Raw genomic sequence first — 48,689 nt, 5'->3', positions numbered from 1 at the left:
ATTGATAACTAGAATGAACCCCAATTCTTCCATATATTCGTGAGATATGAGTTTCAACTGTACGATAAGAAATATTTAACATTCTACCAATTTGCTTGCTGGTATACTTGTGTAACATCAGGAAAATAACATCCCATTCCCGTTGAGTAAAAAGATCAGTCGGTGGCTGGAACATAATATTGGCTGGCAATTTTCCATGAAATAGCCGGGTGAATGAAAAATCCTGAACTTGCCAACCATGATATATAGTCCCCATACAGCTTCTGTCTTCATGATAAAGAGGATATTTTTCAAAAAAATAGGATGACAGAATTTGTTCTTTTCCATGTACATGTGTTATGAGTGAACACATCCTTTCTTCTTTTTCCATCACTATCTTATCATGAATCATATATTCTTTAGCAAATTCGGCCCCATCCCAGGGAAGGTCATAATCATAAAGCCCCTCATAATCAAAAGAGCTTGAAATATTTTGAACATGTTTACATGCTTGGTTGGCATAAATAAAACATGCATTTCTATCCTTTATTCCCCAAGGCTCATTGCTTTGCTTCATTGTATTAATAATCTGAGGTGATATTACATAGTTCTTTTTCATATTTAATGAGAATTCTTATTTATCTAGTGGTTAAAGAAACATTCTACTCTCTGGATGCACAAACCTTTCTGGCACATAGAGATCATAATCATTGGTGCGACAATATTCTTCTAATTGACGACTAGAATGAAGACCAATTCGTTTACATATGCGTGAAATATGGTTTTCAACCGTACGGTAGGAAATATTTAACATTGTACCGATTTGCTTACTGGTATACTTGTGTAACATCAGGAAAATAGCATCCCATTCCCGTTGAGTAAAGCGATCAGTCGGTGGTTGAAATAATATAGACGCCGGAAGTTTTCCATGAAATAGGCGAGTGAATGAGAAATCTTGGGCTTGCCAACCATGATATATAATGCCTACACAGCTTCCGTCTTCATGATAAAGAGGATATTTTGCAAAAAAGTAGGATGATAGAATTTGTTCTTTTCCATGTATATGTGTCTCAAGTGAACATATTCTTTTTTCCTGTTCTACCACTTTTTTGTCATGGACCATGTATTCTTTGGCAAATTCGGCGCCANTGCACAAATCTTTTTGGCACATAGAGATCATAATCATTGGTGCGACAATATTCTTCCAATTGACGACTAGAATGAAGACCAATTCGTTTACATATGCGTGAGATATGGTTTTCAACCGTACGGTAGGAAATATTTAACATCATACCGATTTGCTTATTGGTATATTTGTGTAACATCAGAAAAATAACATCCCATTCCCGTTGAGTAAAGCGATCAGTCGGTGGTTGAAATAATATAGACGCCGGAAGTTTTCCATGAAATAGGCGAGTGAATGAGAAATCTTGGGCTTGCCAACCATGATATATAATGCCTACACAGCTTCCGTCTTCATGATAAAGAGGATATTTTGCAAAAAAGTAGGATGATAGAATTTGTTCTTTTCCATGTATATGTGTCTCAAGTGAACATATTCTTTTTTCCTGTTCTACCACTTTTTTGTCATGGACCATGTATTCTTTGGCAAATTCGGCGCCATCCCAGGGCAATTCATGCTCATAAAGCCCTTCATAGTCAAAAGAGCTTGAAATATTTTGAAGACGTTTACATGCCTGATTGACATAAATATAGCGTGTGTTCTCATCCTTTATTCCCCAGGGCTCATTACTCTGCTCCATTGTATTAATAATCTGAGGAGAGATGACATAGTTCTTCTTCATATTAGTGAGAACTCCTTTTAATCTAAGGGTTAAGGGAGCATTCTGCTTCCAGGTTGCACAAATCTTTTTGGCACATAGAGATCATAATCATTGGTGCGACAATATTCTTCCAATTGACGACTAGAATGAAGACCAATTCGTTTACATATGCGTGAGATATGGTTTTCAACCGTACGGTAGGAAATATTTAACATCATACCGATTTGCTTATTGGTATATTTGTGTAACATCAGAAAAATAACATCCCATTCCCGTTGAGTAAAGAGATCAGTCGGTGGTTGAAATAATATAGACGCCGGGAGTTTTCCATGAAATAGGCGAGTGAATGAGAAATCTTGGGCTTGCCAACCATGATATATAATGCCTACACAGCTTCCGTCTTCATGATAAAGAGGATATTTTGCAAAAAAGTAGGATGATAGAATTTGTTCTTTTCCATGTATATGTGTCTCAAGTGAACATATTCTTTTTTCCTGTTCTACCACTTTTTTGTCATGGGCCATGTATTCTTTGGCAAATTCGGCGCCATCCCAGGGCAATTCATGCTCATAAAGCCCTTCATAGTCAAAAGAGCTTGAAATATTTTGAAGATGTTTACATGCCTGATTGACATAAATATAGCGTGTGTTTTCATCCTTTATTCCCCAGGGCTCATTACTCTGCTCCATTGTATTAATAATCTGAGGAGAGATGACATAGTTCTTCTTCATATTAATGAGAACTCCTTTTAATCTAAGGGTTAAGGGAGCATTCTGCTTCCAGGTTGCACAAATCTTTTTGGCACATAGAGATCATAATCATTGGTGCGACAATATTCTTCTAATTGACGACTAGAATGAAGACTAATTCGTTTACATATGCGTGAAATATGGTTTTCAACCGTACGGTAGGAAATATTTAACATTGTACCGATTTGCTTACTGGTATACTTGTGTAACATCAGGAAAATAACATCCCATTCCCGTTGGGTAAAAAGATCAGTCGGTGGTTGGAACATAATATTGGCTGGCAATTTTCCACGAAATAGTCGGGTGAATGAAAAATCCTGAGCTTGCCAACCATGATATATTGTTCCTATACAGCTTCCGTCTTCATGATAAAAAGGGTATTTTTCAAAGAAGTAAGACGACAGAATTTGCTCTTTGAAGAATTTATGTGTTATAAGTGAACACGTCCTTTCTTCTTTTTCCATCACCATTCTGTCGTGAGTCATGTATTCTTTAGCAAACTCGGCTCCATCCCAGGGAAGGTCATAATCATAAAGCCCTTCATAGTCAAAAGAGCTTGAAATATTTTGAACACGTTTACATGCTTGATTGGCATAAATAAAGCATGAGTTTTTATCTTTTATTCCCCAGGGCTCATTACTCTGCTCCATTGTATTAATAATCTGAGGGGAGATGGCATAGTTCTTCTTCATATTAGTGAGATTCCTTTTTAATCTAAGGGTTAAGGGAGCATTCTGCTTCCAGGTTGCACAAATCTTTTTGGCACATAGAGATCATAATCATTGGTGCGACAATATTCTTCTAATTGACGACTAGAATGAAGACCAATTCGTTTACATATGCGTGAAATATGGTTTTCAACCGTACGGTAGGAAATATTTAACATCATACCGATTTGCTTACTGGTATACTTGTGTAACATCAGGAAAATAACATCCCATTCCCGTTGGGTAAAGCGATCGGTCGGTGGCTGGAACATAATATTGGCTGGCAATTTTCCACGAAATAGTCGGGTGAATGAGAAATCCTGAGCTTGCCAACCATGATATATTGTTCCTATACAACTTCCGTCTTCATGATAGAGAGGGTATTTTTCAAAGAAGTAAGACGACAGAATTTGCTCTTTGAAGAATTTATGTGTTACAAGTGAACATATTCTTTCTTCTTTTTCCATTACTATTTTATCATTGGTCATGTACTCTTCAGCAAATTCAGCGCCATCCCAGGGAAGATCATAATCATAATGCCCCTCATAATCAAAGGAACGTGAAATATTTTGAACGCGATAATTAGCTTGATTAGCATAAATAAAGCATGAGTTTTTATCTTTTATTCCCCAGGGCTCATTACTCTGCTCCATTGTATTAATAATCTGAGGTGATATTGTATAGTTCTTCTTCATACTAGTGATAACTCCTTTTAATCTAAGGATTAAGGAAACATTCTGCTTTCTGGATGCACAAACCTTTCTGGTACATAGAGATCATAATCATTGGTGCGACAATATTCTTCTAATTGACGACTAGAATGAAGACCAAGTCGTTTATATATGCGTGAGATATGGGTTTCAACCGTACGGTAGGAAATATTTAACATTCTACCGATTTGCTTACTGGTATATTTGTGTAATAGGAGGAAAATAACATCCCATTCCCGTTGGGTAAAGAGATCAGTCGGTGGCTGAAATAATATAGATGCGGGAAGTTTTCCATAAAATAGTCGAGTAATTGAGAAATCTTGGGCTTTCCATCCATGGATAAAGATACCGATACATTCGTTTTCATCATTATAGATTGGATATTTTTCCGAAAAATAAGATGATAGAAATTTATCTTTCCCATATGTATGTGTTTCAAGTGAACATATTCTGTTTCCTTGTTTCATAACACTTTTATCGTGAATAACGAATTCTTTTGCAAATTCAGCCCCGTTCCAGGGAAGTTCACTGTCATATTTCCCTTCATAATCAAATAAATCCGGGATATTTTGCATTTGTCTAAGTGCCGAATTACAAAAAATCCAGCATGAGTTTTTGTCTTTGATTGCCCAAGGTTCATTACTTTGTTGCATGGTGTTAATAACTTGAGATGAAATAATTAATTCATTTTCCATGTTATCATTCCTCTTTCTAGCCTTAAAATTAGATATTTGATCTTATAATCTATTTAACTCACGGCTACCTCAAACCCTAGGATAGTGTTTATAATAAAATAATTGTTTAACATTATGAATAAATTTTTTTTATCTGCATTGCTGTAGATAAAGTTTGAAGAACTATCCGTTATTTCCCACGGCTCATTGTTCATCTCCATTGTATTAATAATCTGAGGTGATAGTGCATAGTTCTTTTTCATATCAGTAACAACTCCTTTTTAATCTAAGGGTTAAGGGAGCATTCTGCTTCCAGATTGCACAAATCTTTTTGGCACATAGAGATCATAATCATTGGTGCGACAATATTCTTCCAATTGACGGCTAGAATGAAGACCAATTCGTTTACATATGCGTGAGATATGGTTTTCAACCGTACGATAGGAAATATTTAATATTGTACCGATTTGCTTACTGGTATATTTGTGTAACATCAAAAAAATAACATCCCATTCCCGTTGAGTAAAGCGATCAGTCGGTGGCTGAAATAATATAGACGCCGGAAGTTTTCCATGAAATAGCCGGGTGAATGAGAAATCCTGGACTTGCCAACCATGAAATATCGTTCCCATACAGCTTCCGTCTTCGTGGTAAAGAGGATATTTTTCACAAAAATAGGATGACAGAATTTGTTCTTTCCCAAATAGATGTGTTTCGAGTGAACATATTCTTTTTTCTTCTTCCACCACTATTTTATCTTGAGTCACGTGTTCTTTAGCAAATTCAGCACCATTCCAAGGAATTTCATAATCGAAAAGTCCTTCATAGTTAAAAGAATTTGAAACATTATGAAGAGATTTTAATGCCAAATTAACATAAATAAGGCATGAATTTTCATCTTTTATTCCCCAAGGATCATTACTCTGTTCCATTGTATTAATAACTTGAGATGAAATAATTAGTTTATTGCTCATGTTATTACTCCTTTTTCTTTAGCCTTAAAATTAGATTTTTAATCTTATAATCAATTTAACTCACGACTATCCAAAACCCTAGGATAGTTCATAATCATAAAACCCTTCATAATCAAATAATTTTTTAAAATTATGAATAAATTTTTTTTAGCTGCATTGCCGTAGATAAAGTTTGAAGAACTATTCATTATTCCCAACGGCTCATTGTTCATCTCCATTGTATTAATAATCTGAGGTGATATTGTATAGTTCTTCTTCATACTAGTGATAACTCCTTTTAATCTAAGGATTAAGGAAACATTCTGCTTTCTGGATGCACAAACCTTTCTGGTACATAGAGATCATAATCATTGGCGCGACAATATTCTTCTAATTGACGACTAGAATGAAGACCAAGTCGTTTATATATGCGTGAGATATGGGTTTCAACCGTACGGTAGGAAATATTTAACATTCTACCGATTTGCTTGCTGGTATATTTGTGTAACATCAGAAAAATAACATCCCATTCCCGTTGAGTAAAGAGATCGGTCGGTGGTTGGAACATAATATTGGCTGGCAATTTTCCATGAAATAGCCGGGTGAATGAGAAATCCTGGACTTGCCAACCATGAAATATCGTTCCCATACAGCTTCCGTCTTCATGATAAAAAGGGTATTTTTCAAAAAAATAAGACGAAAGAATTTGTTCTTTTCCAAATTTATGTGTTAAAAGTAAACATATTCTTTCTTCTTTTTCCATTACTTTTTGATCATGAATGATATATTCTTTGGCAAATTCGGCACCACCCCAAGGAATTTCATCATCGTAACGTCCCCCATAGTCAAAGGAGCTTGAAATGTTTTGAAGATGTTTACATCCTTGATTGGCATAAATGAAACGTGAGTTTTTATCCTTTATTGCCCAGGGGGCATTACTCTGTTCCATTGTATTAATAACTTGAGATGAAATAATTAGTTTATTGTCCATGTTATTACCCCTATTTTTCTAACCTTAAAATTAGATTTTTAATTTTATAATCAATTCAATTCCATACTACCGATAGTGACAAATCTTGCGGGAATATAAACGTCAAGTTTATTTTCTTTGCAGAAATCTTTCAATTCTTCGTGTAATGATAAATTGAATTTTTGGTAAATTGATTGAATATGATTAACCACATCTTCGGCACTTATCATTAACTCTTCACCGATTTTCTCTTCATCTAATGAGCGCAGAGTTAGAAAGAGAACTTCCCATTCAGTTTGTGTCAATTTGTCATTAGGGGCGATAAATTCCAACGTTGCCGGAGGGGTTTTATCATAATAGTAAGCAGTAGAAAAGTTTTGGGTTTTGCACATATGAAAAGTGAGCCCAATACAATTGCCATCTTCATCACAAAGTGGGTATTTATTACAAAGATAGATTTGCTTAATCTTATGTTCTTCAAATGGATGCGTTTCTAGTGAACTAACGCGTTGCATAGTTTGAAGAACTTTTTGATCCTGACGGTGGAATTCTTTTTCATATTCTGCAATAGGTGAGGGTAATTCACCTGTTGTAAGCCCGGTAATATCAAAATCTTCGGGCAAATTGTGTAGTTGATAAAAAGCGGAATTGGCGTAAATAAATCTTGATTGGAGATCTTTGGCTCCCCAAGGTTCATCACTGTTTTCCCACATATGAATTAATTGTGGGGTGATATTATTAGGTCTGTTTTTTATATGTTGCATTGGTGACTCCTGAACGATTATTTCAGTTGTTATCTGACATGTTTGTTAACTAATTATACTCAAAATGCCTTGGTAATATAATAGAATATAATAACTTGCTCGTCAAAATACATATATTTATTAATTAAGCCTTTTATTGTTATATAATGATACTTTTAACATTAACGAATATAACTAAAAATACTATTTTGTATAAAAACATTTTAGTTTACTTACTAAACAGCAAAATTAATGAATAAGCTTTTTAAATCATGAGTAATTAAGTGACGTAGATCAAAAATTTTCTGTTATTAACCAAAGCGTGAGGGAGTGGTTGTTATAACGATGATAGGTAATAGAATGAAAAAGAAGGTGTTATTTTTGGAGCGGAATAATGGCGAAAAAATGGCATTTAATCGGAATAATATTCGATCAATTAAAGAATGCTTTTTAAACGGCGCATGTAGAGCATTGTAATTAGATAAATCATATTTTGGAATTATCAGAATAATCAACTAAATAGAGTTTTCAATCTAAAAACCGAGTTTGAATTTGCCTACTGCGGACAATGGCTATTCTTAAATAAAATTAAGGTTAGGTAAATTCTATAAAATTAAATTATCGAAGAATAATTAAATAAAAAACTTACTTAAAATGGTATAGTCCGAGATATAAAGTTGCATTTCAAGTTCCACTTAGATGTTTGTCACAATCACGTTCTTACCCCATATCCCGCAGTTTGTATCAATGATTTTCTGCTTTGACAGTGCCGACGAGGTAACGCCGGAGGCAAAAAATTGACCTGATTTTCATTAACTTCAGAATATTCCTATATTTTTTAACTTAAATTTTTTGCATTATTGATCATCACTTAACACTTAAGTGGTAATAATATGGCAATGATTTTAGTTAAACCCATGCTTCATGTGGTAAGTCAATGGAGAAGTGAATAGATGGCAATAGGATATTTCCTGCTGGTTGGTGACAAAACCACCTGTGGCGGACAGATTATTACTGGTGACCACACCATGACATTTAATGGACGCGCAACGGCTCGCGAAGGGGATAAGGTTACCTGTGGTAAGCATCCCGGTACTTACATCATTGTCGGTGGTGTATCCGATATGTTTGACATGGGGCGAAAGTTGGCCGGTACACTGGATAGTGTCAGCACTTGCCCCTGTCGGGCCCGGTTTATTAATTCTGAGATGGACAGCTATGAGAAGCAGGATCAGCCTCGTCAACAAGCGGTAACGGCGGCGCAGAACTTCTCATCACCGGTGAAGGAAGCGAGGGATGTTCAGCCCAGTCCTCCACCGGTAAAGCAGGAGCTTCCGCCCCCGATCCCGGTATTTGCCAAATCCCGCCAACGGGCCAAAGGTTGTACTGATGCCGGTACGGAGACTGAACCGGCAAATAATTTTGGCAGGATGGCGATATATCAGGTGCCGTCATCTCCTGCGCCGGTCACGGCACAAAGAGCCTGAACAGCCTCCACAGGGCAAGAAACACCCGCCAGAACCGGATAAGCCGCAGGATAAAAAATTACCGTGGCATAAGCGGTGGTTTAGCGGTAGCAAAGATAAGGCCGAAGCCGCCGTTACCGCTGTGGCCGCCACTGCTCGCGGTGCGGTAGCGGACGGTGAAGCATTGGTGATGCGTTACGTTGGTGGTGGCGTTACCAGTGCTGGGCGCTGGCTGGCGGCACCGAATCCGTTGACAGTCGGATTAATGGGACTGTTTTATTCATCGGAGCTAAATCAAGGCGAAGAGGACTACTTAGATCGGTATCACCTGAGTGAAATTGCGGAACGGTCCGGTAAAGCGCCGACTCGTGTTCGTTTTCGTTGGATCAGAGATGAAAAAAGCGGAAGGATGACGATTCAGGGCTATCACGTCAGCCCGGAAAGTGGTTTGGATAAAGTGTCGGTTCGTATGATGAGATTGAATCCGACTACCGGTAATTATGAATTCTGGGAGCCGGGAGAAAATCGACCGACGATTTTATGGACGCCGAATGAACAGGAATTCAAGGCTCCACCGCATACCGGAAATGAAGGGCAGCCGTTTATTCCGTCGCAAATAACCGTATTACCAATCCCGGATAAAGAGGGTAATGATATTGAATCGCTGCCAATGCCAGAAGAGAAGGATTTCCGTGATTATATCCTGATCCTCCCTATTCCTAATATGCCACCGATGTATGTGTATTTGAGTAAACCGCCGGTGAAACTGTTAGACGTGGATTTGTATAGTAATTTTTCAGGTAGTCCAAGAAATGGAATGCATGCTGATCATATGCCCTCGGCTGCTGCGGTTCGGGCTTATTTTAAGAAAAAATACCCCGATGCAAAAGAAAACGAGTTAAGAGAAATGGCAAAAGATGTTGCGATTCTTATCATCCCAGCAGAAGTTCACCAAAAGCTTAGCTCAACCTATGGAGGTAGGAATTCACCTGTTCAAATCGAGCAGGATTCAAAAGATTTACATGCCGCATTTGAGCGAGATTTTAATACGATAAAACCAGCATTGAAGGAATATGGTGTGACAGAAGGGCAACTTGAGAATGCCAGAGCCAAAATGCACAAACTTAATCAGGAACAGGAGTTATACAAATAATGGCGGCCAACATTGAAGCATTGATTAATTATCTGGGTAAGTTTTATCAGGAAATTTTTGATAAAGGATTAATCCCTTATAAAACGAAGCCAAGTGGTTTTCCTGGTGACGAGGTTATTTGCTTGGAAATGGCAAAAGAAGGAGTATTTTTAGCATTTTATCGGGAAGGAAAGCGTTTAAAGGAAATTACATTAATTTTGCTAAATGAAAAAAAACCGCTATATCAGTTTCCTAACGAATTACCATCTCCTTTGGTGCCGCTAATGTCCCGGGAATGGATTCATAAACAGTTTGGCAAACCTGAAAAATCACTTCCTCCGAGGAAAAGATTAAAGAAAGATATTGGCTGGACAGAACTATATACTTGTCTAGGTTTTCATATGCCGATTAGTATGCAAGTTGATTATGATCTATTAGAGCGTGTCAAAGAAGTGGCATTCTTACCCACTTCAGAAGTGCGTTGGTAGCCAATAAAAGAGTTTTTTCTTGAGAGCCAATTCATTAATCAACAGCTTAATAAGGTTAAATTGAAGATGAATTTGAATTGACTCTCTCAGGAACAAAATAATTAATTAAATTTTAAATTAAGAGCAATTTCTTGTTATTTTTTTTCGGATAAAGTGGGTAGTCAGGCAGCATTGATAAAATATTTTTCTAATAAGTATTAAAATATGTCTCCAGCAATGATAAAAGCTATGCTTATAAAAGGTGGTAGCATAGTAATACCTAAAAAAATACATCAGAAATACAGTGAAACCTATGGCGGGAGAAATACATCAACGAAAAAAATTCAGGATGCATCTGATCTAAAAGTTGCTGTAGACAGTAATTTTGATGCTATTTTTATTCGATTCAAAGATAACGGATATATACCCGTTATCTTTCAAGTTGCCTCTTTGTTGGCTGCACTCGCTCACCCCGGTCACATAGTTACCTATGCTCCCGGGGATTCGCTTGCTTGCCGTCGCGATGTATCTTGAAATCCATAGGGTATATAATATTTTTAAATAAAATATTCCAATAGGGCGGGTTATTTTCTCCATTAATAATGAATAATAACAGCATGCAAAAACTAGGAATAAATACGTAATCTAAGACAATAAAAACTTTTCCGGTATATAGTGATTGAAATTATTGGCTCGACAATACGCTTCCAGTTGTTGGCTGGAATTAACCCCTATCTTACGGTATATCCGAGTCATATAAGATTCAACAGTGCGATAGGCTAGATTCAGTATCCGTCCAATCTGCTTTCTGGTATTTTTCTGTAAAAAGAGGAAAATGACATCCCATTCACGTTGAGTAAAAAGATCAGTTGGTGGTTGCAGCATAATTGAGGCGGGAAGTTTGTCGTGGTATTGATGTAAATAGGATAATGAATAGTTTTGCGCTTTCCAACCATGAAATATGACTCCGATGCAATCTCCGTCTTTATGGTAAAAAGGTGATTTTTCGAAAAAGTAAGACGATAGGATTTTCTCTTTGCCAAATATATGGGTTTCGATTGAACATATTCTCTGCTGTTTTTCTATTACCTTTTTGTCATGATTAATAAATTGTTCCGCAAATTTAGCGCTATCCCAAGGAAGTTCATTTTCATAGACCCCTTCAAATTCAAATGAATTTGAAAAGTTCTGAAGAGATTTTAATGCTAGATTACCGTAAATAAAGCATGAATTTTTATCTTTAATTCCCCACGGCTCGTTGCTTACTGCCAGTGTATTAATAACTTGAGATGATATAGTTATGTGATTACTCATATTATAATTCCTTTTTATCCATTTTGGGTTTAAGTTGTGATATGTTTGAATCATATTGTCAGTTTAATACTTTATTACCAGCAATAACAGACTTTTTCATAAAATAATTATTATGGTTATTTTTATTACGAGAGTTGTTTAGTTGTATATGACATTGTAGATTTAATTTTGGGTAAATTTTCTTACTATAATTAACTGTGTTTTCTACAATAGATGAAGGTAATTTACCAGTTAAAAATCTTTCAATATCCTAATTCTTAGGAAAATTGTGATATTGGTAGAGAATAGGGAGGGGGATTTTTGATAAATAATTATTTTTATTGGAAATTATTGCCTTTTTTACACAGGTAAATTAGTTCAATAATGGTATTATTTTTGTTGTAATTTATAGTTAATATGACATTTTATTATTTAGGTGATTATTTAAATAATTTATTTTTTTTATGATATTTAAAATAGCTGTGTTTTATAATAGAGAGAAATGGCCAGTTCTTTCTTTTAATTAAATTTAAATTTATTTAAGATGTGAATTTAAAATATGAGAAAATGTAACAGGAAATAATTATTTTTCCTAAAAATTAAATAGGCATTAAGCTGTTTATGTAACTGATATTTTTAATATATGAAAATTATGCCAGTATAATTTGAAATAATCTTACCATCCATTGATGGTAAGATTGTATTATACCGACAGCGATAAACTATTTAATCATGCTTTTTATGACTAAGAAATAGTAAATAAAATCATTAAGATAGTAAAAATTTTTCGGGTACATAGCGTTTGAAATTGTTGATGAGACAATATTCTTCCAGTTGTTGGTTGGAATCAACACCTATCTTGTGATATATATTGGTCATATGGGATTCAACTGTACGGTAAGAGATATTTAATATTTTTCCAATCTGTTTCCTGGTGTATTTTTGTAAAAAGAAGAAAATAATATCCCATTCACGTTGGGTAAAAGAATCTGTTGGTGGGTGAAATATAATAGAGGTGGGCAGCTCGTTATAATATTGATGTAAGTTAATTAATGAAAAATCTTTGGCTTTCCATCCATGAAAAAATATGCCTATACATTCCTTTGCATCGTTATATAGTGGTAATTTTTCTTGGAAGTAAGACGATAAGATTTTTTCTTTTCCATATGTATATGTTTCAAGTGAACAGATTCTTTTCCCTTTTGTTATTACAATTTTATCATGATCAATAAATTCTTTCGCAAACTCCGCTCCACTCCAGGGAAGTTCGTCATCAAAAAGCCCTTCATAATCAAATGACGTTGGAATGTTTTGAATAGATCTTAGGGCCAGGTTAGCATAAATAAAGCGTGAATTTTTATCTTTGATTCCCCACGGTTCATTGCTTGCTTCCATCGTGTTTATTATTTGTGATGAAATATATGTTCCATTAATTTTTTTCATGATTAAGACCTATTATAGTGATGATAAGTTTATAATACTCGGCAACCCTAAATGATCAATATTTATAGGGTGTAAAAGAGGGTAGTTATTTTTCTTGTAGTGGTCTCCAAATGAGTGAGTTTCTAGCAAAGTGACACTGCATCGTTTCAAAGTATGTTTTATCTTAGTGGAGGAATTCTTGTTCATATTTTAAGATTATCAAATATAATTTATATGTTTAAATGACTCTATTTTTATTCTTCGTACAAGTTAAGATTAAAGTGATACTGTTTAGTTTACTTTTTATATTTTGCATAGTAAATCCTTGGTGATTACTTAAGACATTATTTGAATGATTTAAGTAATAACTCTACTTAACATGATTTGATTCTATAGCATAGAACAACAATTTGTTTTTCACGGGAAAATAACTATTAATTAAATTTTTTATTATTTAATAAAGAAACTTTAAAAAAACAAAAATATATTTATGAATATTATTTTACAGAAAAATTATTTAATAAGGGTGTTTTTTATGAATGTTCAATGATAGCTGGTAATACTTATTTTTTTTCGATGGTAATTATTGATGAATGGTTATATATCCTATGGATTTCAAGATGGATCGCGACGCCAAGGGAGCGAATCCCCGGGAGCATAGATAACGATGTGACCGGGGTGAGTGAGTGCAGGGTATAATTACTTAAATTTCCCTATAATCTAACTTTTCAAATGAATTTATAGCGCTATTTTTCGATAGATTATAAATTTTAACTCCTCTTTTTATTGCTATTTCATGAGCTAGGTTGAAACAAGGAATGATGAAATCATGTAAGTTATTATTTAATTTGGTATCTAGCTGGTCATTTTGGGTTTCATAAAATCTTGGTTTCGAAAAATTGTTCATGTCTAGACCGGCGAAATATATTTTTTTATAGCCCAAAAACAATGCTATTTGCAGAGCGGAATATGCAACTGTTGTTCCGTTGTAGAATCCGAGATTTAAGTTTAATGAGAATGCTACGCCATTCTGTATTATTATTTCATCACTCTTTATTTCAAAAAGTTCTTTTTCCTCTTGATAAACTGGCTGGTCAATATTTTCAATAATAATGACTTTACATGTTAATTCAAGATCACCGTAATGAATTAAGATATCGTTGAGGCAATCCATTGTTGTGAAGAGTATCAATTCATCGTCTTTTAATATATTTAAAACGATATTCTTCCTATTTAGAATGAATGTTCGGTCAATTATAACATGGTATTTGAATTTCACTTCTGGTGATAATTCATACGAACCGTTAACACCCATAATATCAAATTTGGTATCATCAAAAAAATCTGTTTTGATGGTAGATACCGATGGTCCAGATGCAATAATAATTAAGGGTTTTTCTGATTTTTTTGGGAATTCATTGATGTTTATATTTTTCTTATTGAATGAAACGGAGTCGATTTTGCCATTAATGTTTCTTGAGATCTTTATGTGAGGCCAAAAATTCATATTGTGTTTCATTTTTTTACTGGATACATTTCTGTATATTGATTTTGTTATATTCTGCTTACAGAGCATACCTAGTTTTAAAAGATATTTATATTTAAAAAACATATTGTGGTCCCATTGTTCATTTTAAATTGGAATATTCAATTAATTATTTTTTGCTTTTTTATCTTTATCTCATTTTGAGATTTAGGTGTATATGCAATACAATTAGCGGGGATATCTTTATTAACAAATGACATTGCGCCTATGTGGACATTATCTCCAATTGTTATATTATCACTTATAATACAAGAGCTTGCACCTATTTTTACATTATCACCTATACTTATTTTCCCTTGAGTATCTTCATTAAGAACGCCAATGGTTGTATTTTGTAAAATATGAAAGTTATCACCAATAACGCAAGTGCGGGAAATAACAATGCCAACATAATGAGATATACGTAAATTTTTTCCTATATAGGAGCCTAATCCTAAATCACATCCATATTTATTTCTTAAATTTCTATTGATACGAATCGAGATTTTCTTGGCTTTATTTGTCCTGTATAAATAATTAGCAATTCTCCACCAGAAATAGAACCTGCGGTCTGGGCATTTAAGGGCTCGATGGATTGTTTTGAACCATGAAAACGATGTCCGCGAACAGATAACTTCGCTGAGTAAACATGCTTTTAAATGGCTTAGCTCTTCTTTATGTGATAACACCGTGTTCATTTTTTTATCAATACCTTGCACTGATTAGCCGTATCATTTTTCAGACATGGATTATATTAAAAATGTTGAATTTAGCCAAATAAATCGATTTGGCAAACCTAGCTATGTGAATTTTTGTTGACGAAATACAAGTGAATTCCAAGAAAAAGCCACCGTCAAGTGCAAATGACGTAAATCCAGTAAACACAGACACAATTTCAATTGCTGCCAACGCTGATATTGCGGTAGGAACAGCAACGTACTGGAAAGATCATAAATTTGGTATTGCTCTTGCTCAAATCGTATTAATTAAAGTTGGAAATTTTTTAAATTATTAGTAATTAAAGTATCAATAGTGATACTGAATTGGTATTAATAGATAAATTTCTGGATGTGGTTTCTAATGTTGAACTACTGATTGCTAGCAATTATATATACCCTATGGATTTCAAGTTGCATCGCGACGGCAAGGGAACGAATCCCCGGGAGCATAGATAACTATGTGACCGGGGTGAGTGAGTGCAGCCAACAAAGAGGCAGCTTGAAAGATGACGGGTATAAAAATAATTAACCTTGTAAGTAATAAAAACACTGCATTATTCTTTTTCTGAACTAGACTTGATTGGCGCGAATTGCAAGAGGGATTGTTTTTACAATAATTCAATATACTGATTATAAAATAACATTATTTAACTTTAGGAGAAAGTACATGAGTTATAAGAATGATTTTAAGGTTTTTTCTATTGGTGATAATGCGAATGTGGTAAATCAAAAAAAATATGAAGAAAACCAAAGTTTGAAGAGTGGATTTACACCAGATAATGTTCCCACTCACTTGTTAAATAAGGTATTACGTCAAGCGTCAACCATATCATCTGTCGTGGCTGATTTTATCGCGACACGATCTGGCAATGATGTTCTGGATGATGGAAACATAGCCAAACTCACCGATCAATTAAATAAAGCGCTAGAGCAAAAAATTACAACAGACATTCCCAGTGCTTCATTAACACAAAAGGGCGTTGTTCAGCTTACAAATGTGATCGGCGATAGCGACACATTGGCGGTTACACAAAAGCTTGTTCAGGAAGTCATAAATTCATTACGTGAATATACCCGCGAAGAGATAGATAACCGGATTAAAACAGCCGATGAAATTCCTGTTGGTTCTCCTATTCCGTGGCCGTTACCTCATCCACCGTTCGGTTATTTCGCTTGTAATGGTTCAGCATTTAATAGATTGCAGTATCCGAAGTTGGCGGAAGCTTATCCTGACGGCAGATTACCTGATTTAAGAGGCGAATTTATCCGCGGATGGGATGATGGTCGAGGGATAGATCCAGAACGTTCATTATTGAAGTTGCAGGAGGGGTCTTATTTACTACAGGAAGCTGGTGGAGCTGATAATGTTGTTAATTTTTCACTTAATGATCGTGTGGCATTACAGTGGGATATTCCGCAAAATAAAACCATTTCATTAAGGGCTAGGGCTGCTACAGCAGGCCCTGGGACTTGGACCACCACTGCAACTTATATAGGGGTATCAAGACCTCGCAATATCGCATTTAGCTACATAGTGAGAGCAGAGTAATGGCTGAAAATACGCTTGATAGCCAGAATATAGAAGTATTCTAGGATATGGGAATTTTGCTTGTTGATGGACAAGCATGTTGGCTGCAAAGGGTAAAATGTAACTGAAAAAATGATATTTCCCCGAACCTAAATTTTACCCTTTTTTAACAGCCAACTATAATTCATTGATTTTTAATGAAATTTAACCTCTCTCATAAAAAAGGTTTTTTTTGCTTTTGGTAAATATATTCTTTGATAGTCAGTGAGTTGGAGTTAATATGTAACAGTGCACTGCCGTACAGGCAGCTTAGAAAAGTTGGGTTAAGAACTCTTAAGGAGAATACACGTGCACTGCCGTACAGGCAGCTTAGAAAGTCTAATGGAGGTGAAGCCTTTGTTGATGTTCCGGCAAGTGTTGCAGTTAAAGTATTGTTGTTAAATACAATGCTGCAAACAAAAACAAGTAATGCAGAGCTAGCGAGAAAACTAGGAACGCGTCCGCAAGATGTTCAACGTATAGTCTCATTGCGTCACAACACGAAGATTGACACGGTAGAAAGCGCGTCAAATGTTCTTGGTAAAAGATTGAATCTCGCTATTAGTTAACAACTTATTATACACGTTCAAAGGCTGCGCATTGCGTGGCCTTTTTTATTGATAGATAAAATTTTCTTTTCCGTCGGTTCTGCGAATAGAGAAAATAGTTTTCAGATGTTAAATATAAATGGTTTGGGCATGTTTTCGATTCTAAAATATTTAATTACTTATTGCCGCTAATTATATAAAAATAGTCAATCTCCTAATAAATAGGAATGCTGTATTACTCTTCTTTCTGAACTAGACTTTGATTTTAATGAATTACAGGCGGATTATTTTTACAGTAATTAAATATGTTGATTATAAAAAATATTATTTTGCTTAAGGAGTAAGGATATGAGTCAAAAAAATGATTTTAAAGCTTTTTCTATTGGTGATAATGCTAATGTAATTAGCCAAGAAAAATATGAAGAAAATCAGAATTTGCAGACTGGGTTTCCACAAGATGGTATTACTACTGATATGCTAAATAAGGCATTACGTCAGTCGTCCTCGATATCCTCTGTAGTCGCTAATTTTATCGCCACACACTCTGGCAATGATGTTCTGGATGATGGGAATATAGAGAAACTCAACGCTCAATTAAATAGAGCACTGGAACAAAAAACAAAGGTTCCTGATGCCTCATTAACACAGAAAGGTATTGTTCAACTTACAAATGAGGTTGGCAATAGCAATACATTGGCTGTTACACAAAAACTTGCTCAGGAAATAATAAATTCATTACGTGAAGAAATTAATATCCCTGTGGGTTCCCCCATTCCGTGGCCGTTACCCTATCCACCTATCAACTATCTCGTTTGTAACGGTGCATTTTTCAATAAATTACAGTACCCAAAGTTAGCAGAAGCTTATCCTGACGGCAGATTGCCCGATCTAAGGGGAGAATTTATCCGTGGCTGGGACAGTGGGCGAAATGTGGATCCATCTCGTTCAATATTGTCATGGCAGGAAGGGGCTTATTTGCTACAGAATGTTGATCGGGCTAATAATTTTATGATTACCCTCTCACGTAATGAGTTTGTAAAATTGCAGTGGGATATGCCCCAAAATAAAAATACTTCGGTAAAAGCTGTATATTATAAAGCTCAGGCAGATTGGATTGCGAATTCCGCGTTTATAGGGGTATCGAGGCCCCGTAATATAGCATTTAACTACATAGTGAGAGCAGCAGCATGCGGCATAATGACAGAACAAAAATACGCTTTAGAACATGAAACCGCCGTATTGGGTGAAGACGGATTAGCAATTCAAGCCGGCTGGATAAAAGTTTATTACACAGATCAAATAACAAGAGAATTTACTCACGCTGATATTGAATATGTCATGCTCGGTGTCAGTTTGTCAGCGAATTCTTATTTAGATGCACCAGACTTTCCCGATTCTGATGATGTGGCTGTTTGTCGCAGTGAAGACGGTAAATGTTGGGAAATCGTCCCTGATTATCGGGGGAAAATAGCTTACGACACGTTAACACGAACTCAACAGAAAATCACTGAACTGGGTGAATTACCTGAAACTCTGACCTTCAAGCAACCGACCACCGATTTTGATAAATGGGATGGCACAAAATGGGTCACTGATAATGTAGCTCTAAAAGCAAATCAGATTGAACAAGCGGAGCAGCAGCGTGTAATTCTGTTGCGACACGCGAATGAATCCATTGCATTACTGCAAGATGCTGTTGATTTAGATATCGCTACCGAAGTAGAAAAATCCGCTTTACTGACATGGAAAAAATACAGGGTAATGCTCAATAGAGTAAATATTTCGCTGTCTCCCGATATTGAATGGCCGGAACTGCCGAGGTAAAGAGTATAATGAAAGGATATAGTGAATAGTGATTTCCATCACGAAAAAAAGCCACCTTGCGGTGGCCTTTTCTTTCTATATTTTTCAGATAATTAAGGAGTAATTATGGGGTGGGAGCTTCATATAACAAGAGCTGAGTGCTTCTCAATGAATGAAGATTGCCAAATTAGTAGTGATGAATGGCTCGCATTAGTGGCTGAAGATGACGAATTATTCATTGATGAAAGAAATGGTCGGTTTCATGCTAGATGGACAGGAAAAAGCGTCTATGAAGAACCTTGGCTGAATTGGTCTGATGGGAACATACATACAAAACACCCCGATACAGCCCTATATTGTAAGATGCTACAGATAGCCGAAAAACTTAATGCAAAAGTTGTTGATGACGATGATCATCTGTACTTACTTCCAACCGATTTAGAAAATCCGTCATGGGTTAAATCAAACCAACCTGAAGTAAAAAAATCGTTCCTACAAAAGCTCATGAACTACATAAAAAGATAATAATTTTCTGCTAACTCAGTCAATAAATAGGTTCCACAGTAATGTAGCAATCATTACTTAATTTTTTTATGCGAAAAATATTTTTCTGATGATACTTCGAGAGAGAAGATATTGCCTGAAATGGATGGTGTGTATTTATACAGTGGTGCCAAGGTGCCGCCATTCTGCCGCCACTTCTCAATTTTCATGTCATCGCAGAAAACAAAAAAGCCACCTTGCGGTGGCCTTTTCTTTTCCCTAACTCACTGTTTTATCAGTGAATTTTATTTGGTGCCCAGGGCGGGACTTGAACCCGCACAGCCTTAAGGCCGAGGGATTTTAAATCCCTTGTGTCTACCGATTTCACCACCTGGGCTGAATTTGGAGGCGCGTCCCGGAGTCGAACCGAGGTTGACGGATTTGCAATCCGCTGCATGGCCACTCTGCCAACGCGCCTTTCTATATTCAATGAATAATTATTCAACGAATAATTCAGCTACTAAAACTTTATTCGCTAAGTTACTATCCAACTTCTGAACAGTAACTTGGAGCGGGAAACGAGACTCGAACTCGCGACCCCAACCTTGGCAAGGTTGTGCTCTACCAACTGAGCTATTCCCGCACCGCTTTGAACTGGCTGATTTACTTATTTGTTTTCGTAAATCTCATGTGCCGTTCGATGCGTTGCATTCTACTTACTTCACGTATCGAGTCAACACAATTATTGTTACGCTGTGTTTGTTCGATGGTTTTTACGTCATTTCGATCAAGCTTCACGCAAGTCAGACCAAGCCGCGTTGACATATTGAAACATTGACCAAAATGTCATCACCGTAGCAACATAAAGTAATATGAATCCGCCCAATTCGAATTCAAAATTAGGGCGCCATAATAAAGCAACTAACGCCGCCATCTGTGCTGTCGTTTTTACCTTACCCATCCAGGAAACGGCAACACTACTGCGTTTGCCTAATTCAGCCATCCATTCTCTGAGAGAAGAGATGATAATTTCACGCGCTATCATGGTTGCCGCGGGGAGGGTTATCCACCATGTATGATAGTGTTCGGAAACTAAGACTAGTGCGGCAGCAACCATGATTTTGTCCGCGACAGGATCAAGAAATGCGCCAAAGCGAGTTGTCTGTTTCCAAAGGCGGGCGAGGAAACCGTCAAACCAGTCTGTCGCCGCAGCGACAACAAAAATTATGGCACAAACCATCGGCGCCCATGTGAATGGCAAATAGAATGCCAGGACAAAAAATGGGATCAGGACGATACGAAATAGAGTGAGCCATGTTGGTATATTTAATTGCATAGTGCTTCTTAACTATCTGGCTATAGTGGAATTTATAAGTATGGTGCATCAATGTACTTAGTGTTTCAATGCATTATAAATTTTTTCTGCTAATGCATAGGAAATAGTCGGTACTTTTGCGATCTCTTCGACACTTGCATTACGTAAAGGCTGCAAACCTCCCATGTATTTCAGTAACATTTGTCGGCGTTTTGGCCCAACGCCTTCAATAGATTCCAGCGTACTGGTGTTTCTAACTTTAGATCTACGTTGACGGTGCCCGGTTATTGCATGATTATGTGATTCGTCACGAATATGCTGAATCACATGCAGGGCAGGAGAGTCCGGCGGTAATGCGATACTTTTATCCTCCGTCGCGAAAAACAGTGTTTCAAGCCCGGCTTTGCGATCACTGCCTTTGGCAATGCCTATTAATTGAGGTCGCGTTTTATCCCATTCAACATCAAGAGACTGAAAGACATCTATTGCTTGAGCTAATTGCCCTTTACCGCCATCGATGAAAATAATGTCGGGAATTTTTGACTCATCTAATGCTTTCCCGTATCGACGGCGTAGTACTTGATTCATGGCAGCGTAATCATCACCGGGAGTAATACCACTGATATTATAGCGCCGGTATTCAGAACGTAGTGGGCCATTGCTATCAAAGACGACACAGGATGCAACAGTTTGTTCCCCCATGGTGTGACTAATGTCAAAACATTCCATTCTCTGAATTTTTGCTAACTTAACTAATTTGGTGAGAGCGTCTAATCTTTGATGAATAGTTGATTGTTGTGATAAGCGGGTCGCTAGGGCGATTGTTGCATTTGTGCGGGCAAGTTTCAGATAACGGGCTTTATCTCCGCGGGGTCGGGTTTGAATATGAATTTTTCGCCCGGATATTTCAGATAAAGAATCAGACAAAATGTCTTTCTCTGGCAGAGTAAAATCCAGCAAAATTTCTGAGGGCAAAGTCCGATTTTGGCTGCCCTGTAAATAAAATTGACCAAGGAATGTTTGTACAATCTCATCAAGCTTTGTCCCAGTCGGGACTTTAGGGTAGTAACTTCGGCTACCCAGTACTTTGCCCTGACGTATAAACAGTACATGCAGGCATGCCATGCCCGCTTCAAAGGCAACACTGATAACATCAAGGTCATCGTCTGTTCCTGAAACAAATTGTCTTTCAGTAACCTGACGAACGGCCTGGATTTGATCTCGGTATCTTGCTGCATCTTCAAATTTCAGTTGCTGGCTGGCTTGTTCCATTCGGTCAATTAATCTGGTTAAAACTTGCTGATCTTTGCCTGAAAGGAACAGACGAATATAATCAACTTGCTGCTGATATTCTTCTTCACTTACCAGCCCTTTAACGCAAGGCCCAAGGCAGCGGCCAATTTGATATTGCAGGCATGGCCGCGAGCGATTGCGGTAGACGCTATCTTCACATTGTCGGATAGGAAAAAGTTTTTGCAGTAAAATTAATGATTCTCGTACCGCATGAGCGTTTGGAAATGGGCCGAAATATTCACCTTTGAAATGTTTGGCTCCCCGATGCATTGCCAGTCGTGGGTGTTTATCTGCGCTGAGAAAGATGTAAGGGTAGGATTTGTCATCTCGCAGTAAAACGTTATATCGGGGTTGATAGAGCTTAATGTAATTATGCTCCAGCAGCAGTGCTTCGGTTTCGGTATGCGTAACCGTAACATCTATTTGAACAATATTTTTAACCAGAGATTCGGTTTTACGACTGGCGATCTGTGCGCGAAAGTAGCTGGCAAGCCGTTTTTTTAAATCCTTGGCTTTACCGACATAAATAACCGTGCCTGAGGTGTCATACATACGATAAACGCCAGGCTGACTGGTTACTGTTTTTAAAAATGTTTTTGAATCAAATTGTTCCGTCACTATTTAATAGACTCTCTGTGTCGAATAGCCCATAACGTATTGCCATATGTGTTAATTCTACATCACCGTTGATATTTAGTTTACTAAACATTCGGTAGCGATAGCTATTAACGGTTTTTGGGCTGAGATTAAGTTGTTCAGAGATATTGCTCACCTTTTGTCCTTTCGTGATCATCAGCATAATCTGTAATTCACGATCAGACAGACAACTTAATGGATTGTCTTGCTGTGGGCTAATTTGGCTAAGGGCCATTTGTTGAGCGATATCGGGAGCGATATAGCGCTGTCCGGCATTAACTGCACGAATTGCATTAACCATGTCTTGAGAGGTAGAGGCTTTACTGAGATATCCTCTGGCGCCAGCCTGCATCACCTTCATTGGTAAAGGATTTTCAGTATAGACAGTCAACATGATGACACGGACATCGGGACAATAACGTAGGATTCTTTTTGTCGCCTCCAGGCCACCAATGCCTGGCATGTTCATATCCATTAACACGATATCTACTTTATTAGCTCGGCACCATTTTATCGCATCTTCACCACAATTAGCTTCTCCTACTACGGTTATTCCTTTTACGTCATCAAGAATACGTTTTACACCAACTCTGATCAGCTCATGATCATCGACTAACAAAATATTTATCAAAAAAGTGTCTCCAACTGGCTCTATGCTCATACATGAGCTTCATCGATATACCTGTTATCTTTCAAATTGCCTCTTTGTTGGCTGCACTCACTCACCTGGGTCACATCGTTCGTTATGCTCCCGGGGATTCGCTCCCTTGCCGTCGCGATGCATCTTGAAATCCATAGGGTATATTGCTTGTGTATTGAATTTGTTTCAGAAGAGTTAACTTCAATTGTCTGTTTTTTAACTTTTAGTAAAGATTATATAAAACAATAAAATAGATAAATTATCCTAAAAGTTCATCAAGAATGCGAATATTATACTTATCTCCTCCAAAGACAAAAGAGAATTATTTTATACGATAGCAAGTGTCATTTATTTGAAATCAGAATGTCCTATATATTCTGATTATGATAAAATTAATAACTAAATAAATATTTATAAAACAAATGGGTTTAACAATAATTTAACGTTTTTTGGCGTAGATCTATTTGGAAAATGTATAAAAATAGGGGGTGAATTATGTGGTATAATTATTATTTTCATAACGCAATTAATACGTAAACAGGTAACGACTATGAATAAAATCGATTTAATTCCTTCATCTGATACTGAAACCTTAGCAACAGAGGTGACATGTTTGAAAGTGCTGTTGGCTTCTATTCTTAAAACTATGGGGCAAGCTCATGCAGGGAAAGTTGTACTGAATTTGGAACATGTTATTGCAGAAATGGGCAATGAAAAACAGGCTAAGATATTTGAAAATACCGTTCAGCAAATAAAAGCATTATATCGGCAGTGAGGTAGGGTCTCAGGGGTTAATGTTATTGCCCCTGTACATATCCCACTTTTGCTACGTATTTAACGATCATAACTATATGAAACTAAAGGTGTAAGGTAAATAAATTAAAAACGATATTAATTATCTGGTTATAGAGAAAGGTGTGGGAAGAGGAAAATAGCTCATAGTAATTAACAGGATATAGCGTATACTAAATGTAGTAGTCTGGTTTGGTATGTAAATATAGGAGCGTGCGTATGTACAAAACTATTTTAGTACCGGTAGATATTTCAGAAGATGAACTAACGAGTAAAGCGGTTAAGCATGCACTGTCTTTAGCAAAAGAAACAGGTGCGAAGCTCCATATTCTTCATGTACTGCCAATTTCATCCGCGATTGTTAACGCATATTCGTTGGGATATGATGAAATTAAGGATAAAGCGACAATTAAAGCCGAAGATGATTTGAAAACGCTGCTTGATACCATCGATTTTCCTGCTAACAGGTTATCCTATTCCATTGCGTTTGGGTCGCCAAGAGATGAAATAACAGCAGCAGCGACAGAAATTAATGCTGATCTTATCGTTATTGGCTCTAGAAGGCCCAATATTACAACGCACTTATTGGGATCTAATGCATCAGGTGTTGTCAAATATTCGACAACATCTGTTTTGGTTATCAGGTAAGGTGATTAAAACGTAATGAGAGAGATTGATTAGCCATCTTCGGATGGCTTGCTATATATGTCTTAGCTAACGCTGTGTTGCTATATTTTTATTAAATTTGCTCTGATTTCATTTTCATTGAGATTGCATAAGGTTTCGTAGAATTGTTGAGGATGCAATAATTGTGGAAAAATTTACTGATAAACTGATTCGTTTGGACCATTTTTTATGGCGGGTGGTGCGTTTTTACCTTATTGCTGCAACGTTTTTCTTTATTGGAATAATTCCGGGTGTCCTGGGGTTTTACCTGATAGAGGGGCATACATTTTCTGAATCTTTGCTTAACGCTTTATCTATGCTGGGATCGCAGGGTTTAGATCCCGTCCCTGTTAGTTTATCCGGTAAATATTTTATTGCCATATATGGGGTATTTTTGGAAAGTGTGTTCTTTATTACTTTGGGGCTTGTTGTAACACCGTTCATTCATCGAATATTACATAAGTGGCATCTTGATTCTGAGTGATTGAAAATAGAGCTATACGGTAATTTATTTGATTTAGTTAAACAACTCACAACAAATAATGTAATAGTTTATACCCTATGGATTTCAAGATGGATCGTGACGGCAAGGGAGTGAATCCCCGGGAGCATAGACAACTATGTGACCGGGGTGAGTGAGTGCAGCCAACAAAGAGGCAACTGAAAGATAACGGATATATACTCATTGAAGTAGTTAGGTTTGGTATATAAATATAGGAGTACGTATGTACAAAACGATTTTAGTGCCAGTGGATATTTCAGAAGATGAGTTGACTGATAAAGCGATTGCACATGCAGAGTATTTGGCGAAGTTATCTGATGCTAATATACATCTTTTCCATGCCGTTCCTGACATATCAAGGTTTTCAATTAGTTATAGTTACCATTATGACTTGCTCAACTCTTTTGCCAAGAAATCTATTGCAAGATCAGAAGAGGAATTGGCAAAAGTGGCTGAGAAAATAGACTTGCCAAAAGAGCGAGTCTCTTTCTCCGTAGCCTTTGGATCACCGAGGGATAAAGTATTATCGACAGCAGATGAAATTAAAGCAGATTTAATTGTTATTGGTTCCCGGCGGCCTAATATTTCCACCCATTTATTAGGTTCAAACGCTTCAGGGATTGTCGGATATGCAAATATTTCAGTTTTAGTAGTCAGATGAATGACCTATACCCTATGGATTTCAAGATGCATTGAGACGGCAAGGGAGTGAATCCTCGCCGTTTTTTACGGCGGGGAGCCATCACAACAGAATATTGAACTTATTTTGGTGATAATTGATTTTAAGCTATCCATTTTTTACCAAAAAGTTGATCTGCACAGGATAGATGTTGCATAAAATCCCGGATTAAAGTGAATATCAGGCAAAGATGCCACAAGAATCAGCAACTTATGCGGCTATAGTAAAAATAAGCATGATTTTAATTTATTGGCTATAGTTAATTTCAGCAAGGTGACTCGTTTTGATAACTGGATGAGGACAAAACATGTTAAGAAAATTGGCGGCTGAATTACTTGGAACTTTTGTTCTGGTTTTTGGGGGATGTGGTAGTGTTGTATTCGCTGCGGCATTTCCTGAATTAGGGATTGGCTTTGTCGGTGTATCTTTGGCATTTGGTTTAACAGTATTGACGATGATATATGCTGTTGGGCATATTTCTGGCGGGCATTTTAATCCCGCTGTAACAATTGGTCTTTGGGCTGGTGGTCGTTTCAGGGCAGTGGAGGTTATTCCTTATATTATTTCTCAAGTTATAGGTGGTATTCTTGCTGCCGCGGTATTATATGTTATTGCCAGTGGGCAGGCGGGTTTTGATGCGACCACGAGTGGTTTTGCAGCAAATGGTTTTGGTGAACATTCACCAGGTGGATTCTCGCTTCAATCGGCTATTGTGGCTGAAATTGTTTTAACGGCTATTTTCTTAATTGTTATTATTGGTGCGACAGATAGACGAGCACCTCCGGGCTTTGCACCATTAGCAATAGGTTTGGCGCTGGTTTTAATTAATTTGATTAGCATTCCTATTACTAACACGTCAGTCAATCCGGCACGAAGCACGGCTGTTGCGATATTCCAGAATACCTGGGCTTTAGAGCAGTTATGGTTTTTCTGGGTGATGCCAATTATTGGTGGGATTGTTGGAGGGGGAATTTACAGGTTATTGTTTGCTGAAAAACAATGATTTTTACTGGTGAGTTACCTTGCTTAAGGCCACGCTGTAGTGTGGTCTTTTTACTTTTCAATGAAAGAACTTTTTGTCACTATTATTTTTTCATTTGTTTTAATAAAGGTAGGAAATATTATCATGAAGATTTATTGCAATGTATTGGATGGTTTATTACCGTCAATTATACAAAAATAATTAACCCTATAAGTTATAAAATAAATTTCATTATTCCTTTCCTGAACTAGACTATAATTGTCGCCAATTGAGAGAGGCTATCTGTACGACTATTTAATATATTGATTACTGAATGATATTATTGAATTTAAGAGGAGTATATGAGCCAAGGAAATGATTTTAAAGCCTTTTCTATTAGTGAGAATGCTAATATAGTGAGTCAAGGGAAATATGAAGAAAGCCAGAATTTAAAGATGGGGTTTACACCTGAAAATGTTTCTACTCATGTATTAAATAAGGTATTACGCCAATCCTCAACAATATCATCTGTTGTGGCTAATTTTATTGCGACACAATCTGGTGAAGATGTACTGGATGATGGTCGTGGTGTTGATAGTGGCCGTGGAATCTTAACTCATCAAGGGGATGCGATTAGGAATATTACTGGTAGTGTAAGTGGACGAACTGTATCCACCTCATCCCGTATGTTTAGTTATGCTGGTGGTGCTTTTTATACTTCTGTAACTAACCCCGGAAGTCATTTTAATGCTGGTGCTACATATAATTCTGTAGCCCAGGATCGATTTAGTCTACTAGAAATTGATGCTTCTCGCATTGTACCTACTGCGAATGAAAATCGCCCACGCAATATCGCATTTAACTATACCCGTCATCTTTCAAGTTGCCTCTTTGTTGGCTGCACTCACTCACCCCGGTCACATAGTTATCTATGCTCCCGGGGATTCGCTCCCTTGCCGCCGCGATGCATCTTGAAATCCATAAGGTATATATCGTAAAAGCAGAATAATATCATAAAGGCAGAATAATAATGACACAAGAAAATATTTTAGATACTGAAACCGCTGTATTAGGTGAAGATGGATTAGCGATTCAAGCTGGCTGGATAAAAGTTTATCATGCTAATCCCTATTCGAGAGAATTCTCTGGTAGTGATTTCGAATATGTTGCGGAAGGCGTCGGTTTGTCAGCGCATTCTTATTTAGACGCGCCAGATTTGCCAGATTCTGATGATATGGCTGTGCGTCGCAGTGAGGATGGGAGTTATTGGGAAATTGTCCCTGACCACCGTGGAAAAATAGCTTACAACACGCAAGTGGGTGCACAGGAAGAAGTGGCTGCGCTGGGTGAATTACCGGAAACATTAACATTCGAACAACCGTCCACCGATTTTGATCAATGGGATGGTGAAAAATGGGTAACGGACTTTGAAGCTCAAAAAATCAGTCAAGTTGAACAGGCAGAACAACAGCGTGCTATTTTTCGTCGGCAAGCTGATGAAGCCATCACGGTATTGCAGTATGCGGTTGAAACTGAAATGGCATCAGAAGCGGAAAAAACTTTATTGCTAGATTGGAAAAAGTATTTGGTATTACTGCGTCGGGTTGATGTTTCATCGGCCCCAGATATTAATTGGCCTGAAAAGCCGCAAGAATAATACCATTAAAGTTTTATAATTCTTAAATATTAACGAAGCACTGGTTTTTAATCAGTGCTTTGATTGGAAAAAATTCGTATAAAAGTTCATATAAAAATGAACTCTGATTCGTAAAGTTGATTTGGTTATCGACTTTAAATTTATTTTTGCTAAAAGTGGAGGGCGGTCAGTAAGGATATTTTTATTGTTTTTCAGAATTAGACTATAACTGATGTAAATTATGGGGAATTATTTCTAATAATTCGACTTATTGACTGTAAATGAACATTATTTAATTTGGGGAAGGTATATGAGTAAAAATGATTTTAAAGCTTTTGCTATTGATAGTAACGCTAATGTGCCCAGTCAGCAAGACTATGAAACAGATCTGAATTTTTCGCGTGGGTTTCCAAACAAGCAGTATATTGATAATTACATATTAAATAAGATATTTCGTCAAACATCAACAATAACATCGGTTGTAGCTGATTTTATTGCGACACAAACCGGTGAGGATGTTTTAGATGATGGTAATGTCACTAAACTCACTGCACAGTTAAATAAAGCTTTAGAACAGAAAGCGATAATAGGAATTCCCAATGCTTCATTAACACAAAAAGGTATTGTGCAACTTACCGATGTGATGGGTGATAGTGATACATTGGCAGTGACGCAACAGTTGATTAAGGAAATAGTTAATTCATTACTTGGAAATATTAATACTAGAGTACCTGATAGCCGGAAAATAAACGGTAAGGCGTTGACTGGGGATATCAATCTGACTGCGGCGGATGTGGGTGCGGTATCAACTAATAATGCAATGCTTTCAATGGGTTTTGCTCGTTTGGATGGATTGGAAAATTTATACGATGGTTGTGCCGGATATGGACCCAACGCGCCATTCGTCACTAAATATGGATTGCCACTTGGTGGGTATGGCGTTCAGTTAAGATTTAGTAATGTAAATGGCTTATCAAGTGAAGGCGTGTATGGTGTATGGAGCCATAGGCTGGTTTTCGAGCATGAAGGCAATACATATCGTACAGATAGCATAAATAGCGATAGCAACAGACAAGCTACCCGTAAGTTTTGGGACGATAAGAACGCTAAACCAGACACCAACGGATACCTCAAGAAAGCCTCTCCGATAATAGAAATCTACCCTGATGGCACATTCTTGACTAATGACGAATCCGAAGGTGCAGAAGTGATAAAACAGGGAACCGGCATATATCGTATATCAAATATCCTGGGCTATAACGCTGATGGTGGTTGGGGGGTGCATGGAGGTATTTCCGTTCCCCGCGACAACAATAATCTCGAACTGATTTTTGTTGATGATCACGTTCAACCTGACGGCTCTATTATTATTGAGACTTTCCATCGCCAACACGCACATTTACCGGAGAGATTTCAAAATTGGCGGCTCAAATCTATTGATGACAATGGCAACAAGATATTCTATCAAGATGGGGAACCCTGTGATATTCCCGATTCTTGCCGTTTAGATATTAGGGTCCAAATGCCAGAAGATTCACTCTGGAACTTGAATCGAAAGAAGTTACAGAAAGAAATGGAGAGTAGCAGCGCTTTTGGTCATAAATTGTAGTAAGACGGGGCCGTATATCGGCCCTGTATCTTATTTGGTTTTTTTTGCGCTTCAATATTAGGATGTTGACGTTGAGCGTCATTCTCTATTTTTTCATATTAATGGTTAGTGATATAACCGCTCGTTTTTAAAGCATATAATCCATATGTTGATTTCATAATACCCAATTAATCATTCCGCTATAATAGGATAACCACCATCTTGTGATATCTCAACCTGTCTATTGAATAGTCTTTCTTTTTAAAAGAGATGCTAAGAAGAAATGCAAAGAAACAATGTTTGTCTTATAGGTCGATTATGAGGCAACATAAAAGGTTAAAATCAGAATGATATTTTTATATAAGTAGGGGTTATCATTGAAACGTAAAGTTATTTTTTGGGCAATTCACATTGGGTGTTTCAGTTTAATTGCTCCTTTATCTTCTTTTGCCGCACCGGCTGCCTTTGAACAAGCTAAAGTTGAATTGCGTAAACGTATTTATCATGATCAATTTAAGTCAGAGACCGGGACACTTTATTGTGGTTGTCATTGGCGATGGACAGGTAAGAGCGGTGGACGCACAATCCTTTCTTCGTGTGGTTATCAAGTCAGGTCACAACAGAATCGTGCTGAACGAATTGAATGGGAACATATTGTTACTGCCTGGGTTTTTGGTCATCAGCGGCAATGTTGGCGAAATGGAGGGAGGAAGAATTGTGTCTCTTCCGATCCTGTTTTCAGGGCAATGGAATCTGATATGCATAATTTGGCCCCATCAATTGGTGAGGTTAATGGCGATCGTAGTAATTTCAGTTATGGAATGTTACCGAAAAGTATGCCGAATAATTATGGTCGTTGTACCAGTAAAGTCGATTTTAAATCTCGAACGTTCGAACCGAGAGATGAGGTAAAAGGGCAGGTCGCTCGGATTAATTTTTATATGCACGATCGTTACAATCTTTCCATGTCCCGCCAACAACAGCAATTATTTATCGCTTGGGATCGTCAATATCCACCGAGTAAATGGGAGCAGGAGAGAGATAATCGAATTGCCAGTATTATGGGGCATCACAATCCTTTTGTTACCGGTGAACAGAAATGGCAATTATGGCATAAAAACTCCGCCGCTGGCATTCCAAAAAGCGAGCAGAGAAAAGGGCAGAGAAATAGTCAAACAGATACCCAGAGACAACGGGTGTTATCTGATGCATCCTCTACAGGATTAATTAAAGGGAATAACAATAGCAAAATCTATCATTTTTCTCATTGTTCAGGTTATAAGATGATTCAGGAGAAGAACGCGGTCTATTTTAAAACAGAAACTGAAGCAAAAAATGCGGGTTTTCGATTGGCTGGAAACTGTAAGGGGACTTAACAAAACAGATAATTAACTATTTGCTCTGTTGTCATCAATAATAATATTATTGCCATCCGTTGAAGAAGAGTGCTTGCAGATAGTGACTTCTTTGCCGGATGGTAACGGGATGTATCAATACCATAGTAGCCAAATCAATAATGGCTATTATGATGTTAAGTCATTAGTGGTGTTAAGTCATTAGCTTATACCCTATGGATTTCAAGATGGATCGCGACGGCAAGGGAGTGAATCCCGGGGAGCATAGATAACTATGTGACCGGGGTGAGCGAGCGCAGCCAACAAAGAGGCAACTTGAAAGATGACGGGTATATATTAATGAATGCTTATCATTGTAAATATTAAGTCATATTATTCAATGAATTAAATTTCTCTCAAAACTAAATAAAGGATACTGTCGATTATTTTTAATTGAGCGTCCCTGGCTTGTTTGTCATAACTGAGAGATTGTCATTATACTGTCATAATGATTCGTTAGTTTTCATTAGATAGAAATAATGGTGAGTAACATTAATGATTGATATTCCGATAATATGCGAACCTGTGGGAAGCTCAGAGTCATTAAATAACGTAGTTATTGTATCGGTGATATGACACCGGATGGGTGAAAACAACGATAAGGTGATACTGCTATGAGTAGACAGAAAGCAGTGATTAAATCACGTCGAGAAGCAAAACGGATGATGAAAAGGGATTTGCGTCATCATCAATGTTATCAGGATGATAATGTAACCTCTCTGGTGCAACTCGGTGGCGTAGAAGCCATTGGTATGGCACGTGATAAGCGGGATACTTCGGAAATTTTGCCACGGACTGAAACGCAACGGCGTTATATGTGCGCAATAAACTATAAAAAACTGATTATTGCCAGTGGGGAGGCGGGTTGCGGTAAAACGTTTATCAGTGCGGCAATGGCTGCGGATGCGTTGATTAATAAGGAAATTGATAGGATCATCGTCACCCGTCCTGTATTACAGGCGGATGAAGATCTCGGTTTTTTGCCCGGAGATATGGCTGAAAAATTTGCACCTTATTTCCGACCGGTTTATGACGTTTTATTAAAACGCATGGGAGCATCGTTTCTGCAATATTGCTTGCGGCCTGAGATTGGCAAAGTGGAAATTGCGCCTTTTGCCTATATGCGGGGTAGAACATTTGAAAACGCGTTTGTGATTCTGGATGAAGCTCAGAATGTCACTGTTAATCAGATGAAAATGTTTCTGACCCGGCTTGGGGAAAATGTTACTGTGATTGTAAATGGTGATATAAGTCAATGCGATTTGCCAGTTGGAGTCGTATCAGGATTGCGAGATGCACTGGAAAGATTTTCAGATGATGAAATCGTCAGTGTTATCCATTTTAATCAAGAGGATTGTGTTCGTTCTCAACTGTGCCAGAAAACGTTATTGGCTTATTGTAAATAACCGATGGAAATATGCCGTGGGGGCTTTTGCAAGAGCGCCTCACGGCGTGATCCTTGATTATTCCGCCTATTTTAAATCCTTTACCTTTACTGTTTAATTTTGGATATATACCCTATGGATTTCAAGATGGATCGCGACGGCAAGGGAGTGAATCCCTGGGAGCATAGGTAACTATGTGACCGGGGTGAGCGAGTGCAGCCAACAAAGAGGCAACTTGAAGGATAACGGGTATAGATAAACTGGTGATATGACCTTAGGGGCGCTACTTTATTTTCCAGTAATCAATAGAATCTCTGTCTAAATCAATTCTGCCATCAGGATATTCAACTCTTGAAGGTTCTTTACCTGGTGGGATAATAATTTTAGGCATTTTGGTTTCATCTAACTTAGGTTTATAGGTAATTTTCCATTCCGCTCCTGGCGTTAATTTCAGCCTAAAAGGATACGTATCCACCACGCCCTGTAAGAAAATTCTATTTGGACGCCCATCAACCACTTTTAATACAGGGTAAATAACCGGGCTGAAATCTATAGTATTCAATGCTGCAATTTCGCTAATATTTGTTTGAGCCGCGTCGTTGATAAATGCAGTTAATCCTGTCCCTGCATAGGGAATAGCATCTTTCATCAGGTGGCTAACATCAGTATAACCCACCGCCACAGAGGCTTGGTCGATTTTCCATTTACACCATCCTCCTCCATTGGAAGGTAATTTCGCCTGAAAATAACCAGTTTGTGGATCAGCTTTTACATCCAAATCCAATCCATAATAAGTCGGCACTTGATAAGGCGACATACCTGCATCAAGCTGATATCTAAGACAATCTTTTGAGATATACTGCGCAGACACATACGGTTTTGTGTATTTCGGCACGACACCTTCCACCGTAATCAACTGTTTCTTCTCGTCAGGTGAAAAAGGAAAAAGCCAGTTAAAAAAGGTGTCACCAAACGCCCAGTAAATAGAATAGAGAAATAATAAGGACAGCGTTATTTTCAATATTTTCATACGGACAGTTCCTGTTCATCCACCAACTGAAATTCCACCCAGTTTTTCAGAAACCGTTTACAATCAAAGCATAAGCGTGGATCTGATATAGCCATTAGTTTTACTTCCTTCTTTTAACGTTATTTCCCCGCCCGGCTATCAATCACCTTCATCAGCATAAATATCCCGCCAGGAATAGCCGTGATTGATTGCGTCACCAAAGAAACAATATAGTAAAAATCCTATTACCACAAATAAGAAACACCGCTTATGCCGTGAGTAATAGTGAGTTGAACGACAGGAAGACAGAATTGTATTCCCATCGATTAATCCCTTTGAATAAAGGGAACAGGAGTTGTAATTTCCTTCATACTGTCCATATGATGGAACTCAAGTTATGATTATTAAAGCATCAGTAAATAGCAAGAGAAAATTTTCATTTTTTAAATCTATGAAAAAATAGATTTGTAAGAAAGTGTCACAAACTCAATAGGGATTGAGTTATCGTCAATCGCATTTCTTCGGTTTTAAAAACCTCATTTTAAGTGATCTTACTGATAATATCCCTATCGTTGATCCCCTCACTTTCTGATTGCAGTAAGTGAGGGGGGATTAAATAAGGTTCTTAATCGTCGCTATCCATCACTTCATGACGCAGGACATGATAACCTTCCTCATCAAAGCCATGCCTCCAGTAAGGAATGGCATATAGCTGGTGGCGTTCATAGCCTTTTTCTCGGCGAATATAGCGACGAAGTTCTTTTACCAGCTTATCTTCACCGGCAAGCCAGAAAGTGACATCTTCTGTTGGTAATGACCAGGATTTGAATTCAGATATGATTTTGTCAGTTATTTCAACATCACCAGTGATCCAGTGAACGGCTATTCCTGCCGGTTTTTTTAATTCCTGAATATCTTGCTCACTTTCGATACGCATAATGACTTGCCCGGTCGCATCTGGTTTTACTGTTTCCAATAGCGCCGCAATAGCAGGCAGGGAGCTCGGGTCGCCGGCCATATAGTAGTGGCTGACTTTTGGCAGTAATGGATCTGGGCCTCCGGGGTTAGTGATACCGATCCAGTCACCAATTTGGGCTCTATAAGCAAATTCCACTGCCGGGCCGCCATTGTGGTGTAGTGCAAATTCAATATCGATCTCTTTTTGTTCGGTACGGATAGCCCGAACCGAGTAAGTGCGCGTTATTGGGCGCAGTTCACTCGGCGGCCATATTGGGCCTTCTGGAGATAAAGTCGGTAACACCGGTTTGGTCTGCCCCGGAAGCGGTAAGAATATCTTTAGGTGTCCGCCTTCACATTCAGTGGGATAACTATCCAGACATTCACTGGTGAAAGTCATGCTGCGCATATTAGGTGTCACGTCGAAAATGTTTTTCACCTGAACAAGTCTAGGTGGTGCAGGGCGGTAAATGTTTTTTTCTTCAATTGTTCTATTGGTCACGTAAAATTCCTCTGGAAAATTTACCGAAGGTTATTATCTGATAAAGCCAAAGTTAGTGTAACAGCAATTAACACAAATGATAATTATTATCATTCAACAAATTGCGTTGCCGTCAATAATGGGATTTATCTGCCTTTTTCAATCCACTGAAAATTGAATTTCTACTTCTGTACCACCATGTTTACGGTTTTTTATCTGTAATTGTCCACCTAGGATAGAAACTCTGTCTTGCATAATAGCCAGCCCAAATTTGTTTTTATTAGCGGAATTCAAATTAATGCCTCGGCCATTGTCACTGACAACTGTAATGATTTTTTCATCGATAGGATAAATACGGATACTGATCCAATTGGCATCGGCATGCTTATAACAGTTGTTCAGACATTCCCTAATGATTTGTATCAAATGCTTGCTGTAACTGTCAGGAATGTGTTGATGTGTCAGGCGGTAATTGAATTCAATGTTGAAGCCTAGACGGTGGTTAAATTCATTAATCAAGGTCTGTAAAGATTCTTGTAGATTACATTGAGGTTGTTCGTTCCTGAAAGTTGCCAGTAATTCTCTGAGCTGGCGATAAGCAATATTCAACTCATCTTTAATCATATTCAGCGAGGTTAAACTTTGCTTGGGTAAATTATCACTGCCGATATATAGGCAATTAACTTGAATCTTAAGGAAAGAGAGGGATTGGGCAATGGAATCGTGGAGTTCACGAGAAATAGCGGCTCTCTCTGTGGCCAACATACTCTGGTGTTGGCATTGGATCTGATTTTCCCGTAATAGTTTATTTGTCATTAAAGTCACTACATCCTGGACCAGTTTTTTTTCATCAGGAGTGAGATCACTATTTCTGTGTGTTTTTATCCAGAGTATTCCATAGCTATCAATATTATCATCTAGATTCCATCTCATAATCAGCGGCATATCAAAATAGGGACATTGGTGGGGATTGCGAAAGAAATATTCTTGTTGTGATGGATAAAAGATGATTTTGGCTTCACAGAAAGGGATCAGGCGATTGAGGTGAGAAAAAATCTCCTGAAGCTTTTCAGGTAGCAGTTTACAATTTTGTAGTTTGAAATGGCTTTGACAGAGGAAATCCAAATAGCCATTTTTTTGTTTCAGTGCGTTAATTTCTGCTTTGTATCTTGCATGTTGCCATTCTTTGACAGGAGCAGAGTTATGTACCACTTTTATCAGAAAGTAGACATTTGTAATACTTAACATTATCAATAACGGTAAAATTAAATCTGGAATCGACGGTTTATTAATCAACAATAGTATAAAAAGTAAAAATAAATTTATAACAGAGTTGATTACAAACAGTTTTTGGTTTTTGAAGATGGTGTTATTTGAACTTGTTTTCATCAGGTTAAGATTCCGTTCTGCAATACTGATGAAAACTTTAGCTCAATTTGTTAAATAGTGTTAATAATTACTTCAATTTCATACCGGCTGCTGTCATCAGAAGACGAAATAGCGTGGAAACAGCAAAAAGAGCCATCACACTGCATAACCAGATCGTCGCCATCCAGCCTATCCGTTTCCATACAGAAGGGCGTGGGGTGTTTTGATTAGTGGTAGCCTTGTTCATGGTTAACTTTCCCCCGAAAAACGTAGTAGCTCCAATAGGTGTAAACCAGGATCACTGGGATGATAAGTAGCGCGCCGACCAGCATAAAACCTAAACTTTGCTGCGGTGCCGCCGCAGCTTCGTAGCTGATGGCTGGTGGGATCAAGTTAGGCCAGATACTGATACCTAACCCACTGTAGCCAAGAAAAACTAACAATAGTGCTACCAGAAACGGTGTGTAATGAGCTTTACGTTTGATGGAATGCAGTAGTTTCCAGCCAGACCAGACCACCAACAGTGGCACGGGAAGGAAGAGCAACAGGTTAGGTAAGCTGAACCAACGTTCAGTTATTGCCGGATGAATGAATGGTGTCCATAAACTGATAATGGCGATGACTGTCAGCATCAGAAAAGTGAGCGGACGGGCGACACGGTACATCTCTTGTTGTAGGTGACCTTCGGTTTTCATAATTAGCCAGCCACAGCCTAATAATGCGTAAGCAATTATCAGGCCAAAACCACAAAATAGGGGGAAGGGTGAGAACCAATCAAAATAGCCGCCGGTGTAAGTTCGGTTTTCCACCGGGAACCCTTGAATAAAGGCACCTACTACCACGCCCTGAGCAAACGTCGCCATCACGGAGCCGCCGATAAAAGCTTTGTCCCAGATATGACGATGCTCAGGCGCGCATTTGAAACGAAATTCAAAGGCGACACCACGGAAGATCAGACCAAATAACATTAATGTCAGGGGGATCGTTAATGCATCAAGGATAACGGCATAAGCCAAAGGAAAAGCACCGAATAAACCTGCGCCGCCAAGCACTAACCAGGTTTCGTTACCATCCCATACCGGCGCAACACTGTTCATCATTAAATCACGCTCCTTATCGCTTTTAACCGTGGGATAGAGCAGCCCAATCCCAAGATCAAAACCATCCATGACAATGTACATCATGATGCTGAATACAATGATAATGAACCAGATTAACGGCAGATCAATACCCATTTTTTAGCTCCTTTTTGGGACCTTTGCGGATAAGTTTCATCATATAGGCGTAACCCACACCGAATACCGAGCTGTAAACCGCGATAAAAAGCAACAAACTGATGCTCATATGTATTTCACCGTGTGCGGATACTGCATCTTTGGTGCGTAACAGGCCATAAACTACCCACGGTTGACGGCCTATTTCGGTGGTAAACCAACCGGCAAGAATGGCGATCAGGCCGGAAGGTGCCATCAAGAATATAAAGCGCAGGAAGCTTTTTGACTGATAAAGTCGTCTCTTATAGCGCAGCCAAAGCCCCCAAAAGCCGGCAACTATCATCAATACACCGAGGCCGACCATCACTCTAAATGACCAGAAAACCATAAGCGCATTAGGTCTGTCTTCCGGTGGAAATTCCTTAAGCGCTGGAACCTGCTTATCTATACTGTGAGTTAAGATTAGACTGGCGAGATAAGGAATTTCGACGGCATAACGCGTCTCTTCCCGCTCCATATCCGGGATACCAAACAGGATCAGCGGCGTTGCTTCACCGGGAAGATTTTCCCAGTGGCCTTCCATTGCCGCGACTTTAGCGGGTTGATGTTTGAGGGTGTTGAGACCGTGAGCATCACCAATCAATGCCTGCAAAGGCGCAATAATCAAGATCATCCACATCGACATGGATAGCATTTTTTTCATTGCTGCCGAGTCATTGCCTTTTAATAAATGCCATGCCGCTGAAGCTGCAACAAAGAATGCTGAGGCGAGGAAGGCCGCAGTAGACATATGAGCCAGGCGATAGGGAAAGGAGGGATTAAATATCACTGCCAGCCAGTCGACGGGGACGACCTGATTATTGACAATTTCGTGACCTTGCGGGGTTTGCATCCAGCTATTGGAAGCCAGTATCCAAAAAGTGGATATCAGAGTACCTAGCGCAACCATAAAGGTGGCGAAGAAATGTAATTTTTCACCTACACGATTCCAGCCAAATAACATAACGCCGAGAAAGCCCGCTTCAAGAAAGAACGCGGTCAGTACTTCGTAAGTCAGTAATGGACCCGTTATCGAACCGGCAAAATCAGAGAAAAAACTCCAGTTAGTGCCGAACTGGTAAGCCATAACCAGACCGGAAACCACGCCCATACCGAAGTTAACAGCAAAAATTTTCGACCAGAAATGATATAGCACTTTGTAATCAGTATTACGCGTTTTCAGCCATAACCCTTCCAGTACGGCTAAAAAACTTGCCAGCCCGATGGTAATCGCCGGAAAGATAATGTGAAAGGAGACGGTAAACGCGAACTGAATTCTGGCCAGTTCCAGGGCACTTAAACCAAACATAGTGACCTCTTATTTTTAGTTTGAATAAAGGCAGGAAATGTATGCGGGCAAGTAAAGCATGAAAAAAACGACTATAATAGTGACAGTTTTCTGTATATTGACTATAACAGTTTGCGGGGAGATCTGAATTGATGAAACGTTATGAACAATTTGCCAGGCAAATTCTCCAACATATTGAAGACGGTACCTGGCTGGTGGGAGATAGATTACCTTCACTGAGGGAATCAGTGAAATTATCGGGTTTGAGTTTGATGACCGTTGTCCAATCGTATCAATTATTAGAGAGTCAGGGATGGATCATTTCCCGCCCTCAATCGGGTTATTACGTCGCCAAACGTTTGCAGCCCTTTGCCGCAGCAAAAGGAGGAAAGCGATTACATTTAAGTGAAAGCGTAGAAATAAGCGCTTCTATTTTTGATGTATTACAGGCGTGCAAAGATCCTGCGATTATTCCGTTTGGTTCAGCATTTCCAGACCCATCCTTATTGATTCAACCTAAACTTTCCAAAGCGTTAGCGGCCGCTGCCAGGCGGATAGCACCGCATAGCGCTTTAGCCAATTTACCGCCGGGTAATGATAAGTTACGCCGTAACATATCGCGCCGTTATGCAATGCATGGTATTCATGTTTCTCCTGATGAAATTGTCATTACCGCTGGTGCGATGGAATCACTGAGTTTCAGTTTACAGTCGGTGACTGAGCCGGGGGATTGGGTCGTGATTGAATCACCGGCTTTTTACGGTGCTTTACAGGCCATTGAACGTTTACGTCTGAAAGCGGTAGCAATCAAAACTGATCCACAAAACGGTATTGATTTGGATGCGCTGGAGGAGGTAATTCAGAAATACCCAATAAAAGCCTGTTGGTTAATGACTCACTTTCAGAACCCGCTGGGGGGAACGATGTCTGCTGAAAGTAAATTACGGCTGGTGAATATCCTGAACAGTAATCAGGTGGTACTGATTGAAGATGATGTTTATGGTGAACTTTATTTCGATCAGCAACGGCCTGTACCGGCGAAAGGGTTAGACAGTGAAAACAACTTTATGCACTGCTCCTCGTTTTCCAAATGTCTGGCACCGGGATTCCGCGTGGGTTGGGTTGCAGCAGGAAAACATGCCAAGAGAATTCAACAGCTACAAATGATGAGTACCGTTTCTGCCAGCATGCCGACGCAATTGGCAATTGCGGATTATCTTGCTGAGGGGGGATATGACAGCCACTTACGTCGCCTTCGTCGCATATTGGAGCAACGTCAGCAACTGATGTTACGAGCAATTGGTGACTATATGCCTGCTTCAGTCAAAGTGAATTGCCCTAAAGGTGGTTATTTCCTCTGGCTGGAATTTGAGCCATTGTTCAATGCACAGCGGCTTTATCAACTAGCATTGGCAGAAGGGATCAGTATTGCACCGGGCAGTATGTTTTGTACCAGTGAACAGTTTAACCATGCCTTTCGTCTGAATGCCTCTTTTGATTGGAATCAGGAAATGGAACGTGCGATGCAGACTTTAGGCAATATTTGCCATATATTATTGGCTGAAATAGGCGGATATTAATCCCTATTAAGGCGGATTTCATGGAGAAAGCAATGGTATTTAAAAGTAACCGTTCTCAAGCAAGCAATTCAATTTTCCAAAGTTGTGGTTTTTCCGAAGGTGTGAGGCAGGTTGATATGGCTGGTGAGTCTTGTGATAGTTGGTTTGATGGTCCTGGTGTTACGGCAGATTTCTTGACAGAACGTGACCAACCGCCAGTACAAGAACGTGAGGGATTCTGAACGCCCTCATCACATATGAAACTTATGGTGTCCACGACGTTTTTGCAGACACCATTTTGGGGTTATTTCACCACATTATTCTATACAAAGCGCTCTTACATTACTTCCTTGCTTTCTCCGAGTGGTCATACTATCAATCCAATCTTCTAATGATACCTTCTGTGCTTTCTCGAATGCTGGCCTTACATTTACCCAAGATTCGTACCTTAGGTTATATTCTGCTTGTGGCAGGAAGTAATGAGATTTGAATTCGATAAGACCTTTATCATCTTCGTAAGCGACGATTGAAAACTCAGACCAATATAAGAAGAATGACACGCCACCTCTTGGTGATGTAGCAAGAACACTTTGAACGAAATTGGATTGAGTTTGTCTCCTGCCTGCATAGGATAATGCAGCGATAGCCAGTTGTCTCAGTGGGGTTTTCATCTGCTCTCTTTCCTGACTAGATAATCCTAAGAAGTTTTCCAGGAAAGAGTTGATTAAAACATCTGCATTATGGCTTTTTTGAATAACATTTTGTACGCTGGTTGACAGTAAGGAAAGGAATGGAACGCCAGATAATTCTGAGGTAAATGAGAAGAAATTCTTTTTATTGCCTTGGCCTTGAGGATCTAAAGGATTATAGCCTGAGACCGCACGGCACATATTAATAACAGTTTGCAAGCCTTCGGTAATGCTTAGTGGGTTTCTAGATGATGTGGAAGAATCTTTTTCAAGCTGTGTATAATCCCCTGTAGCTGCGCCATTAGCCGGGCTCTGTACATCGGAATAATCTCCGGCCTCAGGATAATCCATAGTAATATTGCCTGAACGCTCCCAATCTTTAAGGAATCTTGTTCCTCCTTTTTCAATATGTTCTATCCATTCTTGGGCTTTTTTGACTGCATAATCAGGATTATTTAAGATATTTTCCATGATTTTTATCCTTAATAGATTTATTAAGTTAGGTATTGAATGTTAGGGTACTGTTGAAAGTAGGGAACAATGTTGAACCCTATTTTTAACAGTGAGATAAATCGATAATCATGTACTTAATATTACTGTTTTTTTAGTTTGGTAATTTTTTAAATTTTGTTAATAAATGTTAAATGTATTTTTGTGCGAACTAAGTATATCCATAAGTGAATATTTTTCACTATCAAATATTAAGGGTATGCAATTTAACTTATTCCTCACAGATAAATGGTTTTTTATGTGATATTTCCATATTAGCATTAAAATACGGTTTTTAAAATTTATCGATGTAAAATTCACATTTTAAGATAATTCATTTTTATATATTCTGATCGTATGTTATATTCTTTTATATTCTATTTTTATTGAATTTAATAATTTTATTAAATAACTATGATTAGAATAATCTTAGCACATATTGGTAATAATATTGTTGATATAAATCAATTAATCTACTTACAGAGAGTTTTCAGTTTATGCTTTCATTTTGGTTGTCATACAATCAATTAAATATTCTGTGGTTATCTTATCCTCTTTCTCGAATACAGATTTTACTATTTCCCACGTTTTCTGGCTGAGATTATATTCTGCCTGGCAAAGATTATAATGAGAGGTGAATTTAATAGTACCCTTGTTATCTAATTTCTGTATTATCAATATAGAAGAATAGAGCAAGAGTGACACCCCATTTGGGGTTTTAGTCAGAGCATATTGTACCAGATTGGATTTTTTTTCCTTTTGATCGGCATATGATAAAGCGGTATTAATCAACTTTTTCAAATAAACCTTAATGGTAATTTTATCCTGAGGAGATAACCCTTGAAAGGCTTCAACAAAAGAATCGATCAAGACATCTGTGTCATGACTTTGTTGAGTAATCGTATTGGTATCTGCCCATAGTAAAGAGAGAAAGGGAACCTTTTCTATTTCTTCTGTGAATGCTATGAATTTCTGCGCATTGCCATTACCTTCTGGTTCCTGCGGGTCATAACCTGAGGCCACTCGACATAAGTTAATGATAGTTTGCAGCCCCTCGGTGACACTGACTGGGTATTTATTTGATGTGGCCGATTTCTTGGCGAATAGTGTGTATTTATTTGTCGCTGCCACACTGGCTGGACTTTGTATATCAGAAAGATTCTCAATTTCTAAGAAATGAGTAAAAATATTATCTGAATGTGACTGCGTTTTAGAATATCTTTCTCCTCTGTGTTTAACGTATACTATCCACTCTTGAACATCTTTAATTTTATGATCAGAATTTGTTAATATATCTTTCATGGTTGTTTTCCTTTATGGATTTATTAGATAAGTAATTGATTTTCATTCTTTACTCAAAATGAGCTCCAGATTCAGAAACTATAATTTATTTTATATCAATAACATAGGGCTTTATTTATGTGATAAGCATATGTTCCTGAAAAACGAGAATATCTTAATCAATAGGTAAAAATATATATCTAATCTTTTAATAATAGTGTAAAAATGTAGTATGTAAAGTCCATTACAATAAAATTTGTGCTTTAGGTTGTTTTTATTGAATAATCTTACATTATATTATCCGGCTGTTTATTTTTTATTTTCTAATAATGCGTTTTATTATTAATTATTTGTCGATTTATTTTGTTTCATATTTATTGTAAATTAATAATTACAAGTGAAAATTACGATCAATTATATTAACTTCTTGGTTAAAACATTTTGTTGCATGGTTAATTTTATTTATTCTTGGAAAGTAAATGTTGTTATAAATATTTTCGAGATGAAATGGATGGAAAAGAGTCATTCTTTCATATATTGGACAGAAATGATTTTAATATATGTCTGGTTTTAGGGAGTTTAATTTTTATTGCTATCAATTATAAAAATAATTGGTAATTTAAGTTGTAAGAATGTTCCATTATTGTTTTTCTAAGCTAGACTATGATTGAAGTGAATTGTGGGGAATGATTTTTACGGTGGTTAAATTAAAATAATATTATTTTATTTTGGAGGGTGTACGAGTTCTAAAAATGATTTTAAAGCTTTTTCTATTGGTAATGATGCTAATATAGTGAGTCAAGAAGAATATGAACAAATCCCAGATTTAAAGACTGGATTTCCACCAGATGATATTACTGTTCACTTGCTCAATAAGATATTACGTCAGTCGTCAACAATAGCATCTGTTGTGGCTAATTTTATCGCGACATATTCCGGCAATGATGTTTTGGACGATGGGGATATAGTTAAACTTGCTGCCCAATTAAATGGCGCGTTAGAACAAAAAATTGCCATCGAAGTACCAAATGCCTCATTAACACAAAAAGGTGTTACTCAGCTCACAGATAAAACCGGCAACAGTAATACCCTAGCGGTAACACAGAAGCTAGTTTCTGATGTAAATGATAATGCTAATAACCGATTGGCAAAAGATCAAAATGGTGCAGACATTCCTGATAAAAAAGCATTTGTGGAAAATCTCGGTTTAGAAGTGATTAGTACAAAGCCGGTTGTTGTTGGGAATAATACCGCTTCTACAATCGATAATTTTGATAATATTCCTCAGAATTCGACATATTTTGGCTATCCAACCAACAGGACTAAACGGTCCAGGTGTATATGGACCAGGAATGAGATTTTCAGAAGGATATAGGACCTTTAAGGGTTATGAGCTGATGATTCACTCCTCATATGTGCAGAAGAGCGAATTACACTATAGAACGCATATTGACATCCTCCCCCACTTTCGCACTTCGTGACTCAAGAGGGGGATCCCCGTTAGTGGGCGACGGCTGATTGCTCTGCGTCTGGTTCCTGCTTCAACGGGCGGCCTGACTGCTCCGTCCCTCCACAGGCAAGCACGGCATGCCCTGCCGCTAAAATGTTACGAGCGCCGTTTACATCCGCGTTTGCGGTATATCCACACACCTGGCACACGAATTTACTCTGCGACAAGCGGTTCTCTTTGGCTGTATGACCGCAATATGCGCACCGCTGGCTGGTGTATGCCGGAGGGACTGCCAGTACCTGACCGCCGCGCCAGCGCTGCTTATATTCTAGCTGACGGCGCATTTCATACCAGCCCTGATCCAGTATCGCGCGATTTAAGCCTGATTTAGCCCCAACGTTCCTTCCGGGCTGTTCTGCCGTGCCTTTCGCTGACTTCGACATGTTACCGACCTTCAAATCTTCAATCACGATCATCGCGTGGTTTTTGCTTATTTTCGTGGTGGTCTTATGAAGGTAATCGCGCCGGATATTGGCGATGCGCGAATGCAGACGCTGAATTTTTCGCTCTGTTTCTGCCGGTTGGCGCTGAACTTAACTTTGCGGCTTAACTGTCTCTGGAGTTTCGCCAGTTTGCGCTGGCGGGTTTTAAAACTGTTGACGGGTTCGTATATCGTACCGTCTGAGAGCGTCGCCAGTTTTGATATCCCTGCATCCAGACCCACCATGGTTGTTGATTCGTGGTGTGGCTCAGCGGCTTCTATCTCGACTTGAAACGACACATACCACTGACCCGCTGACTGGCTGATCGTGGCATTTTTGATTTTGCCGTTCACCTCCTGCGATTGCCGGAACTTTATCCATCCGAGCCCGGAAGGAAGCCTGACTCTGCGATTTTCAAGGAGACAATATTTTTTAAAATTGACGAACCGGATTGAATCCCTGCCGTCATTTTTTCGTTTCCGTACAGGCGCTTTCGCTGCCAGTGTTTTATCGAAGCAACGCCTCCATGCTCCATGTAAGTCTTTAAGTTTTTGTTGAAGGTTATCGGTGTAAGCTTCCTGTAAGAAGGCGCATTCCGGTGTTTTTTTCCACCCCGTGAGCATGCGGTTTAGTTCAAACGCGGAGGGAAGTTTTCCGCCGGAATCCAGAATGTGTTTTGTTACCTCAAGTCCGTCATTCCAGACAAAACGAGCACACCCGCATAACCGCCGCAAACGCTGCGACTGTTTTTCAGTTGGCTCTAGTCTGAACTTGTAGGCCTTCAGGATTAGCATTATCATTCAGTGTGTAGTCGGTTTATTCTCTATTTTACTGTGCCTTCGGCTAACTTCAGTGCAAAAATACAACATTAATCGTTCACGACATGCCGCTTTTCTTTTGCATGTACATCTTGTGTTTGTGACCAAATACCGTAGAAAGATCCTTGGCGAGCGACACCATGCAGCCTTTCATCAGTATGCAGGTGAAATCTGCCGTGACTTCGGCGCGGAACTTAAAGAGAGCTTTTCAAGTCCGTCCAACTTCCCCTCCCGTCTGATGTCGGCGGGAGTACCCTTTGGAGGTAAAGATGGTGACGGTAACATCAATAAATGGAATCCGTGGTATAAAGTCTGGTCAACAAGCAACGCCAAGCCGGATACTAATGGCAACCTTAAAGTCTCCAGTCCAGTGGTAGATATTCACTCAGACGGAACTTACCAGTTAACTCGCGAAGCGGAAGGGGTGACGGTCAAGCGGATAGAGACAGGGAAATATCGTATCAGCGGCTGCAATGGTTTTGCTAAAGATGGGGCATGGGGAATTCACGGCGGTACTATCGTCCCGGCAAACAGCAACGGGTTAAACCTGATTTGGGTTTGTGAATCTAGGCGTGTTAAGAGTATTAATAGTGACGGAGAAGTCGTTTATTACAATGATGGTGAGTTATGCGACATTCCTGATGGACGAGTCATTAATGTTCGAGTGCAATTGCTGGAAAAATCACAAGAATAAAATAAAAAAATCCACGCAACCGCGTGGATTTTAAGGGCGTTAGCTAACTCCAGCATAACGCCTTTCCTTTAAGGCTCTTCTGTACCATCGATCTCCAAGGCGGCTTTATCAAATGTATAAAGCGGCGAAACCGATTTTTTGTTTTTTATGCCATACCGCTGAGACTTATTCACTATCAATGCATCCGCAAAGTCGGCCTGCTTAGTCTTGCCGCCGCATTTAATCGGTTTGGCATTGATGTAGTCATCCAACGCACACCAGAGCGCATGACCATCTTCGAAGACAACATTAGGCTCTTCAATGAGCCTGTGCAACACTTCTATCAGCGCCTCTTTAGGTAGCAAGTAACGCTTGCCTCTCAATGTCCAAATTGTCTCGACTAAGACCACATCTGTGATCAAGATTTTTTGCTTGCTTTCAAAAAGTGCATTGGCCTTTTGAGACTGGCTCGCGTCATCTTGCAGAAGATATCTGAGAACAACATTTGTATCTACCGCAATCATTTGTGTATGGCACTCTCAAGTGATTCTTCTTCACTCACTTGGTGATCGACCAGGATACCCTTTAATATCCCCTTCGCGGCCCCTCTGCGCTTTGTGACAATTGAGATGACGCCTTTTCGGCTGACGAAACTCTCATACTCATCACCTGGCTGAATGCCGGCAATCGAACATTGCTCAAGCGGTAACGTTACCTGCCTTTTCTGGCTAACTATTGGCATACAAGCACCTCTTTACTAAATGTAAAAAGTAAAGATATGCACATCTTTACATATTGTCAATAGTAAATAACGTGAGCTTCGCTTAATAAAGGAACTAAGTGCCTGAGGCACGATCAAAGTTTTTGTTAAAGCAAACATTATCGTGGAGATCCTCAGGCATGGTTAATTTAGAAGAACTTTACTGCGGCGTCGATGATTTTTGCCAAAAATTTATGCCTCTTTGGCATCAACAGTTAATTGAAAACGGATTACTCAAACGTTATCGGCAGGCTTCCCTTTCACTCAGTGAAGTGATGACGATCCTGATTTTATTTCATATGAGCCACCATCGGGATTTCAAAACGTTTTATCTTCAATATGTTAGAAAATATCTTCATCAAGATGTTCCAGAGCTGGTCAGTTGTGCCTTTCTTTCCACTCGCAAGGCTAAGACAGCCGGGATCGCTTTTATTGACTCAACCAAAATTGCGGTTTGTCACAACCTTCGTATTCCCCGGCATAGGGTATTTGAAGGTATGGCACAGCGAGTACAGGATGGTTTTATGGCTTTAAGCTTCGTTTGGTTATCAATGATTGTGGCGAACTGTTGGCCGTTAAGTTGATGTCAGGAAATACCGATGACCGCAGCCCTGTCAAAGCGTTAGTGAAAGGGATAACGGGGCATTTGTATGGTGACAAAGGCTATGTATCGCAAGCCCTGTGTAATGATTTGGAAGCAGAAGGACTCATCTTAATCACAAATAGCCGTCGCAATATGAAAGCAAAAGCATTATCACTCTGGGATAAGCTGATGTTAAGAAGGCGTTTTCTGATGAAACGGTTGTTGACCAGCTAAAAAATATCCTGATTATCACTTAAATTCAGCTCCCATAGGCGTATACTTAAAATAAGTCTGTGTGGAGGTAAATGAAAATGGCTAAAAATCAGATTCAATTCCAAAAAGGCATTTCTATTCATGAGTTTATTTCA

49 protein-coding genes, 3 tRNA genes and 7 pseudogenes are annotated in these 48,689 nt (G+C 38.4%); 26 read left to right on the top strand and 33 right to left on the bottom strand.

Translation table 11 applies throughout. From position 1 onward, the window contains the following. The 11 genes and pseudogenes from CKY02_RS14020 to CKY02_RS13965 all read right to left on the bottom strand — a co-directional run. A partial coding sequence (locus tag CKY02_RS14020) for a helix-turn-helix transcriptional regulator (protein ID WP_112895765.1) occupies positions 1–598 on the bottom strand: 598 nt, incomplete at its 3' end. Between the two features lie 30 nt (positions 599–628). Continuing rightward, positions 629–1,126: pseudogene (locus CKY02_RS14015) on the bottom strand (helix-turn-helix transcriptional regulator); the annotation flags it as partial. Next, positions 1,092–1,784, bottom strand: coding sequence for a helix-turn-helix transcriptional regulator (locus CKY02_RS14010; RefSeq protein WP_112895748.1), 693 nt, complete (start codon positions 1,782–1,784; stop codon positions 1,092–1,094). The gene CKY02_RS14010 and the pseudogene CKY02_RS14015, both read right to left, overlap by 35 nt. A gap of 29 nt (positions 1,785–1,813) precedes the next feature. Further along, positions 1,814–2,494 (bottom strand): helix-turn-helix transcriptional regulator, encoded by a 681-nt coding sequence (locus CKY02_RS14005; RefSeq protein ID WP_112895747.1) that lies wholly within the window; start codon positions 2,492–2,494, stop codon positions 1,814–1,816. 29 nt (positions 2,495–2,523) lie between these two features. Continuing rightward, positions 2,524–3,204 (bottom strand): helix-turn-helix transcriptional regulator, encoded by a 681-nt coding sequence (locus CKY02_RS14000; protein ID WP_112895746.1) that lies wholly within the window; start codon positions 3,202–3,204, stop codon positions 2,524–2,526. A 29-nt stretch (positions 3,205–3,233) separates the two neighbouring features. Beyond that, entirely contained in the window at positions 3,234–3,914 is a 681-nt protein-coding gene (locus tag CKY02_RS13995) for a helix-turn-helix transcriptional regulator (protein ID WP_112895745.1), read from the bottom strand. A 29-nt stretch (positions 3,915–3,943) separates the two neighbouring features. Then, positions 3,944–4,624, bottom strand: a complete 681-nt coding sequence (locus CKY02_RS13990) for a PAS and helix-turn-helix domain-containing protein (RefSeq protein WP_112895744.1) — start codon at positions 4,622–4,624, stop codon at positions 3,944–3,946. 272 nt (positions 4,625–4,896) lie between these two features. Further along, the gene (locus CKY02_RS13980) at positions 4,897–5,577 is read right to left on the bottom strand and encodes a helix-turn-helix transcriptional regulator (RefSeq protein WP_112895743.1); all 681 of its coding nucleotides are present in this window, start codon (positions 5,575–5,577) and stop codon (positions 4,897–4,899) included. A 50-nt stretch (positions 5,578–5,627) separates the two neighbouring features. Next, entirely contained in the window at positions 5,628–5,837 is a 210-nt protein-coding gene (locus CKY02_RS13975) for a hypothetical protein (protein ID WP_338047384.1), read from the bottom strand. Between the two features lie 29 nt (positions 5,838–5,866). Beyond that, positions 5,867–6,547 carry a helix-turn-helix transcriptional regulator gene (locus CKY02_RS13970; protein WP_112895742.1) on the bottom strand — a complete coding sequence of 227 codons (681 nt, stop codon included), beginning with the start codon at positions 6,545–6,547 and terminating at the stop codon, positions 5,867–5,869. A gap of 50 nt (positions 6,548–6,597) precedes the next feature. Then, positions 6,598–7,290: a PAS domain-containing protein gene (locus tag CKY02_RS13965; protein ID WP_112895741.1), complete on the bottom strand. Its 693-nt coding sequence runs from the start codon at positions 7,288–7,290 to the stop codon at positions 6,598–6,600. A 932-nt stretch (positions 7,291–8,222) separates the two neighbouring features. On the opposite strand from CKY02_RS13965, the pseudogene CKY02_RS13960 reads away from it, so the two are divergent. Together CKY02_RS13960 and CKY02_RS13955 are read left to right on the top strand one after the other, a co-directional pair. Continuing rightward, positions 8,223–9,888 (top strand): annotated as a pseudogene (locus tag CKY02_RS13960) (S-type pyocin domain-containing protein). Beyond that, a complete protein-coding gene (locus CKY02_RS13955; protein ID WP_112895740.1) occupies positions 9,888–10,355 on the top strand; it encodes a DUF6392 family protein in 468 nt (155 codons plus the stop codon). The pseudogene CKY02_RS13960 and the gene CKY02_RS13955 overlap by 1 nt, the downstream one beginning before the upstream one ends. A 339-nt stretch (positions 10,356–10,694) precedes the next feature. Here CKY02_RS13955 and CKY02_RS24705 read toward each other — a convergent pair whose 3' ends face one another. The 3 genes from CKY02_RS24705 to CKY02_RS13940 form a co-directional block, all read right to left on the bottom strand. Beyond that, the gene (locus CKY02_RS24705) at positions 10,695–10,931 is read right to left on the bottom strand and encodes a hypothetical protein (RefSeq protein ID WP_162120642.1); all 237 of its coding nucleotides are present in this window, start codon (positions 10,929–10,931) and stop codon (positions 10,695–10,697) included. 48 nt (positions 10,932–10,979) lie between these two features. Continuing rightward, positions 10,980–11,648 carry a helix-turn-helix transcriptional regulator gene (locus CKY02_RS13945; RefSeq protein ID WP_167405312.1) on the bottom strand — a complete coding sequence of 223 codons (669 nt, stop codon included), beginning with the start codon at positions 11,646–11,648 and terminating at the stop codon, positions 10,980–10,982. 747 nt (positions 11,649–12,395) lie between these two features. Then, positions 12,396–13,070, bottom strand: coding sequence for a helix-turn-helix transcriptional regulator (locus tag CKY02_RS13940; protein WP_112895737.1), 675 nt, complete (start codon positions 13,068–13,070; stop codon positions 12,396–12,398). A gap of 525 nt (positions 13,071–13,595) precedes the next feature. Between CKY02_RS13940 and CKY02_RS24700 the strand changes: the two genes are divergently transcribed. After that, positions 13,596–13,748 carry a hypothetical protein gene (locus tag CKY02_RS24700; RefSeq protein WP_162120640.1) on the top strand — a complete coding sequence of 51 codons (153 nt, stop codon included), beginning with the start codon at positions 13,596–13,598 and terminating at the stop codon, positions 13,746–13,748. A gap of 4 nt (positions 13,749–13,752) precedes the next feature. Here CKY02_RS24700 and CKY02_RS13935 read toward each other — a convergent pair whose 3' ends face one another. Both CKY02_RS13935 and CKY02_RS13930 read right to left on the bottom strand, forming a co-directional pair. After that, positions 13,753–14,556, bottom strand: a complete 804-nt coding sequence (locus CKY02_RS13935) for a lipopolysaccharide core biosynthesis protein RfaZ (protein WP_146747445.1) — start codon at positions 14,554–14,556, stop codon at positions 13,753–13,755. Between the two features lie 140 nt (positions 14,557–14,696). Beyond that, positions 14,697–15,293: a serine acetyltransferase gene (locus CKY02_RS13930; RefSeq protein ID WP_240002055.1), complete on the bottom strand. Its 597-nt coding sequence runs from the start codon at positions 15,291–15,293 to the stop codon at positions 14,697–14,699. A gap of 110 nt (positions 15,294–15,403) precedes the next feature. On the opposite strand from CKY02_RS13930, the gene CKY02_RS23920 reads away from it, so the two are divergent. From CKY02_RS23920 to CKY02_RS13905, 6 genes and pseudogenes are all read left to right on the top strand, one after another. Next, entirely contained in the window at positions 15,404–15,589 is a 186-nt protein-coding gene (locus CKY02_RS23920) for a hypothetical protein (RefSeq protein ID WP_146747444.1), read from the top strand. Positions 15,590–15,669: 80 nt separating this feature from the next. Continuing rightward, complete coding sequence (locus CKY02_RS24695; RefSeq protein WP_162120638.1) at positions 15,670–15,822, top strand: hypothetical protein; 153 nt, start codon at positions 15,670–15,672, stop codon at positions 15,820–15,822. A 138-nt stretch (positions 15,823–15,960) separates the two neighbouring features. Next, on the top strand, positions 15,961–16,842 hold the full coding sequence (locus CKY02_RS13925; RefSeq protein ID WP_112895735.1) for a tail fiber protein: 882 nt from the start codon (positions 15,961–15,963) through the stop codon (positions 16,840–16,842). A 914-nt stretch (positions 16,843–17,756) separates the two neighbouring features. Continuing rightward, positions 17,757–18,375 (top strand): annotated as a pseudogene (locus CKY02_RS13915) (tail fiber protein); the annotation flags it as partial. A 230-nt stretch (positions 18,376–18,605) separates the two neighbouring features. Continuing rightward, positions 18,606–19,232 carry a tail fiber assembly protein gene (locus tag CKY02_RS13910; protein WP_112895763.1) on the top strand — a complete coding sequence of 209 codons (627 nt, stop codon included), beginning with the start codon at positions 18,606–18,608 and terminating at the stop codon, positions 19,230–19,232. Positions 19,233–19,337: 105 nt separating this feature from the next. Next, complete coding sequence (locus CKY02_RS13905; RefSeq protein ID WP_112895734.1) at positions 19,338–19,736, top strand: hypothetical protein; 399 nt, start codon at positions 19,338–19,340, stop codon at positions 19,734–19,736. 268 nt (positions 19,737–20,004) lie between these two features. Here CKY02_RS13905 and CKY02_RS13900 read toward each other — a convergent pair. From CKY02_RS13900 to uvrY, 6 genes are all read right to left on the bottom strand, one after another. After that, positions 20,005–20,091, bottom strand: a tRNA-Leu gene (locus CKY02_RS13900). Positions 20,092–20,097: 6 nt separating this feature from the next. Next, positions 20,098–20,171 (bottom strand) — tRNA-Cys (locus CKY02_RS13895). A gap of 90 nt (positions 20,172–20,261) precedes the next feature. Beyond that, positions 20,262–20,337 (bottom strand) — tRNA-Gly (locus tag CKY02_RS13890). A gap of 144 nt (positions 20,338–20,481) precedes the next feature. Next, on the bottom strand, positions 20,482–21,030 hold the full coding sequence (gene pgsA / locus CKY02_RS13885) for a CDP-diacylglycerol--glycerol-3-phosphate 3-phosphatidyltransferase (protein WP_112876974.1): 549 nt from the start codon (positions 21,028–21,030) through the stop codon (positions 20,482–20,484). 57 nt (positions 21,031–21,087) lie between these two features. Further along, positions 21,088–22,920 carry an excinuclease ABC subunit UvrC gene (gene uvrC, locus CKY02_RS13880; RefSeq protein ID WP_112895733.1) on the bottom strand — a complete coding sequence of 611 codons (1,833 nt, stop codon included), beginning with the start codon at positions 22,918–22,920 and terminating at the stop codon, positions 21,088–21,090. After that, positions 22,904–23,569 carry a UvrY/SirA/GacA family response regulator transcription factor gene (uvrY, locus tag CKY02_RS13875; RefSeq protein WP_112895762.1) on the bottom strand — a complete coding sequence of 222 codons (666 nt, stop codon included), beginning with the start codon at positions 23,567–23,569 and terminating at the stop codon, positions 22,904–22,906. Before uvrY ends, uvrC begins: the two co-directional genes overlap by 17 nt. Positions 23,570–23,601: 32 nt before the next feature. Here uvrY and CKY02_RS26320 point away from each other — a divergent pair, with 32 nt between their 5' ends. The 11 genes and pseudogenes from CKY02_RS26320 (at position 23,602) to phoH (ending at position 33,202) form a co-directional block, all read left to right on the top strand. Continuing rightward, positions 23,602–23,727 carry a hypothetical protein gene (locus CKY02_RS26320; protein WP_275658220.1) on the top strand — a complete coding sequence of 42 codons (126 nt, stop codon included), beginning with the start codon at positions 23,602–23,604 and terminating at the stop codon, positions 23,725–23,727. Positions 23,728–24,128: 401 nt separating this feature from the next. Then, positions 24,129–24,353 carry a DUF2594 family protein gene (locus tag CKY02_RS13870; protein ID WP_112876976.1) on the top strand — a complete coding sequence of 75 codons (225 nt, stop codon included), beginning with the start codon at positions 24,129–24,131 and terminating at the stop codon, positions 24,351–24,353. A 236-nt stretch (positions 24,354–24,589) separates the two neighbouring features. Beyond that, positions 24,590–25,018, top strand: a complete 429-nt coding sequence (locus CKY02_RS13865) for a universal stress protein (RefSeq protein ID WP_112876977.1) — start codon at positions 24,590–24,592, stop codon at positions 25,016–25,018. Between the two features lie 163 nt (positions 25,019–25,181). Continuing rightward, the gene (locus tag CKY02_RS13860; RefSeq protein ID WP_112895732.1) at positions 25,182–25,520 is read left to right on the top strand and encodes a hypothetical protein; all 339 of its coding nucleotides are present in this window, start codon (positions 25,182–25,184) and stop codon (positions 25,518–25,520) included. Positions 25,521–25,761: 241 nt separating this feature from the next. Next, a complete protein-coding gene (locus CKY02_RS13855) occupies positions 25,762–26,199 on the top strand; it encodes a universal stress protein (protein ID WP_112895731.1) in 438 nt (145 codons plus the stop codon). A gap of 325 nt (positions 26,200–26,524) precedes the next feature. After that, the gene (gene aqpZ / locus CKY02_RS13850; protein WP_112895730.1) at positions 26,525–27,220 is read left to right on the top strand and encodes an aquaporin Z; all 696 of its coding nucleotides are present in this window, start codon (positions 26,525–26,527) and stop codon (positions 27,218–27,220) included. A 320-nt stretch (positions 27,221–27,540) separates the two neighbouring features. Then, positions 27,541–27,762 (top strand): annotated as a pseudogene (locus CKY02_RS26730) (phage tail protein); the annotation flags it as partial. Positions 27,763–28,208: 446 nt separating this feature from the next. Then, positions 28,209–28,835, top strand: a complete 627-nt coding sequence (locus CKY02_RS13840; RefSeq protein WP_112895729.1) for a tail fiber assembly protein — start codon at positions 28,209–28,211, stop codon at positions 28,833–28,835. 289 nt (positions 28,836–29,124) lie between these two features. Continuing rightward, positions 29,125–30,423: a phage tail fiber protein gene (locus CKY02_RS13835; protein ID WP_112895728.1), complete on the top strand. Its 1,299-nt coding sequence runs from the start codon at positions 29,125–29,127 to the stop codon at positions 30,421–30,423. A gap of 371 nt (positions 30,424–30,794) precedes the next feature. Next, positions 30,795–31,778 (top strand): endonuclease, encoded by a 984-nt coding sequence (locus CKY02_RS13830; RefSeq protein ID WP_420800750.1) that lies wholly within the window; start codon positions 30,795–30,797, stop codon positions 31,776–31,778. Positions 31,779–32,410: 632 nt separating this feature from the next. Beyond that, positions 32,411–33,202, top strand: a complete 792-nt coding sequence (gene phoH / locus CKY02_RS13825) for a phosphate starvation-inducible protein PhoH (protein WP_112895726.1) — start codon at positions 32,411–32,413, stop codon at positions 33,200–33,202. 262 nt (positions 33,203–33,464) lie between these two features. Here phoH and CKY02_RS13820 read toward each other — a convergent pair whose 3' ends face one another. The 6 genes from CKY02_RS13820 to CKY02_RS13795 form a co-directional block, all read right to left on the bottom strand. Further along, positions 33,465–34,211, bottom strand: a complete 747-nt coding sequence (locus tag CKY02_RS13820) for a hypothetical protein (RefSeq protein ID WP_112895725.1) — start codon at positions 34,209–34,211, stop codon at positions 33,465–33,467. Between the two features lie 604 nt (positions 34,212–34,815). Next, a complete protein-coding gene (locus CKY02_RS13815) occupies positions 34,816–35,649 on the bottom strand; it encodes a siderophore-interacting protein (protein WP_112895724.1) in 834 nt (277 codons plus the stop codon). Positions 35,650–35,787: 138 nt separating this feature from the next. Further along, complete coding sequence (locus CKY02_RS13810; RefSeq protein WP_238399160.1) at positions 35,788–36,876, bottom strand: histidine kinase; 1,089 nt, start codon at positions 36,874–36,876, stop codon at positions 35,788–35,790. Between the two features lie 208 nt (positions 36,877–37,084). Then, positions 37,085–37,243 (bottom strand): DUF2474 domain-containing protein, encoded by a 159-nt coding sequence (locus CKY02_RS13805; RefSeq protein WP_112895722.1) that lies wholly within the window; start codon positions 37,241–37,243, stop codon positions 37,085–37,087. Further along, complete coding sequence (cydB, locus tag CKY02_RS13800; RefSeq protein ID WP_112895721.1) at positions 37,224–38,231, bottom strand: cytochrome d ubiquinol oxidase subunit II; 1,008 nt, start codon at positions 38,229–38,231, stop codon at positions 37,224–37,226. Before cydB ends, CKY02_RS13805 begins: the two co-directional genes overlap by 20 nt. Next, positions 38,221–39,558, bottom strand: coding sequence for a cytochrome ubiquinol oxidase subunit I (locus CKY02_RS13795; protein WP_112895720.1), 1,338 nt, complete (start codon positions 39,556–39,558; stop codon positions 38,221–38,223). The genes cydB and CKY02_RS13795 overlap by 11 nt, the downstream gene beginning before the upstream one ends. A 131-nt stretch (positions 39,559–39,689) precedes the next feature. Between CKY02_RS13795 and CKY02_RS13790 the strand changes: the two genes are divergently transcribed. After that, positions 39,690–41,117: an aminotransferase-like domain-containing protein gene (locus tag CKY02_RS13790; protein ID WP_112895719.1), complete on the top strand. Its 1,428-nt coding sequence runs from the start codon at positions 39,690–39,692 to the stop codon at positions 41,115–41,117. 20 nt (positions 41,118–41,137) lie between these two features. Continuing rightward, complete coding sequence (locus CKY02_RS13785; protein ID WP_112895718.1) at positions 41,138–41,338, top strand: AbrB/MazE/SpoVT family DNA-binding domain-containing protein; 201 nt, start codon at positions 41,138–41,140, stop codon at positions 41,336–41,338. Between the two features lie 75 nt (positions 41,339–41,413). Here CKY02_RS13785 and CKY02_RS13780 read toward each other — a convergent pair whose 3' ends face one another. Together CKY02_RS13780 and CKY02_RS13775 are read right to left on the bottom strand one after the other, a co-directional pair. Then, entirely contained in the window at positions 41,414–42,256 is an 843-nt protein-coding gene (locus CKY02_RS13780) for a hypothetical protein (protein ID WP_112895717.1), read from the bottom strand. Positions 42,257–42,769: 513 nt separating this feature from the next. Next, positions 42,770–43,576, bottom strand: a complete 807-nt coding sequence (locus tag CKY02_RS13775; RefSeq protein WP_112895716.1) for a hypothetical protein — start codon at positions 43,574–43,576, stop codon at positions 42,770–42,772. Between the two features lie 772 nt (positions 43,577–44,348). On the opposite strand from CKY02_RS13775, the gene CKY02_RS13770 reads away from it, so the two are divergent. Continuing rightward, positions 44,349–44,930: a phage tail protein gene (locus CKY02_RS13770; RefSeq protein ID WP_420800749.1), complete on the top strand. Its 582-nt coding sequence runs from the start codon at positions 44,349–44,351 to the stop codon at positions 44,928–44,930. A gap of 125 nt (positions 44,931–45,055) precedes the next feature. On the opposite strand, the pseudogene CKY02_RS13765 reads toward CKY02_RS13770, so the two are convergent. Further along, positions 45,056–46,281 (bottom strand): annotated as a pseudogene (locus tag CKY02_RS13765) (RNA-guided endonuclease InsQ/TnpB family protein). Between the two features lie 58 nt (positions 46,282–46,339). Between CKY02_RS13765 and CKY02_RS13760 the strand changes: the two are divergent. Both CKY02_RS13760 and CKY02_RS26880 read left to right on the top strand, forming a co-directional pair. Next, positions 46,340–46,507 (top strand): annotated as a pseudogene (locus CKY02_RS13760) (transposase); the annotation flags it as partial. Between the two features lie 36 nt (positions 46,508–46,543). Beyond that, on the top strand, positions 46,544–46,999 hold the full coding sequence (locus tag CKY02_RS26880; RefSeq protein WP_478354247.1) for a phage tail fiber protein: 456 nt from the start codon (positions 46,544–46,546) through the stop codon (positions 46,997–46,999). A gap of 68 nt (positions 47,000–47,067) precedes the next feature. On the opposite strand, the gene CKY02_RS13750 is transcribed toward CKY02_RS26880, so the two are convergent. Together CKY02_RS13750 and CKY02_RS13745 are read right to left on the bottom strand one after the other, a co-directional pair. After that, positions 47,068–47,502, bottom strand: coding sequence for a PIN domain-containing protein (locus CKY02_RS13750; protein ID WP_112895715.1), 435 nt, complete (start codon positions 47,500–47,502; stop codon positions 47,068–47,070). Then, complete coding sequence (locus CKY02_RS13745; protein ID WP_112895714.1) at positions 47,499–47,720, bottom strand: AbrB family transcriptional regulator; 222 nt, start codon at positions 47,718–47,720, stop codon at positions 47,499–47,501. Before CKY02_RS13745 ends, CKY02_RS13750 begins: the two co-directional genes overlap by 4 nt. 158 nt (positions 47,721–47,878) lie before the next feature. On the opposite strand from CKY02_RS13745, the pseudogene CKY02_RS26725 reads away from it, so the two are divergent. Beyond that, positions 47,879–48,563 (top strand): annotated as a pseudogene (locus CKY02_RS26725) (IS982 family transposase); the annotation flags it as partial. Positions 48,564–48,689 lie beyond the last annotated feature (126 nt).

Source organism: Photorhabdus bodei, assembly GCF_003287735.1.
In the GTDB taxonomy this organism is placed as follows: Bacteria; Pseudomonadota; Gammaproteobacteria; order Enterobacterales; family Enterobacteriaceae; genus Photorhabdus; species Photorhabdus kayaii.
The sequence above is the reverse complement of the archived record's forward strand: the minus strand, read 5'-3'. Positions and strand labels throughout refer to the sequence as shown.

Bases quoted from the DNA above. Each gene is read 5' to 3' on its own strand.
- CKY02_RS13865 (WP_112876977.1), top strand. From the start codon at position 24,590: ATGTACAAAACTATTTTAGTACCGGTAGATATTTCAGAAGATGAACTA.
- CKY02_RS13905 (WP_112895734.1), top strand. From the start codon at position 19,338: ATGGGGTGGGAGCTTCATATAACAAGAGCTGAGTGCTTCTCAATGAAT.
- CKY02_RS13940 (WP_112895737.1), bottom strand. From the start codon at position 13,070: ATGAAAAAAATTAATGGAACATATATTTCATCACAAATAATAAACACG.
- CKY02_RS24700 (WP_162120640.1), top strand. From the start codon at position 13,596: ATGATAGCTGGTAATACTTATTTTTTTTCGATGGTAATTATTGATGAA.
- cydB (WP_112895721.1), bottom strand. From the start codon at position 38,231: ATGGGTATTGATCTGCCGTTAATCTGGTTCATTATCATTGTATTCAGC.
- CKY02_RS24705 (WP_162120642.1), bottom strand. From the start codon at position 10,931: ATGGAGAAAATAACCCGCCCTATTGGAATATTTTATTTAAAAATATTA.
- CKY02_RS13805 (WP_112895722.1), bottom strand. From the start codon at position 37,243: ATGAACAAGGCTACCACTAATCAAAACACCCCACGCCCTTCTGTATGG.
- CKY02_RS13965 (WP_112895741.1), bottom strand. From the start codon at position 7,290: ATGCAACATATAAAAAACAGACCTAATAATATCACCCCACAATTAATT.
- CKY02_RS26320 (WP_275658220.1), top strand. From the start codon at position 23,602: ATGAGCTTCATCGATATACCTGTTATCTTTCAAATTGCCTCTTTGTTG.
- CKY02_RS13750 (WP_112895715.1), bottom strand. From the start codon at position 47,502: ATGATTGCGGTAGATACAAATGTTGTTCTCAGATATCTTCTGCAAGAT.
- CKY02_RS13980 (WP_112895743.1), bottom strand. From the start codon at position 5,577: ATGAGCAATAAACTAATTATTTCATCTCAAGTTATTAATACAATGGAA.
- CKY02_RS13945 (WP_167405312.1), bottom strand. From the start codon at position 11,648: ATGAGTAATCACATAACTATATCATCTCAAGTTATTAATACACTGGCA.
- CKY02_RS13795 (WP_112895720.1), bottom strand. From the start codon at position 39,558: ATGTTTGGTTTAAGTGCCCTGGAACTGGCCAGAATTCAGTTCGCGTTT.
- CKY02_RS13780 (WP_112895717.1), bottom strand. From the start codon at position 42,256: ATGGAAAATATCTTAAATAATCCTGATTATGCAGTCAAAAAAGCCCAA.
- CKY02_RS13970 (WP_112895742.1), bottom strand. From the start codon at position 6,547: ATGGACAATAAACTAATTATTTCATCTCAAGTTATTAATACAATGGAA.
- CKY02_RS13995 (WP_112895745.1), bottom strand. From the start codon at position 3,914: ATGAAGAAGAACTATACAATATCACCTCAGATTATTAATACAATGGAG.
- CKY02_RS13975 (WP_338047384.1), bottom strand. From the start codon at position 5,837: ATGAAGAAGAACTATACAATATCACCTCAGATTATTAATACAATGGAG.
- CKY02_RS13745 (WP_112895714.1), bottom strand. From the start codon at position 47,720: ATGCCAATAGTTAGCCAGAAAAGGCAGGTAACGTTACCGCTTGAGCAA.
- CKY02_RS13785 (WP_112895718.1), top strand. From the start codon at position 41,138: ATGGAGAAAGCAATGGTATTTAAAAGTAACCGTTCTCAAGCAAGCAAT.
- CKY02_RS13955 (WP_112895740.1), top strand. From the start codon at position 9,888: ATGGCGGCCAACATTGAAGCATTGATTAATTATCTGGGTAAGTTTTAT.
- CKY02_RS13820 (WP_112895725.1), bottom strand. From the start codon at position 34,211: ATGAAAATATTGAAAATAACGCTGTCCTTATTATTTCTCTATTCTATT.
- CKY02_RS13990 (WP_112895744.1), bottom strand. From the start codon at position 4,624: ATGGAAAATGAATTAATTATTTCATCTCAAGTTATTAACACCATGCAA.
- CKY02_RS13925 (WP_112895735.1), top strand. From the start codon at position 15,961: ATGAGTTATAAGAATGATTTTAAGGTTTTTTCTATTGGTGATAATGCG.
- CKY02_RS13835 (WP_112895728.1), top strand. From the start codon at position 29,125: ATGAGTAAAAATGATTTTAAAGCTTTTGCTATTGATAGTAACGCTAAT.
- pgsA (WP_112876974.1), bottom strand. From the start codon at position 21,030: ATGCAATTAAATATACCAACATGGCTCACTCTATTTCGTATCGTCCTG.
- CKY02_RS13810 (WP_238399160.1), bottom strand. From the start codon at position 36,876: ATGTTAAGTATTACAAATGTCTACTTTCTGATAAAAGTGGTACATAAC.
- aqpZ (WP_112895730.1), top strand. From the start codon at position 26,525: ATGTTAAGAAAATTGGCGGCTGAATTACTTGGAACTTTTGTTCTGGTT.
- CKY02_RS14005 (WP_112895747.1), bottom strand. From the start codon at position 2,494: ATGAAGAAGAACTATGTCATCTCTCCTCAGATTATTAATACAATGGAG.
- CKY02_RS14000 (WP_112895746.1), bottom strand. From the start codon at position 3,204: ATGAAGAAGAACTATGCCATCTCCCCTCAGATTATTAATACAATGGAG.
- CKY02_RS13910 (WP_112895763.1), top strand. From the start codon at position 18,606: ATGACAGAACAAAAATACGCTTTAGAACATGAAACCGCCGTATTGGGT.
- CKY02_RS13840 (WP_112895729.1), top strand. From the start codon at position 28,209: ATGACACAAGAAAATATTTTAGATACTGAAACCGCTGTATTAGGTGAA.
- CKY02_RS13775 (WP_112895716.1), bottom strand. From the start codon at position 43,576: ATGAAAGATATATTAACAAATTCTGATCATAAAATTAAAGATGTTCAA.
- phoH (WP_112895726.1), top strand. From the start codon at position 32,411: ATGAGTAGACAGAAAGCAGTGATTAAATCACGTCGAGAAGCAAAACGG.
- CKY02_RS13935 (WP_146747445.1), bottom strand. From the start codon at position 14,556: ATGAATTTTTGGCCTCACATAAAGATCTCAAGAAACATTAATGGCAAA.
- CKY02_RS13870 (WP_112876976.1), top strand. From the start codon at position 24,129: ATGAATAAAATCGATTTAATTCCTTCATCTGATACTGAAACCTTAGCA.
- CKY02_RS13855 (WP_112895731.1), top strand. From the start codon at position 25,762: ATGTACAAAACGATTTTAGTGCCAGTGGATATTTCAGAAGATGAGTTG.
- CKY02_RS26880 (WP_478354247.1), top strand. From the start codon at position 46,544: ATGTCGGCGGGAGTACCCTTTGGAGGTAAAGATGGTGACGGTAACATC.
- CKY02_RS13790 (WP_112895719.1), top strand. From the start codon at position 39,690: ATGAAACGTTATGAACAATTTGCCAGGCAAATTCTCCAACATATTGAA.